Source organism: Gammaproteobacteria bacterium, from assembly GCA_029884425.1.
GTDB lineage: Bacteria > Pseudomonadota > Gammaproteobacteria > S012-40 > S012-40 > JAOUHV01.
Genome location: JAOUHV010000012.1, coordinates 1 through 57671, shown reverse-complemented (window position 1 = coordinate 57671; position 57671 = coordinate 1). Strand labels below are relative to the sequence as shown.

Genomic DNA, 57671 nt, shown 5'->3' with positions numbered 1-57671 from the left:
GTCACTGGCCAGACGTTCTCAAGGCGCAGCAGCATTTGCTGGAACATCACTACCACATTGATCACATCACTCTGCAGCCTGAAGTGGCTGTATTTACCTTATCGCAGCATTCGCTCGACGATTATCATCACAGCCGTAATCACCCGCATTGATTGTCGCTAATCGCTGCTGGGTGACGGAATGAAGCCTGCAGACTAAAGACTATACAAGTTTTGCCGACATCACGGGCAGGGCGGTTTTTTTTCCTATAAACAGTAACTAACAGCTATTTCACAGAACGTTGAGATGATGGCTCGGAGCTTGGTATAGCATGGCAGCGGAACCAGGGAGTGATGCCGCGGGTGGCGTCCGGTTTTTGTTGACTGACGATCGCATGAAAGTGGTCGCCAAATTCCGCACGCCTGGCAATCCTGCTACGATCAATCGTCAGTGGGTGCAAACTGCGCTGGTGGACATGCATCTTGATCATTTGTACCTTTCTGAGAGCGCCATTGAAGACCTCATTCACAAATACAACTACGGTGAACCATCAGGCGCGGTGCTCATTGGTGAGCGGCGCGATGCCAAGCTGACGCTGGCTATTTCTCCCGACAAAATGGAAGCCTACATGGATTTGGAGCCGGCCTACGGAGGCCAGCGCCTGACCAAGGACGGTCTGGAAAAAGCACTGCGGGAAAAGAATATTATTTTTGGGCTGCTATTACCGGAAATCAAAGATGCATTGCAAAAGGGGCAAGCCAAGGATGTGCTGATTGCATGCGGTACGCCAGCGATAGAGGGAACCCATGCCCGTTTTGAAGTGCTGATTCCAGAGATAAAAGATCGGACTCCACAAGTGCGCGAAGACGGCATGGTGGATTATCGCGATCTGGGCGAAATTTACACCGTTCAACCGGGGGTGCCGGTGATGCGGCGTCAGCCTGCTCGGCAGGGCGCGGCAGGTACCAATGTGCATGGGCAGACCATTAATCCCAAACAAGTGAAAGATGCGAATTTTTCCGGTGGACTGGAAGGGGTTGAGGTTTCTCAGGGCGATCCTGACCTGTTGATTTCGACAACGACCGGGCAGCCGGTGATCAAGGGTAATGGCGTAACCATAGAAAATGTGCTGCGTTTAAAAAAAGTGGATTTATCTACGGGGAATGTGAAGTTTGACGGTAGCGTCGAGGTGGAAGGCGAAGTTTCCCGCGGCATGAAAATTGAGGCCACGGGGGACATTATTATTCGAGGTGTGGTGGAGGCTGCGATCCTGCTTGCTGGCGGCGATGTGTTGGTCGATGGTTCCATTATCGGTGGTGGTGATGTGCGCGATCCCAAGGGAGAACTGCTGAGTACTGCTGCGACCATCAAGGCGGGGGCAGCGGTGTCGTTCAAGGTTGGCGAATATGTGTATGTTGAGGCCGGTGACTGCATTTATGTCGAAGAACTGGCAATGAGTTGTGAGTTGCACGCGCTGAACGAAGTTGTGGTCGGTACCAAAAATGCGCGTCGCGGCCAGGTTGTTGGAGGACTGGCTCATTCCGGGGTTTTCATCAAAGTATTGCAGGCTGGCGGTCAAAGTGGTGTCAAAACTGTCTTTGAAATCAGTTACCCCAAAGGGATTGGTGGTGAAATTAAAAAGCTGGACGATGAGATTGCGGTGCAGGACAACAAATTGTTCCAGGTTAAAAGAACATTGCTGAGTTTCCGGCGTGATCCCAAAAATGTGAACAAGCAAAAAGCCATGCAATTGATTCAGGACAAGCGCAACCTGGAAGGGCAAATTGCCGAACTGGAAGCCAAAAAAGAAAAATTAATGATGCAGATCGAACGCGTCAAAAAAGGTCAGGTATTGGTGGGGCGTAATACTTTTGCCGGGACCGTCATCAAAATAGGCAACGCAGATAAAACTATCAGCGAAGACACCAAAGGCGTTGGTTATCGCCTCTACGAAGACAAACACATCGTTTCGTTTTAATTATTGTTGCGGTTTGGGTGGTCTGGCGAAGGTGAAGAGTCGTCACACCCATGCGTAAGCGTGACGACCCTGCCCCGTTTTAAATGACCTTGGAAAAACGCTGTTCTTTTTTCGCGCGCAAATATTTGTCGAACACCATGCAGATGTTACGGATCAGCAGGTGGCCAGCCGGCAGCACTTTGATGTTATCGGCATCCAGGCTGATCAAACCATCTTCCTGCATCGGTTTTAGCTCGGCCAGTTCAGTGGCAAAATATTCGGCGAAATTAATACCGAATTTTTCGCCCATGCTCGGCATATTTAGCACAAAGTTGCAGATCAGTTGGGTGATGACTGCGCGACGCAGTACATCATCAGCATCCAGATCCACACCACGGAATACCGGCAGTTTGCCCGCATCAATATCGGCGTAATACGTTTCGATGTCTTTGGCGTTTTGGCTGTAGCTGTCGCCAACCATGCCGATGGAAGTGACGCCCATGGCGATCAGGTCACAATCGGCGTGGGTGGAATAACCCTGGAAATTGCGATACAGCGTGCCGTTGCGTTGGGCTACAGCCAGTTCGTCATCGGGCTTGGCAAAGTGGTCCATGCCGATGTAGACGTAACCGGCAGCGGTCAGCTTGTCGATGGTCTGATGCAGGATTTCCAGTTTCTGTGCCGGTGAGGGCAGGTCGGCTTCGTTGATGCGGCGCTGTGGTTTGAACATCTCTGGCAGATGCGCATAGTTGAACACCGACAAGCGATCGGGTGAGGTCTCGATCGCCCAGTTCAGCGTGGCATTGAAGCTCTCGGCTGTCTGCAGCGGCAGGCCGTAGATCAGGTCGATACTGATGGACTTGAAGCCGGCCTTGCGCGCGCCTTCGACGGCAGCCACGGTCACTTCGTGCGGCTGAATGCGATTCACGGCTTTTTGCACAACCGGACTTACGTCCTGTACACCTAGGCTCAGACGGTTAAAGCCCAGATCGCGCAGCAGTTGTAGCGAATCCTGGGTCACTTCGCGTGGGTCGATTTCGATGGAAAACTCGCCGGTGTCATCGTCAGCCAGGGTGAAGTGCTTGCGGGTCATTGCCATCAGCTCTTTCATTTCGTCCGGGCTGATAAAAGTCGGGGTGCCGCCGCCCCAGTGCAGTTGTTCGACCACACGGTTCTTGTCGAACAATTCGGCCTGCATGGCGATTTCCTTGTAGACGCGCTCCAGGTAGGGCGCGGCCTTGGAGCGGTCCTTGGTGGCGATCTTGTTGCAGCCACAATAGAAGCAAACGGTGTCACAGAACGGAATATGGAAATACAACGATAGCGGCGTGGGCTTGGTTTGCTGACGACTGCGTTCGTTGGATCGGGCTGCCCAAGCCCGGTATTCGGCCTCGGCAAACCCCTCATGGAACTGCACTGCGGTCGGATAAGAGGTATAGCGGGGGCCCGATTTGTCATAGCGGCGAATAAGGGCTTCGTCAAAACGTACCGACTGATCCATGATAATTCCTGACTGATTTTCTGTGAAATAGACCTAAAAATTATACCGGTATTACGCCGGCCTTTCCATGTATGAAATGCAGGGGAGTTTGCAATGCGCTGATTTAGAAATAATTAAGTCTGCGCGGCGATGCCTGCTAAAATAGCCGGCACAGAGCAACCGTTTTCCGGGAACCGCACAATGAAGATCGAATTTTCCAAAATGCATGGCTTGGGCAATGATTTTGTTGTCATCGATGCCATTAATCAGCAGATCAATCTCAGTAGCGAGCAGGTGCGTTTTCTTGCCGATCGCCACTTCGGTGTGGGCTGTGATCAATTGTTGCTGGTGGAAAAGGCGAGCCGTCCCTCGGTGGACTTCCGTTACCGGATATTCAACGCCGATGGCAGCGAAGTGGAGCAGTGTGGCAACGGCGCCCGCTGTTTTGCCCGGTTTGTCGCCAATCATGGCTTGACCAGTAAAACCGAAATTCCGGTGGAAACTGCCGGTGGCGATATCGTTTTGCGTCTGCAGGACGATGGCCAGGTCACGGTCGACATGGGTGTTCCGCGCTTTGATCCGGCGGTGTTGCCGCTGACCATGGCGGCGCGTCAGGCGCGTTACGACGTGGAGATTGATGGCGAATTGACCACTTTTGGTGCAGTGTCCATGGGCAATCCCCACGCAGTGATTATGGTCGACGATGTGACTCGCGCACCGGTGGATACGTTGGGGCCGATATTGGAGTCGCACCCGCTGTTTCCCAGACGGGTCAATGTCGGTTTCATGCAGGTGAAAAGTGCCGATCACATCGCGCTGCGGGTGTATGAGCGCGGCGCGGCTGAAACGCTGGCCTGCGGCACTGGGGCATGTGGTGCCATGGTGGTGGGGCGCACTTGGGGATTGCTGGACGACACGGTACAGGTGGATTTGCCCGGCGGCAGTCTACGCATTCACTGGGCGGGCGAAGGCCACCATGTGATGATGACTGGTCCGGCGGTGGAAGTGTTTCGCGGCATGATCGAGTTGGCCTAACCCGGTAGAAATTAAGTTTCTTTTCTGATAACAACTGGCTAACATGGAGTTTCGCTGTTTTTGAATCAACGTTGACGGGCCAAAAGTTGCAATTATGACAACCATAGACCACACCGAAGGCAGACAAATGAGCACGCGTTTGAATGAGCGTGAAATCGTCGAATATTTGCGCAAAAATCCGGAATTCTTTAATCAGCATCCGGAGTTGCTGGCAGATTTGAAAGTGCCTCACCAGACGGGTGGTGCCGTTTCGTTGATAGAGCGCCAAATTTCGGTACTTCGCGATGACAATCGACAGTTGCGTCAGCGTATTCGTGAACTGATGGAAATTGCCCGCGACAACGACGTGTTGATGGGCAAACTGCACGAGCTTAGTTTGGTGCTGATTCGTTCCGGCAGTCTGGACAGTTTTTTCCGTGATCTGGCCGATTATCTGAAGCGCGATTTTTCAGCGGATTTTGTAGCGGCCAAGGTATTTTCAACGCGGGACAATGAAACTCGCGCTGAATTTATTTCGCCTAAAGCCGATGGCATCGCATTGTTTGATTCCATTTTGGCGCGCAAGAAACCGGTGTGTGGTCGCTTCAGTCAATCGCAGTTGGCATTTTTGTTTGGTCGTGAGGCTGAGCAGGTGGGCTCTGCCGCAGTGGTACCGCTGGTGTACAAGGATTCCATTGGCATGTTCGCTGTTGCCAGCCATGACCGGGAACGGTTTCGTGCCGGCATGAGTACGGTATTTTTGGCGTATCTCGGTGAAATTGGCGGTTCGGTATTGCACCGCTTTCTTAATCGCTGATTGTCTGCATGCAGCCCATCGCGCAGCAGTGGCAACAGGATTTTCAGCAACATCTCGCGTTTGAACGCCGTCTTTCTCCGCACACCTGCAAGGCCTATGGCCGTGACTTGGCCGAGATGGTGGCGTTTGCCGACCAACAAAATCTAACCCATTGGTCCGATGTTCACAGCCAGCATGTGCGGCTGTTTGTGATGTATTTGAATCGCCGTGGTTTGGCGGCCAAAAGCATTCAGCGGATGCTGTCCACGTTGAGAGTATTCTATGATTTTTTACTGCGCAAACGCCTGCTCAAAGTCAATCCAGTCGAGGCCGTGACCGGCCCCAAGGTCGAGAAAAAACTGCCGTCGGTACTGGGCGTGGACGAACTGGGACAGTTGCTGAATTTCCCGCAAGATGACCCCTTGGCTTGTCGCGATCTGGCGATGATGGAGTTGTTTTATTCCAGCGGCTTGCGCCTTGCCGAGTTGGCAGGTTTGACGCTGGATCGGCTGGACTTGAGTGCCGCCCAATTGCGGGTGATCGGCAAAGGGAACAAGGAGCGCGAACTGCCCATTGGCCGCTTTGCGGTGGAGGCATTGCAGCGCTGGTTGAAGGTGCGAGCCGGCATGGTTGAGCCCGATCAGCAGGCCGTGTTTGTTTCTCAGCAGGGGCAGCGCCTGTCGGTGCGTTCAATTCAGCAGCGCCTGCGGCAGCGCGGTTTGCAGCAGGGTGTGACGGGCCGGCTTTATCCGCACCGGTTGCGACACTCGTTCGCCAGTCATTTGCTGGAATCCAGCGGTGATATTCGCGCGGTTCAAGAGCTGCTGGGCCACGCCAATCTGAGCACCACCCAAATCTATACTCACCTGGACTTTCAGCACCTGGCGCAAGTCTACGATCAGGCCCACCCCCGCGCCCGCAAGACCAAAGACAAGCCCTAGTCCGTTGGGTTTCCGCTTGTTGGCTGAAAATCATCCGCCAATGTCTGCGCGTAGTGAACGCAGCCCTTGCCGACCTTCTGGAATTGCGGTCAATTTTGATCCAGTATAGGCGGACGCCGATTGAGCTGATGAAATGTCATCCGGAGGCTGTGGCCGGGGCCGAGATGGTGTAAAATTTGGCGTTTTATCGCAGGAGGACAACCGACGTGGAGCAGTTTAGAGGGACAACCATCCTGTCAGTGCGCCGTGGCAATCAGGTGGTGATTGGTGGCGATGGCCAGGTCACCCTGGGTAATACCGTCATGAAGGGCAATGCGCGCAAGGTCCGTCGTTTGTATCAGGATCGCGTACTGGCCGGATTTGCCGGCGGCACTGCCGATGCGTTTACTTTGTTTGAACGCTTTGAAGGCAAGCTGGAAAAATATTCCGGCAATCTGTTGCGCGCAGCGGTGGAAATGGCCAAAGACTGGCGTACCGATCGAGTGCTGCGTCGCCTGGAAGCCTTGATGGCGGTGGCGGATAAAACCCACTCGCTGATCATTACCGGTAATGGCGATGTGATTGAGCCGGAAAACGATGGTTTGATTGCGATTGGTTCCGGCGGCGCGTTTGCGCAGGCAGCGGCGCGCGCCTTGTTGGACAGCACTGACCTGAGTGCTCGAGAAATTGTCGAACGCTCGCTGCATATTGCGGGCGATATTTGTATCTACACCAACCACAATCTGCGCATTGAAGAGTTGGCAAGCGAACTGTTGCAGGATTAGTCGTACATGTCTGAAATGACTCCTCGGGAAATTGTTCAGGAACTGGACAAACACATCATCGGTCAAAGCGCCGCCAAGCGTGCGGTGGCGATTGCGTTGCGTAATCGCTGGCGCCGTTCGCAACTGGAAGAAACCATTCGCAACGAAATAACGCCTAAAAATATTTTGATGATTGGTCCGACCGGCGTAGGCAAAACAGAAATTGCGCGTCGTTTGGCGCGTTTGGCCAACGCACCGTTTATCAAGGTGGAAGCCACCAAGTTTACCGAAGTCGGCTATGTGGGCCGCGATGTTGAATCCATCGTCAGAGATTTGATGGATGCGGCGATCAAACTGACGCGCGAACAGGCGATGGTCAAAGTCAGAGCGCGCGCGGAAGAAGCTGCCGAAGAACGCATTCTGGATGCCTTGTTACCACCGCCACGTCGCAGCGTTTACGATGATCGTCCGGCAGAACAGGATGCCAGCGGTACGCGTCAGCGTTTCCGCAAGATGCTGCGCGAAGGTTCGCTGGATGACAAGGAAATTACCATCGAAGTGCGCGAAGCACCGATGGGTGTGGAAATCATGACGCCGCCGGGCATGGAAGACATGACCAGCCAACTGCAGAGCATGTTCCAGAATTTGTCTGCTGGCCGCACTAAAAATCGGCGCATGACTGTTGGTGAAGCACAGAAAGTGCTGGCAGATGAAGAAGCCTCTAAACTGGTGAACGAAGAAGATATTAAAACCCAGGCACTGCATTCGGTTGAGCAGAACGGTATTGTGTTTTTGGATGAAATGGACAAGATCTGCAAGCGTGGCGAAACCAGCGGCGCAGATGTGTCGCGTGAAGGTGTGCAGCGCGATTTGTTGCCACTGGTCGAGGGATGTACCGTTTCCACCAAACACGGCATGATTAAAACCGACCACATTTTGTTTATTGCCTCCGGCGCATTTCATTTATCCAAACCGTCGGATTTGATTCCCGAATTGCAAGGTCGTTTACCGATTCGTGTTGAGCTGCAAGCACTGAGTGTGAGCGATTTTGTGCGCATACTCACTGAACCCAATCACTCGTTAACCGAGCAATACAGCGCGTTGATGTCGACCGAGCAGGTGAAGTTAACTTTTTCTCAGGATGGCATTCAGCGATTGGCTGAAGTGGCGTGGGAAGTGAATGAACGCACTGAAAATATTGGTGCTCGTCGTTTGCACACGGTGCTTGAACGCCTGCTGGAAAGTGTCTCGTTTGATGCCGGCGATCATGGCCAGCAGACAATTATGGTTGATCGTGCCTATGTGGATGCCCAGTTGGGCGAACTGGTGATCAACGAAGATCTCAGTCGTTATATTTTGTAGGAAATTGACTCAATGACTCAGCACGTACCTACAGAAATCAAATTGCATCAAAAATCGCGCAAGCTGGAAGTCAGTTTTGATACTGGCGAAACATTCCAACTGAGCTGTGAGTTTTTACGTGTGTTTTCGCCCTCGGCAGAAGTGCGCGGTCATGGTCCTGGTCAGGAAACGCTGCAGGTTGGAAAAAAAGAAGTCAACATTATGCACATTGAGCCGGTCGGCAGTTACGGCATCAAACCTTTTTTCAGTGATGGTCACCAAAGCGGCATTTACGACTGGGATACGCTGTATCGCATGGGCAGAATGCAAGACGAACTTTGGCAGGAATATCTGCAAAAGCTGGATGCTGCGGGGAAATCACGCGAACCGGTGATCGCCGATTCTCAGGGGAAAAAATTATGAGCAAATCTGATCAAACTACCCATTTTGGTTTTCAAACGGTTGGCGTGAACGAAAAAGCAGCCAAGGTCGCTGAAGTTTTCCATTCGGTGGCAGACAAGTACGACATCATGAACGATGCCCTGTCGTTTGGTGTGCATCGTTTGTGGAAACGTTTCGCTGTGGAAATGGTGCGTGCCCGTCCGGGACAACGCATTCTTGATTTGGCCGGAGGCACGGGTGATCTGGCGGCGCAAATGGCACCGCAGGTTGGCGCTGAAGGTGAAGTGGTGGTGGCGGACATCAATGACTCGATGTTGATTGTCGGTCGTGATCGTTTGCTGGACAAAGGCATTGTTGGCAATGTGCGTTATGTGCAAGCGAATGCGCAGTGCCTGCCGTTTCCTGACAATTATTTTGACTGCATTACCATCGCGTTTGGTTTGCGCAATGTTACTCACAAAGATCAGGCGCTGGCGTCGATGTATCGTGTGCTCAAGCCCGGCGGCAAAGTGTTGGTAGTGGAATTTTCCAAACCCACGCTGCCCGGTTTGGACAAAGTGTACGATTTTTATTCCTTCAAGCTGATGCCCAAGATGGGGAAATTGATTGCCGATGACGAGGAAAGTTACCGTTATCTGGCCGAATCCATTCGCATGCATCCCGGTCAGGACGAACTGAAACAGATGATGATGGATGTTGGTTTCGAGCGTTGCGACTATCACAATCTGTCGGGTGGTATCGTGGCGGTGCACCGAGGTTATAAATTCTGATGGATCTTTCTCAGCTACAGTATGTAGGATTCATGAGGCGTCTAATCGCAAGCATAATCGATAGTTTCATTTTTTGGGCTGTCTATTTGGTTGGTGTGCTGTTTTTGCTGAGTTTGTTTGGTGTATCTGGGTTGCAGCGCATTTTTGGAGAAGAGGTAGAGTATTATTTTTTCTTTGGTAGTTTTAGCATTTTCGACGGAAGGTGGTTGTCGAATCTCCTTTTTCTAGCGGCTACCGTTTACTTTTGGGTGCGATTTGGCGGCACGCCGGGCAAGCTGCTGATGCGCTGTCACGTGGTTGATGCCGATACGGGTAAACTTATCACACCGGCAAAAGCAGTTATTCGTTACCTGGCCTATTTTCTATCGTTATTGCCTTTCGGTCTGGGTTTTTTCTGGATTCTGTGGGATAAACGCAAGCAGGGTTTTCACGATAAAATTGCCAAAACGGTGGTTGTGGTTGAGCACGAACATTGGCAGGTTGATGAATCACAAAAAAGTTTGGATCAGTTGTTACAGGAATTGAGATGAGATTACCTGCGCCTGTATTGATGAGCATGGAGATGGCTTTTAACCGGGTGTTGCGCATGGACCCGGAAAGTCTGGAAGCATTTGATGGTTTGTCTGGAAAAGTGATCGTCATTGATGCGATTGGTACGGGACTGATTTTGTACCTGATGCCTGCTCTGGATGGTGTGCGCTTGGCCGATCATTATGATGGTCAGGTCGATGCCACGATTCGTGGTGGTTTGTTTTCGCTGTTGCACACGGCGATGACGCATGAGCGTGATCGTGTGTTGTCTGGCGATGTCAAAATTGAAGGCGATGTTCGTTTGGGACAGCGCGTACAGCACATTTTGAAAAATATGGAACTTGATTGGGAAGAACCATTGTCCCGTGTGGTCGGCGATGTGGCGGCTCATCAATTGGGGCGGGCGGCGCAGGACGCGTTTTCCTTTTTTTCGCGAACCGTGCAGGGGTTGTTGCGCGACAGTGCAGAGTATGTGACCGAAGAACGTCGCGATGTTCCCAGTAAAGTTGAACTGGATGATTATTATAATCGGGTAGATGAGGTGCGCGCTCACGTTGATCGTGTGGCGGCGCGAATTATGCGCCTGCAGACCCAGCTGGAGAACAACGGTTGAAACGTATTTCCCAGTTATTGCGCTTATTGACCATCAATAGAGTGCTGGTTCGTCATGGCCTGGACGAATTGATTTTGGCCATGCATTTGTTCCGGCCGGTGCGTTTTGTGTTGCATCTCTTGCCGTGGAATTGGTTTGGTCGAAACCAACAGCCGCGCGGCGAACGAATTCGTCATGCATTGGAAGATTTGGGGCCAATTTTTGTCAAATTCGGTCAGATGCTTTCCACGCGTCCAGATTTGTTGCCGCCGGATATTGCGCAGGAGTTGGCCAAGCTGCAAGACCGCGTGCCACCGTTTCCCGGCCATGAGGCGCGTGCCGTCATCGAAAAAGCCTACGGCAAACCCATTGAGGAAGTGCTGTGCGATTTTGATGAGACGCCCTTGGCGTCTGCGTCGATTGCGCAAGTACATCCGGCCAAATTGGCAGATGGTCGTGAAGTTATTGTCAAAGTGGTGCGGCCACAGATCAAGAAAGTGATCAAACGCGATATCGCCTTGCTGTACACGCTGGCGGAATTGGCAGAAAAATATTGGTCGGAAGGTAAACGCTTGCGTGCTGTGGAAGTGGTGAGCGAGTATGAAAAAACCATTCTCGACGAACTGGACTTGCAGCGTGAGGCGGCCAATGCCTCGCAGATTCGTCGTCACTTCGATGGTTCGCCATTGCTTTACATTCCCGAAGTGCATTGGACGTACACTCGTCCCAGTGTGATGGTGATGGAACGCATCAGCGGCATTCCCATCAGCAATGTGCCGGCCTTGCGTGAGGCAGGGATTAATCTGGAAGCGCTGTCTGAACGTGGGGTGGAGATTTTTTTCACCCAGGTGTTTAAGCATAATTTCTTTCATGCGGATATGCACCCAGGCAATATTTTTGTCTCGCCGGAAGGTCAGTACATCGCTGTTGATTTTGGCATTGTTGGCACGCTGAATCCGGAAGATCAGCGTTATCTGGCAGAAAATTTCCTGGCATTTTTCAATCGCGATTATCGCCGCGTGGGCGAGTTGCACGTGGAATCTGGCTGGGTGCCCGCGACGACCCGGGTGGATGAATTTGAAGCAGCGATTCGTACCGTGTGTGAGCCTATTTTTGAAAAACCATTGGCGGAAATTTCATTCGGCCAATTGTTGCTGCGCCTTTTCCAGACGGCGCGTCGGTTCAATATGGAAGTGCAGCCGCAGTTGGTGTTGCTGCAAAAAACCTTGCTCAACATTGAAGGCTTGGGCCGTGAGCTTAATCCTGATCTGGATTTGTGGCGTACCGCCAAACCATTTTTGGAAAACTGGATGCGCGATCGCGTTGGGCCAGCAGCGGTGTTCAGAATGATCAAAAAGCGCGCGCCGGGCTGGCTGGAAAAATTCCCCGACATGCCTGACCTGCTGCACGATGTGATGGCATTGACGCGACAGCAACAGTGGGCACGCCAGCGGCGTGAAGATGATACCGAATTGTTGGTGCGTGCTCTGCAAGTCAACAGCCGCAAACAATTCGCTACGATTACCGGCAGCACGTTGGTACTTGCGGCAGTATTGGTGCTTTTGCTGGGGCCGACTCAGGCCGCCTGGCAACAGCCGTTGGGCTGGATGCTGCTGGGCGCTGGTTTGCTCAGCTGGCTGTGGCAGTGGCCGCGCAAGAGTTAGTATGAACATTCATTATCACACGACCCGATTTGGCTGGCGTGATGGTAACGATGCTGAGCTGTTGTGTGACGGCGAGATTTTTTTTCCGCGCATGTTGCAGGCCATTGATCAGGCAGAACAGGAAGTGCTGCTTGAGATGTATTTGTTCGAATCTGGTCAGGTCGCTGATCGTTTTATTTCCTCTCTTTGTCGCGCTGCCCAGCGTGGCGCGCAAGTTTATTTGTTGCTGGATGATTTTGGCTGTCATGCACTGAAAACGGCAGATCGCGACCACTTGCGCAGAGCCGGAGTTCGGCTGCACTTTTATAACCCCTTACATTATGGTCGATTGCGCCGAGCCTTGTTTCGCGATCATCGCAAATTATTGCTGGTAGATGGTGCGCTGGCGTTTGTTGGTGGTGCCGGAATTGCGGATGAGTTTGATGCGCTTGTCCACGGGAAATTGGCATGGCGTGAAACTATGTTGGCCTTGCGCGGACCTTGTTTACAAGACTGGCGACAGTTGTTTATTGAGGCATGGCGGCAATGTAGTGGTGATATTTCGCTGGCGAATGATTTTGTGGTGCAGACGTTTGCTGATCGTTTTCAGGGGCGGGTCAGTCCTTCGTCAGGGCAGTATGGGCAGGAAATTAAGCAGACGTTGATGAAGCGGTTACGCGCGGCTGAACGTCGTGTCTGGATTGCAACCGCGTATTTTGTGCCGTCAGTAAAGTTGCGCCGCGCATTGGCCAGAGCTGCTCGTCGCGGCGTGGATGTGAGATTGTTGTTGCCGGGGCCGCAGACCGATCATCCTTCGGTGCGTCATGCGGGGCGGCGTTTTTACTATTCGCTGTTACGCGCGGGCGTGCGCATTTTTGAATATCAGCCACGTTTCACTCATGCGAAAGTGCAGATGTGTGATGCCTGGGTGTCGATTGGCTCGAGCAACATTGACCGCTGGAATTTTCGCTGGAATCTGGAAGCTAACCAGGAGCTGGAGGACGAGAGTTTTGCCCGGCAGGTGGCGGAGATGTTTGAGCGTGATTTTGCCGCTAGTCGGCAGATTTCGCTTGAGCACTGGCTGCGGCGGCCCTGGTACCGGCGCTGGCTGGAACGGTTCTGGGGCCGGATTGATGTGTGGTTGGATCGCTGGATGCACCGTCCCTGATTGCGATCAGCAAAGGGCGTAGGGTGGGCAAATGCCAGGCTGCGGCTTTGGGCCACTGGTGGTGAACGTCGTGATGCATGGTGGCCAGCAACGCAGGTTTGCCATACAGCAGAGCCAGTCCGCGTTGCAGCAGCATTGGCAGCGGTAATTCGAAGGTGCCGTATTGTTGCTGGCGGTAGTGCAGATGATGGAAAAAGACCCAGACGGCAATGCCGTAGTTGATGCGCAGCGCCAGCCACATGATCCAGAACGCCATACCGCCCCACCAGGCGAGCAGAACGAACAGTGACAGGCGTGCCAGCACCGCCGCGTCTGGGCGATAGCCTCCAGCCTGTTGGCGGACATAGTGTAAGCTGCATTGCTCCGGAAAGCGCAGGGCGCCGAGCAGCGATCGCAGGTGGCCACCGCGAATGTGGAAAGCGTCAGGGTCTTGTTCGCTGGCGGTATGGGCATGATGGCCGGCGTGCAATTGCTGGTATTCGGCGTAGCCAATGTTGAGCGGTGAAAACGGAATCAGAAAGCTGCGAATCAGCGGATGGAGCTGTTCGCTGTGGCAATGATGAAATAGCTCGTGCACGGCCAGCATCCAGCGGACTAAACTGATGTTAAGCAGTATCAGGCAGAGCCAGAGATGTTCGCCGGTGCCGATGAAATAGGCGAACAGGGCGAGGATGATCGCGTTACACAGCAGCACTTCGAGTTTGAAGCGAGCCATGTCTGAAGCTTGGTAGTTGTAGTCGCGCGGATTCATGTTTCCGTTCCGTGGTTTTCGATTTATTTTATGGTATCTCACGGGGCTTTTAAAACAACGGCAGCTTGGGCATAATTCCCCGACTATTTTACTGGCTTGCCTGGCTATCCCAGGAAGCAGGAAACCACTCATGAAACTCTACGAATATCACGCCAAGCGACTGTTCGCCGACTATGGCATTCCCGTACCTGATTCCCAATTGGTGACCGATAACGCCCAGGTGGAGGCGGCCTTGGCCGCGTTGGGCGGTGATCGCTGGATTATCAAAGCGCAAAGTTTGGCGGGGCGATCCCGTCTGGATGGCTATGTGCGCTGGGCGGTCGGGGTGGAACATGCTCGCCTGCTGGTGGGGCAAATGTTCAAGGGTGACGTGGATAAGCGCCGGGAGGCGGTGGCTGCGGTGCTGATTGAACGCCCTGCCGAGGTGCAGCGGCACCTTTATCTGGCCATGAGCATTGACCCTTTGCTGGAGCGCATTGTCTGCATGGCGGCGGATACCGGCGGCGCCTCGATTGATGTGGTGGCGCGCGAAAAACCCGAACTGGTTTTTACCGAAGTCGCGGATATCGTGTTCGGATTTCGTCCGTATCATTGTCGACAAATGGCGCAGAACCTTGGCTTGACCGGGGCGTTGGCGGTGCAGTTATCGCAGGTGATGAGCAATGCCTATCGCTTGTTTGTCGAGAAGGAATTGCTGTTACTGGAAATCAGCCCACTGGCGATCATTGATGACAATCAATTATCCGCACTTAATGCCAAACTGGTGGCGGACAGCAACGCATCGTTTCGCCAAAGGGACCTGGGGACGTTTGGTGATGTTCGCGGGACCAGTGTTGTCGGCCTGGATGCGCAGGGGTATGTGCTGACGGATGTGCCGTTGCAGGGCAACATCGGCTGCATACTCAATGGTGCTGGCTTGGCAATGGCAACGCTGGATTTGATTCGCCTGCCCGGGGAAGAGCCCGCCTGTGTGCTCGACATCAGTGGTCGTTCCAATGAGCAGGAAGTGGCTGAGGCCTATGGGTCGTTGCTGGACAATCCGCAGGTGGATGTGTTGCTGGTGAATATTTTTGGCGGCATTGTGCGCTGCGACATGGTGGCGCGCGGAATGTTGGTCGCGTTGCGATTGCGCAAAGCCAACAAGCCAACTGTGGTGCGCTTTGCCGGAACCAATGCCAAAGAAGGTTTGATGTTGCTCAATGATTCGGAGTTTGGTTTCCGTTTGATGGATGGATTCCAGGAGGCTGTCGCTGCGGTGGTGGACATGGCCAAAAAGGGCAGGCTATGAGCATTCTGGCCGGTAAAGATACGCGAGTGGTTGTACAGGGCATGACTGGTGTGCAGGGTTTGTTTCATGCGCAGCGGATGCAGGAATATGGCACCCGGATTGTTTCGGCGGTGACGCCTGGACGCGGTGGCGAGCGCTGCCTGGGTGTGCCGGTTTTCAACAGCGTGCGGGATGCGGTCGAAGCGACCGGCGCGACCGCCAGCGTTATTTTTGTGCCCGCTTCAACTGCAGCCGATGCCATCATTGAGGCCGCTGAGGCCGGAATCAATCTGATCGTGTGTATTACGCGTGGCATTCCGGTGCACGATTTGTTACGGGTCAAAGCCGCGCTAACGTTTTATAACGCACGTTTGGTGGGACCGAACACGCCTGGAATCATCACGCCGGGCGAGTGCAATCTTGGCATCATGCCGCCGGAAATTTATTCGCCTGGCACTATCGGTATCATTTCCCGATCCAGTACGCTGACCTACGAAGCCGTTCGCCAAACCACTGAGCTGGGTTTGGGGCAGAGCACTTGCGTTGGCATTGGCGGTGATCCCATTCACGGCATGAATTTTATGCAGGCGCTGGAGCTGTTTGAAAGCGATCGCAAGACTAAAGGCATGATCATGCTCGGCATGATTGGCACCAACGAAGAAGAAGAGACTGCAGAATTTATTCGTCAGCGTGTACGCAAACCCGTGGTGGCTTATATCGCAGGCACAACTGCATCGGCTGGCGCGCGCATGGGACACGCCGGGGCGCTGGTGGCACGCGGATTGGGAACGGCAAAAAGTAAAATCAACGCACTGGAATCTGGCGGAGCGCTGGTGGTGCGGTCACCGCTGGATATGGGACAGCGGATGTGGGAATTTTTTAAGGGGTAGATGTGACTCAAAAGCTGCGTATTGCGCTGGCGCAACTGAATTTTTTAGTGGGCGATATTGCCGGTAACACGGTGCGCATTCGTGAAGCGGTGGCGCGTGCGCGCGTGGAAGGGGCGCAGGTGGTGGTGTTTCCCGAATTGTGTCTCACCGGTTATCCTCCCGAAGATTTGTTATTACGTCCAGGATTGATGCGCCAGGTTGATAGTGCAGTAAATGATTTGCGCAGCTGCAGCATGGGCATGTACGTGGTGATCGGTTGCCCACAGCGGGTGAATGGCGAGTTGTTCAATTGCGCGTTGGTGCTGCATGACGGAGTCGATGTGGCCTGTTATCGCAAGCAACAGTTGCCGAACTATTCGGTGTTTGACGAAAAACGCTATTTTTCGATCGGACAAGAAGCATCAATTTTCGATGTCAATGGTATCCGTTTGGGGCTGTCGGTATGCGAGGATATCTGGTTTCCGGGACCGAGCGCGCAAGCGGTTGAGCATGGCGCACAATTGATTTTGAATCTGAATGCCTCGCCATTTCATCAGGGAAAGATGGAACAGCGTGAAGCGGTAGTCGCCAAGCGTGCTCAGGAAGGACGGGGGCCGGTGGTGTACGTCAATTTGATAGGTGGCCAGGATGAACTGGTGTTTGACGGCGCCTCGTTTGTGGTTGATGCCCGTGGCACGGTGGTGCACCGTGCGGCGAGTTTTGAAGAAAGCATATCGCTGGTCGAATTTGAACTGACGCCTCACGGGCTGAGCAGTACCCAGTCCGTGTCAACCGATCGGCCCGATAATCTGGCGGCAGTCTACGATGCCTTGGTGCTTGGCTTGCGCGATTACGTGAGAAAAAATGGTTTTAAAGGTGTCGTGCTGGGACTGTCCGGCGGAATTGATTCGGCGCTGACGATGGCGATCGCCGTTGATGCCTTGGGCGCGCCCAATGTGGAAGCGGTGATGTTGCCGTCCCGTTATACCGCAGACATCAGCGAGTGGGATGCGGCCGATATGGCAAAGCGGTTGGGTGTAACCTATCGCAGTATTTCGATTGAAAAAGCGTTTGCTGCATTTACCGAGCTGTTGGCCGATGAATTTGCCGGAGCTGCGGCCGATGTCACCGAAGAAAATATTCAGGCGCGTTGCCGCGGTGTGATTTTGATGGCCATCTCCAACAAGAAAGGTCGCATGGTTTTGTCGACAGGTAACAAGAGCGAGATGGCGGTTGGTTATTCCACCTTGTACGGCGACATGGCCGGTGGCCTGGATGTGTTGAAGGACGTGCCCAAAACCCTGGTGTACGATCTGAGTAACTACCGTAACCGTCAGCATGAAGTGATTCCGCAAAGGATTATTGATCGCCCGCCGTCAGCGGAGTTGCGACCAGATCAAAAAGACAGCGATAGTCTGCCAGATTATGCGCTGTTGGACCCAATACTCGAAGCCTATGTTGAGCGCGACATGAGTGTTGCCGATATTGTGGCTATGGGGTTTGATCAACAGGAAGTCATTCGTGTGACACGAATGGTGGATCGAAATGAATACAAGCGACGTCAGGCCGCGCCGGGAATACGCATCACGCCCCGGGCGTTCGGCAAGGACAGGCGCTATCCTATTACCTCCGGGTTTCGCGATTAGTACACTGTTGCGGGCCTGTGATATGCTCAACCTAAAGTAGAACCAAGGGGATTTGCTGTGAAAAAAGTGGAAGCCATAATCAAGCCGTTTAAGCTGGATGATGTGCGTGAAGCGCTTTCTGAAATAGGCATTACCGGCATGACCGCCACCGAGGTCCGTGGCTTTGGGCGGCAAAAGGGTCATACCGAGCTTTACCGTGGGGCGGAATACGTTGTTGATTTTTTGCCCAAGATCAAGATCGAGGTGGTGGTCGACAATGAGCGCGCTGATGCGTGCGTCGATGCCATTGTTAATGCGTCCCGTACCGGGAAAATTGGCGACGGCAAGATTTTTGTGACCTCCGTGGAGCGCGTTGTTCGTATTCGCACCGGCGAGGAAGACGCTGACGCGATCTAATCACGGACCGCTTCGCGCAATTTTAAAAAGCCCCCAATGGGGGCTTTTTTTATTTCTGCTGTTTTATCAGTCTATTTTATGAGCGAAGTTAATTTGTCTCAAATCAGAGACTAAAATAACTGTGTTTTTATCCAGAAAAGAGGTCGATTTTTCTTGTCGATCAAAAAAAATGATCATAAATGTCGGAAATTTTTATAGAAAAAGTGTGATAAAACAAGGGTGTGAACAATAAATAGGCAACTCAAGGTGAAAAGTGTCGGATAAATTTACGCTTTTGGATTTATTGAGTGAAAATTAAACAATTTTATGATCATGGAGGGAAGCCGGCTATAACCTACTGATTTGCTATTAATAAAATACCGCTGTCGCTATTCCCCATACAGAAAATCTCGCGTTCGATTGCCGAACTGACCCGAAGTTGATTAATTCTTAACCTTTTTTGTTAGGTATTTTTTACATCCAACCTTCGGTTACTTTAACAGTCGGCTGTAACTTGTTGATTAAAAAATAAAACTAAACTTGGCACTATAAGTGCAATAAGCCCGGAGGCGATGTACCAAGGGAATGCTTTTGATCGTCAATTATTTGGCGGCCTTAATTTAGACAAAAGATTTGGGCATTAACATTGGCACTACGTATTTACTGTCTATTTACATATAGGTGGAATGAGTTATGAGAGCATGGGTGTTTTTGCTACTTGTAATGACGACTGGGACAGCAGCGGCTACCTCGTTGAGTCAGGAAGAGCGTTGTTTGGCGCAAAACATTTACTTTGAAGCGCGCGGTGAATCTGCATTTGGCCAGCTGGCAGTTGGTCTGGTGACGATGAACCGGGTCTTTAGTGGTTCGTTTCCTGATACGGTCTGTCAGGTGGTATGGCAGCGCCGTCAATTTTCGTGGACACACGATGGCAAAAGCGATCGTCCAGTGGATAAAGATGCCTGGGATAAAGCGGTAAAAATTGCCCGGCATGTTTACAACAACTACGAGACGATTCGCGACAAGAACCTTGATTACACCAAGGGTGCGATGTACTACTACGCGCCGGATTTGGCAGACCCATACTGGGCGCGTGTCAAAGAGCAGACCCTGAAAGTGGGTGGTCATGTGTTCCTCAGAGGCAAGGATAATTCGTAATTATCTTGCGAGGGAAAAAACCGGCGGCAGCCGGTTTTTTTTCGCCTTAAGAAAACAAGTGGTGCCGGTACATATTTTGAATTTGTTTACCATGAAGTGTGGCCCAGGTCACATTTTGGCTTCAGGTGTGTAATTTATACGCCGATATATTAATTGAAATATCAATTCGGTATGATCGACGTGCGGTATTGCTTGTCTGCTTGAGGGATGGATATGTTGAACTCGGCGCCATTGACGGTTTTGCGGTTGGACGTGACGGGGCGGCCACTTTCTTGGATACACTGGGAAGAGGCAGCGTGTTATTACGCGAAAGAACTGGTTGCTTGGGAGGTGGGCGAGAACAATATGCTGGTGAGGGGAGGGTGTTCGCGGTTCACCGGTCAGCAATCCTCCCTCAAAGTAAACTCCATCATCGCCGTTCATGGCACACTGAATCACAAGTACTACGGAATCCACCCACCTCACTTAAGTAACCGCGAGCTGTTCCGCCGTGATGGCCATTTGTGCATGTATTGCGGACAGCGTTTCTCAGACGGGGATTTGACCCGTGACCACATCATTCCCAAAGCCCAAAATGGCGCAGACCGTTGGACCAATGTGGTTGCCGCGTGCAAGCGCTGTAACGTGGCCAAGGGGGCGAGGACGCCTGAGCAAGCGGGGATGCCGTTGCTGGCCGTGCCGTTTGTGCCCAATCCAGCGGAATATCTGGCATTACTGAATCGCAAAATACTGGCAGATCAGATGCAGTTCCTAAAAAAACAATTCCGTCACGATCGTTTGCTGGATTTGAAATAGTTAGCTCACTTCAATAATGGCGTCGATGGGCAGACGTTTGCCTGCCAGAAAATCATCGATGCAGCGCAGCACTTGCGGACTGCGGTGCTGTTCTTGTGATTTTTCGATATCCTCATAGCTCAACCAGTGGGCGGCGATAATGCCGTCATCAAGTTTGCGATCCTGTTTTTGTCCCACTTCACCGCAAAAGGCAAACCGCAGGTAGGTGATGTTATTGTCTGTGTTGTGCCAGTGATATATTCCCAGCAGGTGTGTTGGTGTGAAATCGTATGCGGTTTCTTCCAGCACTTCGCGTATGACAGCCTCGATCAATGATTCGTTGGGTTCCCAATGTCCCGCCGGCTGATTAAAGCGTGCTTCGCCTCTCACCAGTTCTTCGACGATCAAAAAGCGATTGTTGTGCTCAATGACGGCAGCAACGGTAACATGGGGAGACCAGCGCATAATCCTTATTCCTCTAAGGGTTGAAACACGAAATTTAAATTGTTAGCGGCAGCTTATTTGTCGGTATGATTAAACTATTCGAATGATTGATAATTTTGGCTTTATCCCGGCACGAACCTTGTTGGCATTTTGAGAGTCACAAGACAGATAAATGTGTTGTTGACTGGTCTGTGGCAACGGTTGAAGCTGTGGACGAATTTTAACAGAGGGAGGCAAGTTTGAAACCGATTTTGAGGTTGGGTCTCGTTGCATGTTTGTGTTTGAGTGCATCGGCATTATCTGCTGAAGAGCAAAAACGCCAGCGGCCGGCTGCGCCCGTAGAGCTCGGTCAGGTTAAACAGTTGCAGATCTCACCCACGGTTATGGTGTCGGGTACTGTTTGGAGTCAGCAAGAGGCGGCGGTGCCTGCGGAGGTCGATGGTCGTCTGGTGTGGGTGGCGGAGGTCGGTACGCAGATTCGTTGGGGTGATCCCGTGGCCAAACTGGATGACACCATGTTTCGTTTGCGCGTTGCCGAGAATCGTGCCGCGCTGAAGCGCGATACAGCACGGCTGAATTATTTAGATAACGAACTAAAGCGCATCCATCAATTGAGCAAGCAAGAATTCGCCGCCAAAAGTCAGTTGGATAAAATGCAGTTGGATCGGGATGTCGTGGCCAGTGAATTATCCGTGTCACGCGCCAAACTGGCGGTAGATGAAGAACAGCTCAAGCGTTTTACCGTGCGGGCACCGTTTGCCGGTGTGGTGATTAATCGCAGCAAACGCGAGGGCGAATGGGTGACTAGCGGCAATACCGTGGTGAATTTTTCCAATCCTTCTTCGCTAGAAGTGCGAGCCCACGTGCCGGTGGAGTCCGTCGGATTTATCAAAGTGGGGCAACGGGTTGATGTGCAACAGGGCAATCAGCGCAGCACAGGCGTGGTGCGCACACTGGTGCCATTGGGTGATCAGCAATCGTTGTTGTTTGATGTTGCGGTGGCAGTGGAAGGTGCGCAGTGGCGCGGTGGACAAACCGTTCGGTTGTCAGTGCCAGTTGGTGATGCCCGACAGGAGATAGTGATTCCACGTGATGCGCTGATCTTGCGACGCACCGGCAATTACGTTTATCGCGTCGGCGAAGATAAAACCGCCGAACGGGTGGATGTTGAGACCGGCATTGCCAGCGGCGATTTAATTGCGGTGAAAGGTCAATTAAAAGCGGGCGACAAAATTGTACTGCGGGGCGGCGAGCGCTTGCGGCCGGGCCAGACTGTCAACGTAATCGCAGGTAATTAGTTGTGAATTTGACGCGCGCATCTTTGGGAAATCCGGTTGCTGTTTTGGTGGCAGTGTTGCTGGCAGTGGTTTTTGGTGTGATCAGTTTGAGCCGCCTGCCCATTCAATTGACGCCTGAAGTGGAGCAGCCACAAATCACAATTACCACTGTGTGGCGTTCTGCAGCACCGGAAGAAATCGAATCAGAGATTGTTGAGCAGCAGGAAAAAGTGTTGCGCGGTTTGCCCGGCATGACCGAAATGGTGGGCAAAGCCAAGCGCGGTCGCGGTGAAGTGTCGATTACTTTCGCGGTCGAAATGGACATGAAGCGCGCCTTGCTTGAGGTAATGAATCGTCTCAACCGCGTTCCCAGTTATCCCGATGATGCGGACGAACCCATCATCAGTAATATCGGTGGCGATTCGCGCCCCATTGCCTGGTTTATTATCAAGCCCAATGAGGGCAACGATAAACCTATCGCAACCTACCAGGATTTTGTTGAAGAGGTGGTGCAAACGCGATTCGAGCGCGTTCCCGGCGTAGCGATGTCGGAAGTGCGGGGCGGGCGGGAAAAAGAAGTCCGCATCACGTTTGATCCCTACAAAGCAGCCAGTTTAGGCATTCAACTTCCCAAAGTGTCGCAGCTGACTGGCGGCGGCAAAGACGTGTCTGCCGGTGATGTGGACGTGGGCAAACGTCAGTATGCTGTGCGTTTTACCGGTAAATACGATGTCGAGCACCTGCAGGAAATGGTGCTGGAATGGCGCAATGGTCGCCCAGTGTATTTGCGTGATGTGGCGACAGTTGAAACCCGATTGAGAGATCGCACTGGTTTTGTAATTCAAAATGGCGAAGGTGCCATTGCTGTTAATGCGCACCGCGAAACCGGCGTGAATGTGCTCACGGTCATGGCGGAATTGCGCCAGGCAATGACCGAGCTGAGCAGCGGTCCATTGCAGCGTGCCGGTTTATCGATTTATCAGGTGTATGACGAAACCGAGTACATCGATCAGTCTGTATCGATGGTGACTTCCAATATTGTGTTGGGGATAGGTTTGTCGGTCGCGGTGCTATGGCTGTTTTTGTGGCAATTCCGCGCCACGTTGATGGTTGCGATGGCGATTCCAACGTCGTTGATTGCGACATTTATTTTGCTCGACATGTTTGGCCGAACGCTGAACGTGATTTCTTTGGCCGGGATCGCGTTCGCAGTGGGCATGGTGCTGGATGCCGCAATCGTGGTGCTGGAAAACATTGTCCGGTTACGTGAAAAAGGATTGCCCCCAGACAAGGCAGCGTTGCAAGGTACCTCGGAAGTGTGGGCGGCGTTGCTGGCATCCACCGTGACTACCGTGGCGATATTTTTACCGGTGGTATTTTTGCGCGAAGAAGCAGGGCAATTGTTTGCGGATCTGGCGGTAACGATTGCGGTAGCGATTACCTTCTCGTTGATCGTCGCCGTGACCGTGTTGCCCACGCTGGCGCGTCGGTATTTGACCCAGGAATTGGCGCACGAGCCGTGGGCAAAGACCTGGGATAACACTACCAGCCGCATTATGCGATTAACGGATTCGCCGAAGCAGCGCTGGATGTGGGTGCTGGCGTTGATGTTGATCCCGGTTGTCGCGGTGTTGGCGTTTAAGCCCAAAGCGGATTATTTGCCGGAAGGAAATCGAAACCTGGTTTTCGCATTTATTCTGCCGCCGCCAGGATTGAATATCGATGCCATCGAGAAAGAAATGGGGCAGGTCATTGCCAAGCGAATGGAACCCTATGTGCAGGGTGAGCAGCAGCCGCAGGTGAAGCATTATTTCTTTGTCGCCGTTAATGGCGCGGTGTTTATGGGGGTGCAGGCGGCAGATCCCAGTCGCACCAATGAACTGGTGCCCATGGTCAACCAATTGATAGGCGGTTTTCCCGACACCATGGCGTTTGCCAAGCGGTCGTCGCTGTTTGGCGGCTTTTCCGGGGGTAACACCATTGATGTGAATATCCAGGGAAGTCAGATTGACTCGTTGGTGGAAGCCGCGCAAATGGGATTTGGTGCGATCATGGAAGCCTTGCCAGGAGCCTCGGTGCGGCCGTTTCCCAGTCTGGATCTGGCTAATCCGGAATTGAGTCTGGACCCGGACGAGCGGCGCATTGCCGAAGTGGGCTGGACCCGGGCGCAGTTGGCAGGCGTCATTCGAGCGTTGGGTGATGGTTTGCTGGTCGGTGATTATTTTGACGGTGAGCAACGGTTGGATGTGGTGCTGCGTGGCCAGTCATGGGAATCGCCGGAAGAACTGCAATCCATACCGTTGGCGACGCCCAATGCTGGCGTGGTTCCGCTGGGTGAACTGGTGAACGTGGTGCGGACAGCGGGGCCGGAGGAAATTCGCCGTCTGGATCGTCGTCGCACGATAACCCTGCAGGTGACGCCGCCCGAGGGGATGCCTTTGGAGCAGGCGATTGATATTTTGCGGGAAAAAGTCGAGCCTGCGCTGGTGAATCTAATGCCTCCTGACGGGACTGTGCGTTATTCCGGTACGGCGGACAAGCTGGATACCGCTCTGGAAACCATGTTGGGCAGTTTTGTGCTGGCGATCGTTATCCTTTATCTGTTGATCAGTGCGTTGTTCCGCTCGTTCATTGATAGTTTGCTGGTGATTTTGACCATTCCGCTGGCGACCATCGGAGGAGTGATTGCATTGCGGGTGACGGGAGCGTTGACCTCGCAGCCCATGGATTTGTTGACCATGATTGGCTTTGTCATTCTGCTTGGTCTGGTGGTGAATAATGCCATTCTGCTGGTGGATCAGACACGTACTGCCGAACGAAACGGCTTAAATCGTGATGAGGCGGTGGCTCAGGCGGTCAGGCTGCGGTTAAGACCGATTTTTATGACGACTACGACCAGTATCTGCGGCATGCTGCCGCTGCTGCTGATGCCCGGTGCGGGCAGTGAGCTGTACCGAGGGCTGGCGGCGGTTATTGTCGGTGGGATGGCTGTGAGTACAATTTTCACCCTGTTGTTGTTACCCAGCCTGTTGAGGATGTCTAGGAAAAATGTGAAGTTTGCATAATACCTTTGGGGGATTGTGGGTAAGTTTTGCTGTGGTACTCTGTTGCGACACGGACGGCAAAGCGGATTTGCTGCACCCCACGGGATCGGTGGTGGCAAGGATGTGGTTGAAATGGCGCGTCACGGAAGGCGCGCCGTCCCTTTCAAAATGATTTTCCTCTTCTTACCTTGTTATTTTCTCTAGGTTATCCAGCATGGATGTTGCAGATGGGTAGTGCCAGTCTTTTGTATGTCATGAGGAAAGTGTCGAATGAGTAGCGAAAAAGACGCCGGGGAAGAACAGCGTAATTTCTTTCGTCTTCAGGAGCAGGTGGCCTTGGAGTACCGGGCTGCGACTCTGGAAGAAGTGCAGGAAGCGGCTAAAATCCGCAAGGGAGGGGAAGGCAGCAAGATTGACGCGACCTTCATGCTCGATGCGATCAGTCGTCAGTTAATGCCGCTGCTGGCCAATGTGCGGGCAGAGTCGCCGGCGATAGCTCAGTACCTGGAAGGTTTAAATCAAAAACTGGATGTGATCGCCGGAATGGTGTTTTTTCACAATGCCAGCTTGGCGGATTCGTCGGGTAACCGGTTTGTACGAGCGAAAACCGTGGATATCAGTGAAGGGGGGTTGAGTTTTGATACGCCCAAGCCGCCCAAAAAAGGTAGCTTCGTTTTTTGTCGAGTTTCTATCAGTGGTTTTCAGTTGGGATTGCAGACATATGCCAAGGTTGTTTACCTGGGGACAGTCGAAGATGATCCGAAAATGTACCGTGTTGGTGTATCTTTCCCATTGATTACCGATTACGAGCGTAAGCAATTAACTCGGTTTATTTTTGATCGGCAGCGGGAACAGATTAGGCAAGTTATTGATGGAAACGATAATCAATAAACGCGGATTGCCGGTTGTTTGTCTTTAAATTCTTTTGAGCGTTGGTCTGGAGAGCGTAGCTACGCAACCAGATTGGCTCTGCTTTCCTTCATCCCAATCTGATTGTCTTCAGCGCGCTATTTCCTATGCCGTTATGGAGCAATGAGGACCATGTTGGCTGAACACGACCTGGAGCTGAGGGAGTTTCTTTCCCTTGTGATTCGGGTACGAAGTGCTTATATTCGGTCTAGCCCTTGCAGTTAATAGGGATATTGATAACTGCTAAAGCAAGGGGGCTATATGAAAACGCTGGAACCACATCACGTTGAATTAATGCATCCACTTAACTGGTTTAAGCAGTCCTGGATGCTGATCAGGCGCCGCTGGCTGGCTTTTTTGACCACTGAGCTGGTGTTTTTTTTATCCGTTTTTTTTGCCTTGTCTGCCGGTACAAGTGTGGCGGAGTTGACCCCATCGGTTGTGCTGCTGTCAGTACTGTTTCTATTCGTGGCCTGTGTGCTTTGTTTTGTGTTCGGCGACTTGGTGGTGCTCGCCTATTCGGCGGATAATTCACAGACTGTGACATTTACTGGCCATATCTTTGCGCTTCTGCGTTGTCAGCGATCGTTGTTTAAAATGGCACTTTTGACTTTGTTCATCGGGGCGTTTTATTGGGTAGTTACTTTGACGGTAGCGCCGGATAAAAGTGTGTTGGCTGGCTGTAATGAGCTGGCGGCCCGATTGGCAGAGGCAGCCGGTTTGTCAGCGGTACAACTGGAAATGAAGTTGGCTGCGGCGTTTTTGTATTTCTCGGTGCTGGCCACGTTTTCACTGCGTATTTTCTTTGCGATCCCGTTGATGATGTTTCATGAGCTGAGCTATGCCGAGGCTCAGGCGCTCAGTCATAGGGCGACGTTGATGAATATCCACCCGATGAGTGTGGTGCTGCTTAGCTGGAGTATTTTGTTGTTGGGGGCTTTGGCGGCATTACCGTGGTTGTCGCTGGCTTTGTTGCCGCTACTAGGTGTGTACATGTATGTCGCCTATCGCGAGGTATTCCTTGGCATAGAGGAAAACGCCAAGGAGCTTGTCGAAACCTCGGACGTTGTTGCTGGGCGCGCCTAAGGTCACCTTTCCTTATGGTCCCGTGCCGCCGGGCGGTGTAGGTGTGGAAGCTGCCGTAAAACTTTTATCGTTAGCTAAGCTTAAACCGTCGGTCTTCATCCCGGTAAGTGGACCAAAGGGATCCATAGTCCAGACAGTGGGAGTGGTATCGCGCAACTTGCGGATAGCGGCATAGCTCTCGGTGTTAGACAGATTATCGAATGCCTGGAATGAGAACGCACCTACCCCCGATCCTAAGTCTTGACCAATGTACACGGTTTGTACCTTGTCGCCAGGATTCCATCTAACCGTACCGGCATAACGTCCAGCCACCTGAAGGTTGGCGCCGTCTGTGTCACCGGTGGGGTCATAGTTGAACGAGCCAAACGGTCCGCTCTTGGCGACATCCCCGCCCGAGATTGGGCGTCCGCCCGAACCAGGTCCTGGTGATCCGCCAACATTGGGGCCCATGCCTGGATTGGTCTTGGGAGCTTTTGCCCAATTGTCGACGGGGGTAGGATCAGAGCTACCTAAATAGCCAGAGTTGTCGTTCACATTGCCTGGGCCGCGACGGCCACTCCAAAAACTGGGGACGCCTTCATCGGTGGTGGTAATCGCACCCGCATTGGCGACGCGCGTGCCTGTCGCTATTCGCGTTTCAAACACCTGCCAAGCCTGGACTTTACGGTCTTTGCTCGCTCCCAGTTCGGAGCGGGTAAGGGTGAACGAACCCAAGTCGTTACCTTCTCTGTCTTTTTCGCCCTCGTAGCGGAAATGTTCGTAGTAGGTGCCCTGGCTGCGGCCGCGTTTCTCTCTACCGGTGCCAAAGATGGTGGAATCAATGAGGATTTCAGGGGCATCATTACTGGCGGCCCAGCCAAGATTGAGCAATACCACGGAATCGTAATCGCCCTGGGTATTGCTGCCTTTGATAACCTGTTTGCCGGAAATGCCACCATTGCCGCCATTGTTGATGGGGTCAATGTTGACGAAATTCTCGTCGGTCAGCAGGCCCTGGGTTTTGTCTTTGTCGTAGACGATGTTTTGTACATAGCGTTTGCCTTCAGGAGTGATCACTGTTTGTTGAAACATGCCCTGAGAGGTGGTGGAGCCAAAACAGTTGAAACCAATGGGGCACTGGGCAACTATTTTTCCGCTATTGTCGACGTGCCAGGAATCGAATTTGATGGGGGGCGCAGCATGGGCAGCAGGGATTGCCATTAGCAGCGATAGCCCCAACAGAGGTAGACAGGAAAAATCTTTAACTTTTAATGTCTTGCTCATGCTCTCACCTGTACGGACAACGAAACCAAGGTGCCGGGATGTAGAACCACCCCCTATCGTTATCGTCCACAAGGGGAATTATACCACAGTAAATCTGAAAATTTATTGAGCAATAATTTTGTTGGGAGTTGTTAAACACGAGGCTAGTTGCTACGAACCAATCGGACAAAATGTTTGGCATAGACAATAGAGGTGTTATTGGCCTCGACGGAAAACAGCATGGGCGAACCGGTGTTCAAATCCATGATCCATGCGCCAATTTTTGGCATTGATGAATCTGTGCCTGGTGACAGGTTGGGGGTGGAACTCCAGTAGCCAGTACCATAGTAGCTGGTGCCACCAATCAGTGTGATGACCGATGCTGGTGTATCAGGAAAAATTTCGGGGTTTAGCGGTGGTGCCTGGCAGCGGAAGTCGATTAGCGATGTCAGCTCTTTGATGTTTGGCACACGCCATTTGCTTGTTGTGCTGCTAAGCGCCAGCGCATCTTTCCAAGTATATTTTAGGGGGATGCCAGCGCAGCGATGTTGATCGGCAATCCAGGTCTGGCCCTTGCTGCAGCGTTGCCAAACCAGGCCGGTTGTCAAGTCCAGCACTTCTTCTCCATTTGAGGGAAGAGGGGTGGTAATTGCAGCATATTTTCCCGTTGGGTCAACGGCAGGGATGGCGGTGACGAAATTCGCTGCGGGCGTGGATTCCAGAATGCTGCTGCTATTGCAGAGTTGCGCCAGCGAAATGCTTGGCAACAGGCAGAGTAAAAGAGTATTGACGATGCGCGTGCGCATCATGGCAGCACCTCGCTTGGTAGCTTTGCACGTACAAGCATAATCGCAGCACCTTTGATGGCTGCGGAATTCGGATCGTATTTTTTGATAGGCAGCAGTTGCCCGGTAACGAAATCGACTGCCCAAGCTTTTTCCGGGTCACTGGCGACCGGAGTGCTGGTCCAGTATTGCGCACGCTTGTTTGTAAAATTTGGCGGGAGATGCATTTGGTTGGTGCCGAAGGTGTCAAAACTTACCAGGCCATAGAGTTCTACGGCGGTGGGCAGGCGCCAATCGTTGAAGCCGCATAACGGGGCACCGTCGCTATTGACGGCACTAACGTAATCGCTGGTGTTGCACATGCCGGGGATACCTCCGCAGCCTGTAGCTTGGCCTTCGCTGCCAGGGTGACCGCCATTGCTGTTGGTGGATGTGTTGTACCAACTGTACTCAGAATCTTGACGGTAGCTGTTGGTGACAGTCGATTTGATTTCCCAGACCAGCCCAGTGCGATTGTCCAGTACGCATTCACCGGTTGAGGATGGCGTAAAATCGAAAATGGCCCCTGCTGACTGATGACCGTCCTGGTAATTGACGGTATTGTAGGTATTGCAATCCCTCAATGCTGTAGTGGGGACAAAATACGACGATGAGCTATCCAGGTTGGGGTCAATGCAGCGATTGGCGACGGTGGGATTGACTGTTCCGGTTCCTTCGTTGTCAGTAATGGAGATTTGGACGGAGGTGGGGGAGCCGTCGGTGGCTAGCACGCCGTTGGTCGGTGTGCCCAGGGTAATGATGAGGGTATCGTCATCGTTGGCTTCGCCCAAAATGTCATCGTTGAGTTGGATGTATCCGGTGTAGACCGAATTGAAATAGCCGTTGTCGTCCTTTGGGGCGAAAGTTAAGTCGTTTAGCGGAACGTAATCCACCTGTGTTTCTGCAGTTCCCGAGTACAGAATCGGAATAAATATAGGCCACTCGGTCAATTGGCCGTTGAGTAATTTAATTTCAAACGGGATCTGGGGGATACTTTCGCTGATCTGGTATTTGCCGCCAACGTACAAATAGCCGGGCAACGAAATGCTGATGCTGGGTTCGGGGTCGTCGTCGACGATGTAAAACAGGCTAGGTTTTTTGTTATTAGCCTCTAACTGTACATGAAATTCGGCCTGGAAATAGATGGCAAAATCTTCCATGCGCAATTCTTCGATGCGGTTGTTTTTGATAATTGCCATGCGCTCGTGAACCTTGTCGTCGGTGATATTGATGATGCGGCAATTATCGGCGGCAATGGCTTGGCGAATGGGGTCGGGGCATAGTGGGTCGACGGCCAAGGCGGCGGCCTCATCGGGGCGGTAAAACATAACGGTGTTAATGAGGCTTGGGGATGATGTGCCGACGACGTTGAAATCTTGCAGGGGGGTTGCGGAGCTTTCCTTGGCAAATTTCATTTCCAGGCGGGCACGTTGGTCAGCAGGGATGTCTGCTGGGTAATCGCCAATCAGGTTGAAGGCGATGATGACCACACGAGAGGCGTCGCCAACGGGGGATGTTTCGTTTAGGCTGAAATAGCCGGTGGTTGTATCTACGGTGAGTTCTGGATAGGGGTTTAACGCCGTCGGATCCCAAGTGAGGAAACGAATCTTGACGGTTGGCAAGGTACTGGCTGCCGGAGGTGGGTCGTCCTTGGCCCGTTCGGGCAGAATGCAGCCGGCCTGCGCCAGAATAGCCGAGGCTAACAGCAGGGCAGATGCGATCTTGGCTGGGGCGCGACGCTTAAAATTCATCATGTCCATTGGGCTGCGAATACCGATATCAATTCAGATATCGGGGGAAATCGACCGTTTTAAAGCTCAATATGGCGGAAGTGTGTGATGTCGCACGCATATGGAGTGGTCTACATGCGGAGCTATCTTACTGAAAGTGAAACTGAAAGGCGATAGATTAAAAGCTCAGTCATACCCCATCCCGATAGCCAGGGAATGCCCCTCCCCAAGCTCGATTCCCTTGAGGGATGAAGTCAGGGCACGACTGAGCCGTTGGTCGACAATTACTGCGCGACGATGGCAGGCCACTTCCCGTTGTCTTGTTTGACGGTCGAGGAGGCGTGGCCGACTGTGTGGACATTGATGACGATTTCGCGGTACAGGTCGCCTTCGACGGTCCATTCACGCGCTGCGCGAACTTCGCAATCCTGGCGCGAGGCGCCACATTGCTGCGAGGCATCGATGGGCGAACTCAGTGCTTTTTCGACGGCTTTGCTGATGTCTTTTAGTTGATTTTTTTCGAGTTTCAGACCGCCCAGCCACTGTGGGCTGTTCAAATTGACGTTGGCGGCATGGGCTCCGGACAGTGATAGGCTGAATAAACCGGTGCTCAGGATTACGGCAGTAAGAAGTCTTTTTGTCATTACAATTCCCCTTTTGTTATAGGTTTTTTAACTTGGGGCAACCCGCTTGGGTTACCCCAAACTGCGTCGAAACCTATTCAACATGACTCCGGGGGAATCGTCAACCTTTCCGAGCGAAATACTCTGCTATGCTGCTTGATCACCATTGGCAGTGCTGGTTTTCTCGGTTTTCTCGGTCGCTGAAAGTGCGCTGATAGGGGTCAAGTTGGTGGACTTGCACTTGGGGCACATGCGTTTGGGCGATTGGGAGAGGATGAAAATCATGTACGCCAGTGCGACGACGATCATGGGCAGAAAATAGGCCGAGGCCGCCAGCATGAGCATGAACAGCGCAAACTGCTTCGCGCCGGAGGCATGTACCTTGCCCTCAAAATGGCAATTGTTGCAGTGAATCAGGCTTTTATCTTGAGGCTGTGACATGGACAAGCTCCGCTAAGTAGTTGAATCTGCAAAGTGATATTATTGTGCGTCATGACGAATCGGTGTCGTACACCATGCTCGTTGCGGTAGTATATACGCTAATCACCCTGGTCACTACAGTAAGGTTGGAATCCATGGATTACGAAGACGACTTTGAGGACGACCGTCCCAGTAAAAGTCAAATGAAGCGCGACGCCGATGCTGCGCAGCGGTTGGGAGCCGAGCTGGTTGAGCTCAATGCCAAGCAACTGGCGCAATTTGGTTTGCCCGACAAGTTGCTTGAAGCCATCAAACATGCGCAGACCATCAATTCGCACAGCGCCAAAAAACGTCAACTGCAATACATTGGCAAATTGATGCGCGATGTGGATGTTGGTTCGGTGGCAGAAATATTGGCGCGACTCAAGGCACCGCACCGGCAGGCGGTTGCACAATTTCATCAAGCTGAAAAATGGCGCGAGCGTTTGTTGGCGGACGATCAGCAGATCGCTGTGTTTGTCGCCGAATATCCGGCTGCGGATGTAACGGAGTTGCGGAAATTAATCGTCGATGCGCGTCAGGAAAAAGTGGGTGGACAACTCGGAAAAGCGTATCGCGGATTGTTTAAATTGATCACAGGCTTGCAAGCAGGACGGGAGTAATCATGAGTCAATCTCAGCCGGCAGTTACCTATCTAAAAGATTATCAGCCACCACAATTTGCGATCGATTCGCTGACATTGCATTTTGATTTGTTTGATCATGAAACCATCGTGACCGCCACCAGTGTAATGCGACGGCTGGGCAATGCGTCGACGCTGGTGCTTGAAGGTAACGAGCTTGAGTTGCTCGACGTATGTCTGGATGGCAAGGTGCTTACTGCTGGCAGCTATCAGGCGAGTGAGACTCAGCTGCGCATTGACGCGGTGCCGGTAAAATTTGAATTGCAGGTCAAAACTCGGATTCACCCGGAAAAAAATACTGCGCTGGAAGGTTTGTATAAGTCATCGGGCATGTTCTGTACCCAATGTGAGGCAGAAGGTTTTCGCCGCATTACCTATTTTCTTGATCGTCCCGATGTGATGACGCGCTACACCACTACTATTGCGGCAGACAAGAAAAACTATCCGGTACTGCTGTCTAACGGAAATTTAGTTGCGGAGGGTGAGCTGGATGGCGGACGTCATTTTGCCACCTGGGAAGACCCGTTTCTCAAACCTTCTTATTTGTTTGCGCTGGTGGCTGGAAATCTGCTGCACAAACAAGACATGTTCGTTACCAGTTCCGGTCGTGAAGTGACATTACGCATTTTTGTCGAGCCAGCCAATATCGACAAATGCGAGCATGCGCTGATCTCGCTGAAAAAATCCATGCGCTGGGATGAAGAAGTGTTTGGTCGCGAATACGATCTGGATATTTTCATGATCGTGGCAGTGAATGACTTCAACATGGGCGCGATGGAAAATAAGGGATTGAATATTTTCAATTCTGCCTGCGTGCTGGCGCGTCCTGATACAGCCACTGACGATGACTACGAGAACATCGAAGGCATCATCGGTCACGAATACTTTCACAACTGGTCGGGTAATCGCGTTACCTGTCGAGACTGGTTCCAACTGAGTTTGAAAGAAGGTTTTACCGTTTTCCGTGATCAGGAGTTCAGCTCCGACATGGGCAGTCGGGCAGTGAAGCGCATCAGCGAAGTGAATGTGTTGCGCACCGCGCAATTCCCCGAAGATGCAGGGCCGATGGCGCATCCAGTACGGCCTGATTCCTACATCGATATCAGCAATTTTTACACTGTAACGGTGTACAACAAGGGTGCTGAAGTGGTGCGCATGATTCACAATCTGTTGGGCGAGCAACGTTTTCGTCAGGGCTGTGATCTTTATTTTGATCGTCACGATGGTCAGGCAGTGACGACTGATGATTTTGTCAAAGCGATGGAAGATGCAACCGGTGTTGATCTGATTCAGTTCCGTCGCTGGTACAGTCAGGCAGGCACGCCGGTGATTGAGGCCAGCGACCGCTATGACAGCGCCACTCGGACTTATCGCTTGACGCTGCGTCAGCATTGTCCGGCAACGCCAGGGCAAGCGAAAAAATTGCCGTTCCATATTCCCGTCGCCGTGGGCCTGCTCAACAGTCAGGGCGCTGATATGAAGCTGGAGTACAGCGGCCAAGTTGCTACCGAACACATGTTGCAACTGACCGAAGCTGAACAAGAATTTGTGTTCACTCAGGTTGCGGAAAAACCGCTTCCATCGTTGTTGCGTGGTTTTTCCGCACCAGTGCGTTTGGCTTATGATTACAGCGATGAACAACTGATGTTTTTGATGGCGCACGACAGCGATGATTTTAATCGCTGGGAAGCAGGTCAACGGTTGTCAACGCGCATCATTCAGCAATTGGTCTGCGATATTCAGCAGGGCAAGCCGTTGGAGCTGAATGCAGGTTACGTTGATGCGGTGCGCAAGGTGTTACTGCATAAGACGCTGGATCGTGCCTTGATGGCGCAGGCGCTGAGTTTGCCGAATGAGCGTTATTTGGCGGATCTGGCGACGGTCGTTGATCCGGCAGCGATTCACCGAGCACGCAGTTTTGTGCGCGATGAACTGGCGCGTCGTTTAGCGGCAGATTTTCTGGCGGTGTATGCTGCTTGTGATAGCACGGAACCTTACCGTTATGATGCTCAGCACATGGGCCGTCGCAGCTTGCGCAATGTGTGTTTGCAGTATCTGTCGCGTGTGGCGAACAAGTCACTGCTTGAGAAAATGCTCGCGCAGTTCCGCAACAGCGACAACATGACCAATGCGCTGGGCGCACTGGCTGCCCTGATGAATGTTGAAGGCGCGGTGAGACAACAGGCGCTGGATGAGTTTTATGCCAAGTGGAAGCATGATCCGTTGGTGATCGACAAGTGGCTGAGTTTGCAGGCGCGTGCCGACGCCGATGATGTGCTGAATCATGTCAAGCAACTGATGCAGCACGAAGCATTCGAAATTCGCAATCCCAACAAAGTGCGCGCCGTGGTGGGCGGATTCTGCATGGGCAATCCGGCGCATTTCCACGCAGCGGATGGGGCGGGTTATGAATTCCTCGCGGATCAGGTGTTGGTGTTGAATAAACTGAATCCACAAATGGCAGCGCGTATGGCCAGTGGTTTTAGTCAGTGGCGTCGGTTTGAACCGGTTCGTCAGGGTTTGATGCAGGCGCAGTTGCAGCGCATTCGTCAGACTGACGGATTGGCCAAGGACGTGTTTGAAATTGTGGCCAAGTCACTGGGCGAAGTGTAATGTGGTTTTATTCCTGTGCTCGTGGTGATGGCGTTACCCTGAGCGCAGGTTGGTGATGTAGGCAATTATTGTTTGGAATTTACCGTTAACCAAATCATCTTGATTGGCGAAGCGCAGCTGCAACCAGCAGGCGCTTCGCCATTTTTATTGGAGCGCAAAGCAGCGGCACTGGTCGCTTTTCTTGCGTTGCATGGCCCGGCCAGCCGCAGTCAACTGGCAGGCTTGTTGTGGCCGGACTCTGCCGAGGCAACTGCGCGAAATAATTTGTCGCAAACCATGCGACGCCTTAAAGCCCAGTGCGGCGATACGCCCTTGTTTCAAACAGCCGAGACGCTGGCGTTGACGCCGCACTGGGTGGTGGATTGCAAACAGTTGGAAATGCAGCATCTGCAGGGTGAGCACGAAAAAGTGGCCGTGTGCAGCACCGCGCTGCTGTCTGGTCTGTACTACGATGACTGTCCCGAGTTTTCTTTTTGGCTGCAGCGGCATAACGATCAATTTTTGCGACTAAAACAGCGCTCTCTGGCCATACTGTACGACAATTATCAGCGAGATGGCGCATACCGCGAAGCCCTCGGTATGGCGCAACGTTTGGTGGAAACTGAACCGCTTTCTGAAGATGCCTGGCGACGCTTGATGCAGGCGCACTTCAACATGGATGACCGGGCGGCGGCGCTCAATGCCTATCAGCGTTTTGTGACGTTGCTGCGTCGCGAACTTGATCTTGATCCCATGCCGCAGACGCAGGCTCTGGCACGCGACATCAGTGCAGGATTGATTGTGTCGCCGCCGGCAGTGGCATCAACTATCCCGCCCAGCGTGTCGCATCCGCCAAGCCTGATTGGTCGCGCCGATGTTTGGCGACTGATGGAGCAGGCCTGGCAAAAAGGTCAGGCGATTTTTCTTGCCGGGCCGTTGGGGGTGGGTAAAACGCGGCTGGCGCGCGAGTTTCTGGCCAGCAAGGGGCGTTTCTACGCTTTCAGAACACGTCCTGCCGATCACGATGTTCCCTATGCCGCCCATGCGCGAACGTATCGTGAGCTGCTCCAGGCCTTTCCCGAAATTGAGTTACCGACGTGGGTGCGTAACGAGCTGGCGCGTATTCTCCCCGAGTTGGGTGTTAGTCCGGGGCCGGTGCGTGAGGCTGAACAAAAACTGCGTTTCTACCAGGCCAAGGCCGAGGCGACTCGGTTGGCGGTTGCGGCGGGTATGCGCCATGTGCTGATTGATGATCTGCATTATTCTGATTTGGCGAGCATTGAGGCCGGCCATTTTGTCAGCTCGCAATATTGGGGGCGGTTGGATGGCATGCGTACGGTTGTCTGTCTGCAAGAGGATTTGCTCGACCCGCAGGCCAGGCAGGCGCTGACCGCGGCGGTGGAAACGGGCATGGTCGCGTTCATTTCTCTTGCGCCGCTGGGGGTTGACACCTTTGGCGAGTTGTTGGCGTCCATGGGCATCGATTCAAACGGCGATACCCAGACATTACATCAGCGCTGCGATGGTTTGCCGGGGGCGTTGGTGCGCTTGGCCACCGCATGTTTTGAATCAGGTCAGGATCTTCTGAACAAGTCGTCGCGAGACAGCGAGTAGCGGTCAGTCACGCCCCAGTCACGCCTGATGAGATACCATGCCGGGATCTAACTTCAGACGGATGCCGCAATGATTTCCACCAGTTTTGCCTTACGCTTGACCAAGTTTTTGGTGATTGCTCTGTTGTACAGCAGTTTGCTGGCTTGCAGCGGCGGTTCGGGTGACAGCGCTGGTGATCACAATCCGCCCACACCGATCGACACGCCGTCGGGCAGCAATTTGCTTGAGTCTACGGCGTTTCTCTACAGCGGCGCCAATCCGGTGCAGACTGGCGTGCTTCCCGGCACCATCGTCGAGGAACGGGTGGTGATCGTGCGCGGCAGGGTGCTGGACAAAGACCTGCAACCCATCTCCGGCGTCAACATCACGGTGCTAGGCCACCCAGAATTTGGCCAGACCCATACCCAGGACGACGGCATGTTCGACATGGCGGTCAATGGTGGCAGTCAGCTGACCATTCACTACCAAAAAACCGGATTGCTGCCGGTGCAGCGCGATGTCGCCACGCCCTGGCAGGATTACGTGGTAGCTGACGAAGTGATCATGTTGGCGTTGGACCCGCAGATGACCAAGCTGTTTTTGAATACGCCGGGGATGAAGGTCGCGCGCGGCAGCGAAATGACTGATGTCGACGGCACGCGTCAGGCGACGGTGCTGTTTCCCTCAGGCACCACGGCCAGCCTGGTATTGCCTGATGGCAGTGAACAGCCGCTGAACGAAATCAACGTGCGCGTCACCGAATACACTGTCGGTGAGAATGGTCCCAAGGCCATGCCGGCGGAGCTGCCGGCCAACAGTGGTTACACCTACGCGGCTGAATTCAGCCTGGATCAGGCGATTGCGGTAGGTGCGGAAACCGTGAAGTTCAGCCAGCCTGTGCCGGTGTATGTGGACAACTTTCTCGGTTTTCCGGTGGGCATTCCGGTGCCAGTGGGGTATTACGACCGGCTCAAAGGCCAATGGATTGCCGAAGAAAGTGGTGTGATCATCCAGGTTCTCAGCGTGGACGGCGGCAGTGCGACGCTGGACATCGATGGTGATGGTTTGGCCGATGACGCTAGCAGCATTGGCGTGGATGCCGAAGAATTACAGAAACTGGCTGGCCTGTACACCGCCGGCAAAATCCTGTGGCGGGTACCATTGAAGCACTTCTCGTCCTGGGACATGAACTGGCCGTTTGGTCCGCCCTCAGACGCGACCCGCCCGCCACACATTAATCCCAATCCGGTGCTGAACAACCACAAGCGCTGTGGCTCGGTCATCCGCTGTGAAGACCAGTCGCTGGGCGAAGTGTTGCCGGTCACTGGCACGCCATTCACGCTGCATTACAACAGCAATCAGGTGGCCGAGGCGCGCAATGTCATCAATATTCCCTTGATCGGTGACAGCTATCCTGCCTCACTAAAAAGCGTTGAGCTGCAGTTGAGTGTCGCCGGGCAGAGCGAAACCAAGCAATTTTTGCCGCAGACGGGGTTGTCCTACGAATTTGTCTTCGATGGTAAGGACGCTTATGGCCGTGAGTTAAATGGCCGGCAGAAACTGAATGTGCGGGTGGGCTACACCTACAAGGGCGTTTACCAAAAAACCAGTCGGTTTGGTTACAACGGCGACGGCCAACCGATCAGTGGCGACCGAGATCGAATCGAAGTTACCCTGTGGACGGTGTACGACACCACGGTCGGCAGACTGGTACATGATGGCCTTAATCTGCCAGGCTGGAGTCTGGACGTACAGCATCAGTATTCGCCGTACACCATGGAAATGTTGCTAGGCAATGGCGACCGCAACGATGAGCGGCGTAATTTGATCAAACCACTGGCAGGCAGTGGCGTCAGTGGTTTTGACGCTGCCGATGATGGTGGTAATGCGCTTAGTGCCAAAATGCATAACATCTGGGCGATGGCGGTAGGCGCTGATGGCGCGGTGTATTACTCCCACGGCGACACCGGCATACGCCGGGTGGCCGCCGATGGATTATTGTCTACGGTGGCTGGCAGAGCGCCGCCCATCTTTGTTGGCAACGGCTATAACTACGACTTTAAAGCTGTCGCCGAAGGTGGTCCGGCTACTGATACCTATCTCACCCCATTCCCTGGCGGATTGGCTATGGGCAAGGATGGCAGTTTGTACATCGCCGATGCTTGGCACAAGCGCATTTTCCGGGTGGATACTGCAGGTAATCTGCACACCGTGGCCGGCAAGGCGCCAGCCGATTATAACGCCGGTCCATTTGAGTCCACTGGCGATGGTGGTTTGGCGATTGATGCCGGCTTGGAGCTACCGAAGGCGGTTACCGTTGGCACAGATGGTACGGTGTATTTCGTGGATGGCAATCGCCTGCGGCGGGTGGGCACCGATGGTGTAATCACAACGTTGCTCGGCAATGGTGGGCAGGGGGCCGATTGCGGCAACTACGATGCACGTGTGTCACCACAGTACCTGGCGATGGGCGGGGATGGTTCGCTGATTTACAGTGCCAATGCGGGTTACTATGGTTCGTTGCTTTGCAAGTTGGGTACGGATGGCGCGGTTGTTCGTTTGGCGGGTGCCAGTCCCTATGATCCCGCGCCCTTGATCGGGGCATTTGCACCCGATGCGTTGGCCAAGGAAGCAGTAATAAGCACGGCGATAGGTGGCATAGCGGTTGGCCCAGACGGCAGTGTGTATCTTTCTGTGGGTGAATACCACCAAGTTTATCGTATCAACCAGGAAGGCAAACTGGTGGTCGTCGCAGGGTATGTTGATCTGGAAAACCCGTATTCTCATAAGTCCGGTTACGCTGGCGATGGCAGTAACGCCGGCGATGCGTTGCTTAATTATCCAGACGTGATCGCCGTTGGCGCCAACAACCGTCTATACATCGCCGATAACGGCAACCGGCGAATTCGTGCGGTGATGGCTGACTCTTATTTGTTTGCGGATATTACGGGCCGCAAACCCATGCTTTCGAGTGATAGACGCAAGGTCTATGAATTCGACGAGTTTGGTCGACATACGCAGACGCGCGACAGCTTTACCGGCGCGGTGCGATACCAGTTTAGTTATGACAGCGACGGCCATTTGAGCAAAATAACCGATGCCAGCGGTAACGAAACGTTGATCGAACGCAGCGGTGGTGTGCCTACCGCGATTGTGGCGCCAGGTGGACAACGCACCGAATTGACGACTGACGGTGATGGTCAGGTCACCGCTGTCAGCAACCCGGTGGGTGATTCGTATAGTCTTGACTACGATGCACGCGGATTGCTCACCAATTTAACGGAACCTAAAGGCGGCGAGCACCTCTTTGAGTACGACACTCGCGGTCGACTCAGCAAAGACAGCAATCCAGATGGTGGCAGTCTGACGCTGACGCGTTTGGTGCAGCCGCAAGGCAGTACGATTACGCTGACCAGTGCAGAAGGCCGAGCGCACAGCTATCAAACTGAAGCGATGGCCAGCGGTGAAGTGCGCAGTACGGAAATTGATCCTAGCGGTGCAATCACCGTGACCATGTTGCGCTCCAATGGCGATATTGAGGTGAACGCCGCCAATGGCAGTACGGCACTGTACCAGTTTGATGTCGATCCACGTTGGAGTAATCCGTATGTTGGTCGCGTGGTGGTTACTACGAAAGCCGGTTTGACGCGTACGCTGGAATTGAAACGCAGCGTCGAACTGACTGATGCAAGCAATCCGTGGAGTCTGGTGAGTATGAATGACACGCTCACCGAAAATGGCAAAACACGCACATTGCATTACGATGCAGCGAGCCGCGTGTTTACACTCAGTTCGGCGCAAGGGCGACAATTCCGTTTTACGCTGGATGAACTGGGGCGTTTAAGCGGAACACAAATCGCTGCTCAGATTGATGCGGTGGCTCGCAGTTATGACAACAAGGGGCGGTTGTCGAACATCACTCAGGGTAGTCTCAGCAATACGCTGAGTTACGATCATCTCAACCGTTTGATCAGTGTCGAGGATAACGCCGGCCATCGCACCGCGTATCAATACGACGCAGCAGATCGCATGACCAGGCTTACCTTGCCCAGCGGGCGAGCCTATCAATTTGCCTATGACGCCAACGGCAATGCGACCAATGTCATCATGCCTAACGGCAAAATTCATGTGCTGAAATACACGGCAAATAATCTTGATGCGGCATACAGTCCAGCCGACAGCAGTGCCGAATTGAGTTATGGCTACAATCTGGATGGTGACTGGGTTCAGAGTACCTTGCTGGATGGCAGCATACTCAACGCCAGCTATGATAACGGTGGTCGAACAACCGGACGCAATTACAGCGATGCAACGGTGAACTTTGATTACAGCGATGCAACGCAGCGCATTAGCAGCATCAAGAGCACGCCCAGCGTTGGCGCGATGCAAACGATTGGTCTGAGTTACGATGCGGAATTTTTAACGGCAATGAACTGGACGGGCGTTGCCACCGGCAGCTTCACCTACGGTTACGACAATCGCATGCAGCTCGCATCGATTGGTGGCAATGTGTTGAACGTTGCTATCACTCGCGATGACGATGGCGTGGTGACCAAACAAGGTGTGTTTAATTTCACTCGCAATGGACCGGCGGGATCGGTCAGTCAAATTAACAGCGATGACAATAAGCTGGTCATCGATCTTGCCTACAACAGCCAGGGACGGATAAATAATCGCAGCGTCAAAGTCAATAACGTGGTGCTCTATCAATCGTCGATGGACTACGGCAGCAGTCGACGCTTGGCGCGACTCAGCGAAACAGTCAATGGTGATAGTCACACCAAGGACTATCTCTATGACGCCGACGGCCAACTGGTGACAGTAAAAGAAGGCAGCGCCACGCTGGAAAGCTATGCATACGATCTGAATGGTAATCGCAATTTGCCGTCAGCAACGTACGACGCACAAGATCGGATGTTGACGCTTAACGGTGTGAATTACCAGTTCAACGCCAACGGCATGTTGCAACAACGTGGCAGCGACACGTTTGTCTACAGTGCGCGTGGTGAGTTGTTGTCCGCGACGGTTGCTGGTACCACCGTGACCTATCAATACGATGGATTGGGACGGCGCATCAGTCGCACCGAAGCGGGTAAACTCACGCAGTATCTCTACGCGAATCCGAATAATCCGTTGCAACTGACGGCTTCGCGTTCATCGACCAATGTGCTCAGTGTGTATCACTATGATCAGCGTGGTGTGTTGATTGCGATTCAGCAAGGGTCGACGTACACCTACGTTGGCAGCGATGGTCTAGGGACGCCACGCGTGCTGGCAGACAGCAATGGCAGTGTACTCAAAACCATTAGCTACGACAGCTATGGTCGCGTGTTAAACGACAGCGATCCTACCTTGGTATTGCCGATTGGTTTTGCTGGTGGCTTGGCCGATCCTGTGACCGGTTTGTTGCGCATGGGCTTCCGCGATTACGATCCCGCTGCGGGCCGTTGGGTGGCGCGTGATCCGGCGCTCTATGATGGCCGTCAGCTCAATTTCTACAGCTACGTGGGAAATGATCCGGTGAATCACACCGACCCCAGTGGGCTATTCAGCGTTGGTGGTTCACTTTACGACGGTGTGGGTGGCGGTTTACGCCTTACCATCGATAGTACCGGCTTCAAGATTTGTGGCGAGGTGGGATTTGGCATAGGCGGCAGCCTGGATATTGATCCCAATGAGGCCGTGGGAGATGTGGATATCAAACCTTCCATTGTCGGCGAAGTGGGCCTGGGACCATTCGGTGCCGGTGTTGAGATCGGTGGCGTGGGCGATTGTTTCAGTATCGATCCATCGATCAAAGTTGGACCTTTCAAAGGCAAATTTGAAGGTATTACCGAAGGTAATTACAAAGGTCTGGATTCCACAACCTTTGATATTCCGCTCAAGGCCGAAGCTAAAATTGCCGGGCAATTGTGTGGTGGGATGAAGCTTTAGTTTCGCCAGTGTGCTGGGTCGCCACATCGTTGTGGCGGCCCGGTGCAGAGATGGGATGACTAACTATTTCCCCGGCGCTGGATCATCCAGCCCATCTAGATTGTTGAGCATGTTGGACACGTCGACGGTTTCGTCGTGGCGCATGTTGGTTAGTTCGCTGTTGAGGCGCTCGCGTTCCAGTTCCAGCATTTGCAGGCAGGTTTGCAGTTCGCTGCTGTTTTTCTCGATTTTATCCAAGTGTTCTTCTAGTTCAAGGCGAACATCGGTTTCGACATTCAGGCTTAGAACGGTGGTTTTTAGTTCGCGGATGGCGCTATTTTGCTGGTCGATCAAAGCATGGACCTGATCGAGTTCTTTCTCGGGTAGAGGTGCACTTGGTTCTGCGGGTGGCTGTTCAGTGGGTTTTTCTTCAAACTGCTTGTCCAGTTCCTGTTGCTGTAAATTAAATACAGCTTCCAGTTGTTGCAGTTCTGCATTCAGACGCTCTTGCTGTTTCTCCATTTCCTTCATTTGATCTTCCATCATGTTTTCGGTCATTTCATGCTGGGAGAGCAGCTTGCGGAGTTTTTCAGAATTACCAGATTCAAGCTCGAGTTCAGTTAGTGAATGCTTGAGCTTCTTGTAGGAGTCGACCATTTTGGCGTAGGCATTTTGCTGGGAATGGTACAGTGCTTTGTAGCCGTTAAGGTTGCGAAGTTGTTTCTTCAATTTTTCAATTTCTTTTTGAGCTTGCGAATCATAGTTGATCTCAACCGAGTTTTTATTGTGATGATGCTCGATTTGGGTGTCATCAATCAGCTCGCTGTTTTCTATCATTTGATCAATGATGCGCGTATCGGGTGGCCCATCAACCAAGTCGGCTTGTTGCCAGCGATTGAGAAGTTGAGCAATTTTTCTGTTGATATTGGTCCAGTAAGTATCGTTAGGTTTTTCTATACAGACAAAATCTCGTTCAAGGGACAGCCAATTGAGACGGGCGACCATGTGTTGGCGATATTTTATTGCGGTATTGTCGCCCGCCTCGGCAGGGGCGTTGAGTTTTTTGGCGTAATCACGGGTTTCTTTGATCAGCTTTTTGAAATAACGCTTGTGGAACTCCCGCTCATCAACCTGGGCTAGCGCATATGTCTTGAGTTTGCGTTGGCGAAAATAAAGATAGACAACCAGGGCGGCCAGTACAATGACTGCTTCTACCAAACCATACAAGACGTAAATATTGATTTCCATACTCAAGTCATTGGTTGTTGTCCGGTTTGTCTTTTATTTCTGGTTCAGGTTGAGCATTATCTCCTTCTTCGGTTGTTGTGTTGCTATTTTCCAAGTCAATTTCATCTTTTGTGTCAGTGGTGGTGACCGAGGCAGATGATTTTTTCCTTAGGCGTTTGATGATAACGTAGGCGCCTGCAATGGCTCCAATGATGACGTTGATCAGTACAAATATCAGCACGCTGTCTGTCACATCGCTTTTTGCGTGTTCATCTTTTGCGGGGAGTTCAGTTGTCGCTTCGGGGGCGGTGTGTTCGGTGGCTGCTGCTGCGGATTCATGTGCCGGTTCTGCTGGTTGAACGTGTTCGGTAGGAGGGACATTTTTATGAGGGTCAACTACTGGTGCAGCAGGGGGAGTATGTTGTTCTGCGGCTGGTGCCTCATGTGTGGCACTCTCTGCAACCGCAACCGCAGGTTCACTGGCGTCTTTTACCGAGAATGGGTTTTGTCCGGTGGAGGAATTCTTGACCGTAACAAATAAGGTTTTTTTACGGTCGAACGTTTCGCTGTTGACCAAAATGTCGAGTTTGTATTCACCGGTTTCGGTGTAATCAACTGATCGCTGATAGTAACCGTCGTTGGCCAGATCATCGCCATCAATGCCGTCGTCAACCAGCGCGTATTCGCTGACCTTGCCGGAAGGTGCAGTCATTTTTAATTTGAACTTGAAGGTGTTGGCCAGAGCATTGCGACGAATCAGTTTGCCATCTTTTTCCAGCCAGGCGCGTATAACGTCGGAATCGCCCATTGCTATTTCTGCGGCGTTTTCAACATTCAGTTTGAGATCGGTAATGATGTAGGCTTTGTTGCCACCTTCGCTGTATTTGATCAGCCAATAACCAGAAACGGGATTGCGTACGGTGATCAGACTGAATTTTTTAGCGTTATACCAGCGGACGTCGCGGTGCTTTGTATTGGAGTCGATCAAATCGCCATCAGGATTTTCCAGGGCAACCAGCGAATTGGGTTTGTACTTGGAGATGAGTACGGTGAATTCGCGGATGTTGTTGTCGATGATGAAGCTGTCTTCGTTGACCGGCAACATGTCGGGAGATTTGCTGTGTTCAAAAATTCGGCTGAAGACATCGTGAATCTCAGCGGTGCTGTTGAGTATGTTGAACGTGCCGCGCGTATCTTCCGCCACCAGTTTCATCAGCGGCAAGTTGGAAGAACGCGTGAAGGTAATGGTGTGCACCTTGATGCGTGCTTTGGCGAATTTGGGGCCAATGACATCCAGGGTTTTTTCGGTCAGGCGCAGGTCAGTTTCATGATGGCCGACATCCATTTTGCCATCGGACATTAAAACGATGTGCTGTTTGCGGCCTTTGCTGCGAGCCTTGTTTAGCAGGGCGTAACCTTGATCAAGGGCGTCGTAGATGTTGGTGAAGGCACCGCGTTCGCTGACAGCATCCATGCCTTGCAGCAGTTGGCGTTCATTGTCGTTGGTTTTCAGGTTGAGCAGAGGCGTTATCTGCAATGCCTTATCGCTGAAGCTGATGATGGCGGCGCGGTCGCGGGCGTCCAGCAGGTTGAGGAACATTTTTCCAGCTTCTACCCGCAGTCGTTGCGCGTCGTTTTGTTTCATGCTGCCGGAACTGTCGACGATGAAAACGATGTCGATGCCTTGTTCAGCCTGGGCTGTTGTCGCGGCATAGGCGGTCGTGCCGATGAGGGAGGTCAGCAAAATAATGAACAGCTGGAGTATCGCTGGGTATTTCACGCCATGGTTGCCTTTATTGCGGTTCCAATAGTTAAAGAGGCGGTGGTGCCCAGGAGTTGTATCGACAGTAAAAATCAATACTTAAATATGTGATATGCAACGCTATTTGTGATTAAAGTTGTGGCTTACAACGGAATTTGGCTGTGGCGGGGAATGCGGCTCAGTTGCCAGTGGGCAATGGCCCATTGCCAGAATTCGTCGAGGTTGGCGTCGATCAGTTCCTGCTCGGGTTCCTGGCCAAGATAGCCTAGAATTTTCAACAGGTTGGGGATGGGGTTGTGCTTGTCGATGGCTGTGGCACCGTTTTGCTTGCTCAGTTTTTGTCCCTGGGAACTGATGAGTAATGGCAAATGCACGTAGCGCGGTGTGGCAACGCCGAGCTGTTGCTGGAGGAAGATTTGCGCCGGTGTCAGGCCGTGGAGATCGTGGCCGCGCACCACGTCGGTGATGCCCTGGAAGGCGTCGTCAACCACGACTGCGAGTTGGTAGTTGTACAGTCCATCGGCACGTTGCAGTACAAAGTCGCCGACGTCGTGGTGGATGTTTTGCGCCAGCGGGCCACACACGGGATCCTCAAAACCTATGGTCTGTTCGCCGGTGCGGATTCGCAAGGCATACGGCGGTGAATAGTTCGGTGTTTTGTGGCGACAGATGTCCGGGTAAATCGGCCCGGCGACGCCAACCCGAGCCTGGTCACTGATGGTTTTGCGGCTGCAGTGGCAGGGATAGAGCAACTGTTGCTGACGCAGTTGTTCCAGGGCGGCGGCGTAGGCATCGTGGCGGTCAGACTGGTACAGCACGGCTTCGTCCCAATGCAGGCCGTACGTTTCCAGCGTGCGCAGGATATCATCGGCGGCACCGGGAACTTCGCGTGGCGGATCGATATCTTCGATGCGCACCAACCACTGACCTTGGTTGACGCGTGCTTGCAAATAACTGCCGACGGCGGCAAGCAGCGAACCCAAATGAAGTGGTCCTGTGGGTGAGGGGGCGAAACGGCCACGATAAGTAGATCTTGTTGTCATGGGGCGCTAGTATAGCGGACTGCTGTCGTAACAATAAATTGCCAAGAGGATAGGTTATGGCGTGGCTTGCGAGATCGGTGATAACGCTGTTGCTGGGAATCAGTTTGTTTGCCTGCAGCAAACCAGAGCCTTTTTTACCGCCGCCGAATTTTCAGGCGGATGCAACGTTAGGGCGGCAGATTTATCAGCAGCATTGTGCCGTTTGTCATGGACAGAATTTGCGTGGCAATGCGCTGAAGGGACCGCCGTTGATTAACGAGGTGTATCGCCCGGATCATCACGCTGACCTGGCTTTTTATCAGGCAGTACGCAGTGGCGTGCTTCAACATCATTGGCATTTTGGCAACATGCCCACGCAGCCAGACGTGACGCCGGAGATGACCGGGCACGTGGTGGCCTATGTCCGTCAGGAACAGCGCAACGCGGGAATTTTTTAGCGTTAGTGCTTGCCGGGGCGAATCAAACCGCCCAAGCCTTGTTTGTCCAGTTCATCCACCAGCAATTGGCGAATTTCTTTCGGATCGTCTAGGGTCAGAGCTTGCTGTAGCAGCTGTTTGGCTTTTTTCTGAGTGACGCTGCGGATGACCCACTTGATGCGGGGCAGGGCGATGACGCTCATGCTCAAGCTGTCTATGCCCATGCCCAGCAACAAAATGGCCGCTGCCGGATCGCCGGCCATTTCGCCGCAGACGCTCACCGGTACGCCGTGTTGTTGGCCGGTGGTGATGACATGATGAACCGCTTCAATCACTGCCGGATGCAAGTTGTTGTACAGCGCAGCGACGTTGGGGTTGTTGCGATCCACCGCCAATAGGTACTGCACCAAATCGTTGGTGCCGATGGACAAGTAGTCTACGTGTTTGGCAATGGAGCGCGTCTGATAAACCGCCGACGGGACTTCAATCATCGCGCCAACGCGCGGCATGGGAATTTGGTCGAAACCTTCGCTTACCAAATCAGCATGGGTGCGGCGGATTAGTTGTCCGGCGTCCTGCACTTCACTGACCGAGCTGATCATAGGCAACAAAATGTGTAGGTTGTCCAGCCCATCACTGGCGCGCATCATGGCGCGCAATTGGGTGACGAAAATTTCCGGGTGATCCAGGCTGATACGGATACCGCGCCAGCCGAGGAAGGGATTGTCTTCCTTGATTGGAAAATACGGAATGTTTTTGTCACCGCCAATGTCCAGGGTGCGCAGCACCACCGGCTTGGGGGCCATGTCCTGAAGAATTTGTCGATAAATGTGTAGTTGTTCTTCTTCGCCGGGAAAACGGTCGCGAATCATGAACGGAAATTCGGTGCGGTACAGGCCGATGCCCTGGGCGCCACTGTCGACGAAATTGTTCAGGTCGGACAGCAGGCCAGAGTTCACGTACAGCGGAATCTGGTGGCCGTCAGGGGTTTCCGCTGGCAGTTCTTTGAGTGTGGCCAGGTTGCTGGACAGCTCGGCCTCTTCTTTGATCAGGCGCGCATATTCGTTCTGCACAGTTTTGGACGGATTGACATAAACAATCCCCTGATAGCCATCAAGAATCAGGTGATGGTTTTCCACTTTACCGATGGGCAGGTCTGACGCGCCCATGACGGCGGGAATGCCCATTGCCTTGGCCAGAATCGTGACGTGGGACGAACTGGAACCGCTGGCGCACAGCACGCCGGCCAGTTGATCCTTGGGCACTTCCATGAGGGTAGAGGCACTCAGTTCCTCGCCCACCAAAATGGTTCGGTTTGGGTATACCCGAGGACCGGGTTTCTTCGACTGGATGTGCATCAATATGCGTCGGCCCAGGTCTTTGATGTCTTGTGCCCGGTCCGCCAGATAGTCATCTGACATGCTCTCGAAAACATGGATTTGCTCACGCACCGTGTCGCGCAGGGCGGTGGAGGCCATGAACCCCTGGTGAATGCGTTCCTCGGTCTTTTTGATCAGGCTGTTGCTGCGCAGCATCATCAGATAAGCGTCAAAAATGGCCTGATCTTCTTCGGGCAGGTGGGTGACTTGCTCCTTGATTTCGCCGATCTCACTACGGACAGCCATGACTGCCGCGTGGAATACCTTGATTTCAGCCTCAATGTCTTTGCAGCGACGGTTGGGGACAGCATCCAGATCCGCTGACGGATAGACCACCAGCGCGGTGCCGGTGGCAACGCCCGGTGCGCCGGGCAGGCCGCGAAATGGCCGATTGTCATTGACCGCCTGGTTTTGCAGTTTGTCGATTTCGCCGATGGCCTGCGCATGGGCAATGGCCCCGGCCAATTGTGCAGCGATAGTGACTAACAGGGTTTCATCGTTTTCGTCAAAGCGGCGACTGGTGAGCTGCTGTACCACCACCACGCCCAGCACCTTGCGGTGATGGATGATGGGGACGCCCAAAAATCCGTGGTAGCGTTCTTCGCCGGTTTCGGGAACGTATTTGTAGGCAGGGTGGCTGGCTGCGTCTTCAAGGTTGACCGGCTCGCTGCGGCTGGTCACCATGCCCACCAGACCTTCGCCTGGTTCCAGATTGACGTGATGGACGGCATCTGGATTCAAACCGTCTGTCGCCATGAGCAGGTTGTTGCCGGTCTGCGGATCCGTCAGGTAGATAGAGCAAACGTTGGTTTGCATCACCTCTTTGACGCGACGGGTGATGGTTTCCAGTGCCTCATCCAGATTCTCGGCACTGTTAACTTCCTGCACTATGCGACGTAAGGTGTCGAACAAGCTAAAGACTTCCAGGGTTGGCGATCGTTGGTATGAACCGTCCAGTTGCTGCGCACCGACGGCGAAGCGGGTATCAGGAGGCGCGCGGTTGGCGTAACAGTGGTTCGAGTTCGGCAAGCGCACGTTGATACACGTCTCGCTTGAAGTCTACCACTTCGCTGAGCGGCTGCCAGTAGTCAACCCACTTCCAGTGATCAAATTCCGGTTTTTCGGCGCGATCCAGGCGAATATCGTGGTCAGAACCGAGCAAACGCAGCAAGAACCAGCGTTGCTTCTGGCCAATGCACAGCGGTTTGCTGCTATAGCGAATCAGGCGCTCGGGCAGTTGGTAATGCAGCCAGTCGCTGGTGGTGCCCAGAATTTCCACTTGCGGTGGTTCCAGTCCCACTTCCTCGTGCAATTCGCGGAACAAAGCCTGCTCGGCGGATTCCCGGGGGCGAACGCCACCCTGAGGGAATTGCCACGCCTCCTGGCCGATGCGGCGAGCCCACAACAGTTGGTGATGCTGATTGCACAGGATAATGCCCACATTGAGGCGGTATCCGTTTTCATCGATCAGCGAATTGGATTTGCGGCTTACGTTCATAATGATTCCATTCTTCCACAAGCAGCGCCATCGGGCAACCTTATGATGTTGCTGGGATTACCGGCCTTGGCGAAGTATTGTACGGGGGCGGGTGGTGTTGTCAGGGGGCTGTGGGTAGAATGCGCCACTGGTTTTGGTTTGTTTACAGCGAGGGTGGTTGTGGCACTGGCGATTTTTGATTTGGATAATACCTTGCTGGCGGGTGACAGCGATGCCACCTGGGGCGAGTTTTTGGTGGAGCTGGGTGTGGTGGACGCCGACACCTATGGCGCGGAAAACGAGCGCTTCTACCAGGAATATAAAGCGGGTACGCTGGATATTTTTGAGTTCCTTGCTTTTAGTCTCAAACCCTTGAGTGAACACCCGCTGGCGCAACTGCATGCCTGGCGTGCGCAGTTCATTGAACAGAAAATTCGCCCCATGATTGCCGCCAAGTCGTCGGAGATTCTCGCCAAACATCGTCAGGCCGGTGACACGCTGATGATTATCACCGCTACCAACCGTTTTATCACCGAGCCCATTGCCGAACTGTTGGGCGTGCCGCACCTGCTGGCGACTGACCCGGAAATGGTAGGTGATCGCTACACCGGTCGCGTTGCCGGTACGCCTTGTTTTCAGGAGGGCAAGGTGGTGCGTCTGACTGAATGGCTGCAGCAAAATCAGGCAGATTTGAACGGTGCCTGGTTTTACAGCGATTCGCACAACGATTTGCCCCTGCTGCGCCGCGTGACCAATGCGGTGGCGGTGGACGCCGATCCCAAACTGGCCAGCGAGGCCGAGAAGCAGGGATGGCCGCACATCAGTCTGCGCTAGCGCGCTATAGTCTGATTCTGTTGACGCTGGCGGCGTTGTGCCTCGGCGCATTGCTGCTATCGCTGGCCACAGGCAGCGTGTCGCTGAGTTTTACCGATGTCTGGTGGGTGTTGCTGGGCGACGAGTCGAGCATGGCGGCGACGGTGGTGAACGAATTGCGCCTGCCGCGTGCGCTGGCAGCACTGGCGACGGGCGGTCTGTTGGCCCTGGCCGGGGCGCTGATGCAGGTATTGCTGCGCAATCCACTGGCCGACCCCTATGTGCTCGGCGTGTCTGGTGGTGCCTCGCTGGTGGCGCTGTTGTGTTTGTCGCTGGGAACGGCGACCTGGTTGCTGACCCTGGGCAGTTTTGCTGGCGCGCTGCTGTCGATGTTGCTGGTGTTTGCCTTGGCGCATGGTCGTGGCAGTTGGACGCCGACCCGTTTGTTGCTCACCGGTGTGGTGGTGGCGGCCGGCTGGGGGGCGTTGATCAGTTTCGTGCTGGCGGTGGCGGCAGACAATAATTTGCGCGGCATGTTGTTCTGGTTGATGGGCGACTTGTCGCACGTGACCGAACCGGGATTGGCATTGGCAGTGTTGCTGGTGGGGACGCTGCTGGCGTGGATGCTTGCCCGTGAACTTAATGTGCTGGCCTATGGCGAACTGCGGGCCAGTGCGCTTGGTGTTAACGTGCGCAGGCTGCGCTACGCGATTTATTTTCTGGCGTCGCTGTTGGCAGGAGCGGCAGTGTCGCTGGCCGGCAGCGTCGGTTTTGTTGGGCTGATCGTGCCGCACCTGATGCGTTTGCTGGTGGGCAGCGATCACCGGATTTTGCTGCCGGCATCGGTATTTGCCGGTGCGCTGCTGGTGTTGCTGGCTGACACTTTGGCGCGTACCGTGATTGCACCAGAGCAGCTGCCGGTGGGCGTGATTACCGCGCTGGTTGGCGTGCCGCTGTTCCTGTTGTTGCTGAACCGGACTCACCGCCTATGATGCTCAGTTGTCATGATTTGGTCGTGAGCGTGGATGGCAAGCCGCTGTGTCAGCCCTTGACCTGGCAGGCCAATGCTGGCGAGTGCTGGGCGCTGCTGGGCCAAAACGGTGTGGGGAAAACCAGTTTGCTGCTGACCCTGGCGGGGTTGGCGTCGCCGGGTGAAGGCGAGGTTCGCCTGCATGGACAACCGCTGCAACAATGCCCATTGTCGACGCGGGCAAAACAAATGGCGCTGTTGCTGCAGGAGCCTGAGCAGGCGTTTCCTGCCAGTGTGCTGGACACGGTGTTGATTGGCCGTCATCCGTATTTGTCGCGCTGGCAAATGGAATCGGCGGACGATATCGATATTGCGATGCAGGCGTTGCAGCAAGTGGGCTTGGCTGATTTTGCCCAGCGCAATGTGCAAACCTTGTCAGGTGGCGAGCGTCGTCGGGTGCAGTTTGCCCAACTGCTGGCGCAGCAAACGCCGCTGTTGTTGCTGGATGAACCGGTGAATCATTTGGACATTGCCCACCAGCTAAGTTTGATGGCGCAGGTGCAGACCAAGGTGCAACGTGAACAGGGAATCGCGCTGCTGGTGTTACACGATGTCAATTTGGCACTGCGTTTTTGCGATCGGGCGCTGCTGATGTTTGCTGATGAAATCCTGCATGGTCCGGTGGAATCCGTGATTACCGCAGAGAATCTGCAACGGCTCTATGGCTGTGCCATGGAGCGCGCTGGTCGCTGGTATTTTCCTGCCTGAGATTATTTTTTCAGAAACAGCTTGGGATCGACTCGTTCGTTATTCAAACTGACCGTCCAGTGCAAGTGGGGTCCGGTCGCACGCCCAGTGGAACCGACCTTGCCCAGCAGATCGCCGGTATGCACTTTCTGCCCGGGTTGAACGCTGATTTTTGATAAGTGGCAGTACATGGTGATCAGGCCCTGGCCGTGATCAATAAACACGGTGTTGCCGTTAAAGAAAAAATCGCCGGTCTCTATCACCGTGCCATCGGCGGGCGCGGTGACACTGGCCCCCATGGGGGACGCGATGTCCATGCCGCTGTGCGGATTGCGCGGTTCGTTGTTGAACACACGGCGCAGGCCAAACGAGCTGGACATTTCGCCCTGGCTGGGCACCTTAAATTGCAGCGGCACCGCGTCAATGTCACTCCAGTGAGTGAACGCCGCGCCAATGCGTTCTTTTTCCGCGTTGATGCGTTTCATATCTTGTTCATTGGGATTGACGTGACGCTTGCTCACGGTCAGGTGTTGGGTCAGGTATTGTTTGTCGACCACAGTAAAACTGATTTTGCTGGTGGCTTGCCCGGCACTTTCAACGTCGATACTGTGCTCGCCCAACTTTGCCGACAGGCCGATGCCGACGATGGCTTTCCACTGATCGTTGGCTTTGATCACCATTACTGCGTCGTCGTTGTATTTGACCTGGGGTTTTTGTGCCGCATTTCCCAGATCAATGATGGCGATGCCGCCGGGCACCAGCGATTGTTCCGGCAACGCCATGGCCAGCGATGGCAGCAATAACAGCAGTGATACCAAAATTCTATTCATCGTTGCACTCCACTACCTGAGATGTGATCCGGCCTTGGGCCAGACGGGTTTGCATCAAATCGCCGGGTTGCAATTGGCTGGCGTCAGTGACGACGGTTTTGCCGTCGGCCAGAAAACTGATCGCATAACCGCGTTCCAGCGTCGCCAGCGGACTGACCGCGTTAAGGGTGCGGATCAATTGCGCCAGTGTTTGCCTGTGGCCAGTGACGACCTTGCTCATTGCCCGTGACAATTGTTGCTGCAATTGCTGGTTCCGCAATGTCAGTGTGGCCAGCGTTTGCGCTGGTGCGTGTTGCAGGAGCTGTGCCCGGCTTTGGCCGAGACGGTGTTGATCATGACGCAGGCGCGCCAATGTGGCGCGACTTAAGCGCTGCTGTAACTCGTCAAGACGTTGCTGTTGATCCTGCACGCGGCGCGCAGGACTTTGCAGTCGCGCGCGTACGTGTGCGAGGCGTTCGCCGGCACGTTGCAGATGGTGCTGCAATAATCGCTGCAGCGCTTGCTGTTGCTGATCAAGGCGTTTTTGCAGAAAGGTTTGGTCCGGGCTGCAAATTTCTGCGGCTGCAGTGGGCGTGGCGGCGCGATAATCGGCGACAAAATCAGCGATGGTGAAATCCACTTCGTGACCCACGCCGCATACCAGCGGAATGTCGCTGGCAGCAATTGCGCGGGCGACACGTTCGTCATTGAATGGCCACAAATCTTCAATGCTGCCACCGCCGCGGGCGAGAATCAGCACGTCGCATTCGTTACGCTGATTGGCCAGGGCAATGGTGCGTGCAATCTGGGCTGCGGCTTGATCGCCCTGCACCAACACCGGATAAATCATCACCGGCAGGCTGGCACAGCGCCGTTGCAAGGTGGTGAGTATGTCCCGAATCGCTGCGCCGGTGGGCGAGGTAATAACGCCGATTTGTTGCGGCATGGCCGGCAATGGTCTTTTGCGTTCAGTGGCAAATAGCCCCTCGGCTTGCAGCTTGGCTTTTAATTCCTCGAACAATCGTTGCAGCGCGCCGCTGCCGGCTTCTTCCATGTGCTCGACCACAATTTGAAATCGGCCTTGCGGCTCGTACAGGGTAACGCGGGCGCGGACGACCACTTCCATGCCGCTGCGCGGCTGAAAGTTGACCAAGCGGTTTTTCATGTTGAACATGGCGGCGCTGATTTGCGCCTTGGCGTCCTTGAGGCTGAAATACCAGTGGCCTGAGCCGTGGGCGGTGAAGTTGGACAGTTCGCCTTGTAGCCAGACCAGCGCAAAGCCGCTTTCCAGCAGTTGGCGCACGTCGCGGTTGAGTTCGGAAACCTGAAAAATATGCCGTTGCTGCATTGTCTAGCCAATCAAAAAGAGGGGGTGTTTAGAACAGCCAAGGTTTTGCGAGCTTTTGATCCTGGGCCTGTTGATAGGCCAGTTCACCCTGTTGGCGGGCCAGTTCGGCATAGCGCATGGCGTCATCGTATTCGCCATTTTCAGCGGCCATTTTGGCCTGGCCAAGCAATTTGCTGGCATCGCGCCACTCGTTGCCGGCTGCGCTGGATTTTTTGATGGCTGCCTGGGCCAGTTGAATGGCTTCGGTGACCTGTTGCAGGGTGAATTTGGGCGGCGGCGGGCCGCTGGGAGTGGTTGCGCAAGCGGCCAGCAGTATCGCAGCCAGCAGTGGCAGGACGTATTTCATCGAGTTAATCTCCTGTGAAAACATCGGGTTTGAACCAATAGTAGTACGCGCCGGGGAGGCTTGACCAGTTTTAATAACCCCGCCTCGTTTGGCTTGCTGGTTTACCCGGTTTTGACTAATCGGTATAATGGCCCGCTAATTTTTATCCGGCGGATCACCACATGTTAAGAATTCAGCAAGAAGCCCTTACTTTTGACGATGTTTTACTAATTCCGGCTCATTCCAATGTTATGCCCAAGGAAGTGAGTCTGAAGACACGTCTGACTCGTGGCATCCAGTTGAATATTCCTCTGGTGTCGGCAGCCATGGATACCGTGACCGAAGCGCGTCTGGCCATTGCGCTGGCGCAGGAAGGTGGTATCGGCATCATCCACAAAAATCTGACCGTTGAGCAGCAGGCCGCCGAGGTACGCAAGGTCAAGAAATTTGAAAGCGGCGTGATCAAAGAGCCGATCACTGTTTCGCCCAACACCAGTATCCGCGAAGTGCTGCAAATCACCCGCGCTAACAACATTTCCGGTGTGCCGGTGGTAGACGGTGACAAGCTGGTTGGCATCGTGACCAGTCGCGATTTGCGTTTTGAAACTCATCTGGAAAATCCGGTGTCTGCCATCATGACGCCGCAAGACCGTTTGGTGACCGTGAAAGAAGGTGCCAAGCGTGCAGAAGTGCTGGCCTTGTTGCACAAACACCGCATCGAAAAGGTGCTGGTGGTCAACGATGCTTTCCAGCTACGCGGCATGATTACGGTCAAGGACATTCAAAAATCCACCGATTTCCCCAATGCCTGTAAAGATGAGTCTGGCAGCCTGCGCGTTGGCGCGGCGGTGGGCACTGGCCCAGACACCGACGACCGCGTAGCGGCGCTGGTGGAAGCGGGCGTGGACGTGGTCATCGTTGACACTGCGCACGGCCATTCGCAGCGTGTTATTGATCGCGTTGCCCAGGTGAAGAAAAAATATCCCAAGCTGCAGGTGATTGGCGGCAACATCGCCACGGCAGCAGCGGCTCGTGCGCTGGCCGATGCAGGCGCGGACGGTGTGAAGGTGGGTATCGGTCCCGGTTCTATCTGTACTACCCGGATTATTTCCGGTGTGGGCGTGCCGCAGATTACGGCCATTGCCAATGTGGCGGCAGAACTGGCAGCAGACGGCATTCCCGTTATCGCTGACGGCGGCGTGCGTTTTTCCGGTGACTTAGCCAAGGCGATCGTTGCGGGTGGTTACGCGGTAATGGTGGGTTCCATGTTTGCCGGTACTGAAGAAGCACCCGGTGAGGTTGAACTGTACCAGGGCCGTTCTTACAAATCCTATCGCGGCATGGGCTCGCTGGGCGCCATGTCCCAGGTGCAGGGTTCCAATGACCGTTACTTCCAGGACACCAAGGACGTAGACAAACTGGTGCCCGAAGGCATCGAAGGCCGCGTGCCTTATAAAGGGCCAATGATTGCCATTATTCACCAGCTGATGGGCGGTCTGCGCGCTTCCATGGGTTACACCGGTTGCGCCAGCATTGATGAAATGCGCACTCGCCCTGAGTTTGTCCGTGTGACCAACGCCGGTATGCGCGAGAGCCATGTGCATGACGTAATGATCACCAAAGAAGCTCCGAACTACCGCATCGACTGATGCAGCACACACCGCGGGCTAAGGCCCGCGGTTTGCTTTTTGACCTTCGAATTTTTTAGAGAAAGTGTATGACCGTCGCTGACATTCACGCCCATCGTATTTTGATTCTGGATTTTGGTTCGCAGTACACGCAGTTGATTGCCCGTCGCGTGCGCGAAGCCGGTGTTTACTGCGAACTGCATCCCTGGGATATGACTGAGGCGGATATTCGTGCCTTCGCGCCCAAGGGGATTATTCTTTCTGGCGGCCCTGAAAGCACGACCGCTGCCAATGCGCCCAAAGCACCACAAGTGGTGTTTGAGCTGGGCGTGCCGGTGTTTGGCATTTGCTACGGCATGCAGACCATGGCGATGCAATTAGGCGGCAAAGTGGAAAACGCCGATCATCACGAATACGGTTATGCGCAAGTTCGCGCGCGTGGCCACACTCGTTTGTTGAAGGACATCGAAGATCACACCACCGACGAAGGCTACGGCATGCTGGACGTGTGGATGAGCCACGGCGATCGCGTCTGCGATATTCCGACCGGTTTCAAGCTGATGGCGTCCACTGAATCGGCACCGATTGCCGGTATTGCCAACGAAGATAAAAATTTCTACGGCGTGCAGTTCCACCCGGAAGTAACGCATACCCGTCAGGGCAAGCGCATTATCGAGCGTTTTGTGCACGAGATCTGCGGCTGTGAGGCCAATTGGAATTCCAGCAACATCGCGGAAGATGCAATTCGCACCATTCGCGAACAGGTGGGCAGCGACGAAGTGATTCTCGGTTTGTCCGGCGGTGTTGATTCCTCCGTGGTGGCTGCGCTGCTGCACAAGGCCATCGGCAAACAGCTGACTTGCGTGTTTGTCGACAACGGCTTGCTGCGTCACAAAGAAGGTGATCAGGTGATGGCGACTTTTGCCCAGCACATGGGGGTGAAGGTGATTCGCGTTGACGCGGAAAAACGTTTCCTCGATGCGCTGGCCGGCGAAAACGATCCCGAGAAAAAACGCAAAATCATCGGCAATCTGTTTGTCAAAATTTTCGAAGAAGAATCCAACAAGCTGAAGGCAGCCAAGTGGCTGGCACAGGGCACGATTTATCCTGACGTGATTGAATCGGCTGGCTCAAAAACCGGCAAGGCGCAT

Annotated in this window: 49 protein-coding genes (1 of these 49 running past the window's edge); 33 read left to right on the top strand and 16 right to left on the bottom strand. The window is 53.5% G+C overall.

What is annotated here, in order from left to right:
* Together OEW58_05340 and OEW58_05335 are read left to right on the top strand one after the other, a co-directional pair.
* Positions 1 to 152: the final stretch of a cation diffusion facilitator family transporter gene (locus OEW58_05340; protein ID MDH5300770.1), read on the top strand. The gene continues 799 nt to the left of window position 1, outside the view; 152 of the gene's 951 nt are visible here — the last part of the coding sequence; its start codon lies off the left edge, out of view; the stop codon is at positions 150 to 152.
* A 158-nt stretch (positions 153 to 310) separates the two neighbouring features.
* Positions 311 to 1957, top strand: a complete 1647-nt coding sequence (locus OEW58_05335; protein ID MDH5300769.1) for a FapA family protein — start codon at positions 311 to 313, stop codon at positions 1955 to 1957.
* A 79-nt stretch (positions 1958 to 2036) separates the two neighbouring features.
* Here the strand turns inward: OEW58_05335 and hemN are convergent, their stop codons facing one another.
* Positions 2037 to 3437 (bottom strand): oxygen-independent coproporphyrinogen III oxidase, encoded by a 1401-nt coding sequence (gene hemN, locus OEW58_05330; protein ID MDH5300768.1) that lies wholly within the window; start codon positions 3435 to 3437, stop codon positions 2037 to 2039.
* 180 nt (positions 3438 to 3617) lie between these two features.
* Here hemN and dapF point away from each other — a divergent pair, with 180 nt between their 5' ends.
* The 11 genes from dapF to OEW58_05275 all read left to right on the top strand — a co-directional run bounded on the left by dapF (position 3618) and on the right by OEW58_05275 (position 13357).
* Positions 3618 to 4451 carry a diaminopimelate epimerase gene (dapF, locus tag OEW58_05325; protein MDH5300767.1) on the top strand — a complete coding sequence of 278 codons (834 nt, stop codon included), beginning with the start codon at positions 3618 to 3620 and terminating at the stop codon, positions 4449 to 4451.
* A gap of 94 nt (positions 4452 to 4545) precedes the next feature.
* Entirely contained in the window at positions 4546 to 5247 is a 702-nt protein-coding gene (locus OEW58_05320; GenBank protein ID MDH5300766.1) for a DUF484 family protein, read from the top strand.
* 8 nt (positions 5248 to 5255) lie between these two features.
* The gene (xerC, locus tag OEW58_05315) at positions 5256 to 6167 is read left to right on the top strand and encodes a tyrosine recombinase XerC (protein ID MDH5300765.1); all 912 of its coding nucleotides are present in this window, start codon (positions 5256 to 5258) and stop codon (positions 6165 to 6167) included.
* 206 nt (positions 6168 to 6373) lie between these two features.
* Complete coding sequence (hslV, locus tag OEW58_05310) at positions 6374 to 6931, top strand: ATP-dependent protease subunit HslV (GenBank protein MDH5300764.1); 558 nt, start codon at positions 6374 to 6376, stop codon at positions 6929 to 6931.
* A 6-nt stretch (positions 6932 to 6937) separates the two neighbouring features.
* Positions 6938 to 8272 (top strand): ATP-dependent protease ATPase subunit HslU, encoded by a 1335-nt coding sequence (hslU, locus tag OEW58_05305; protein MDH5300763.1) that lies wholly within the window; start codon positions 6938 to 6940, stop codon positions 8270 to 8272.
* 12 nt (positions 8273 to 8284) lie between these two features.
* Positions 8285 to 8674 carry a DUF971 domain-containing protein gene (locus OEW58_05300; protein ID MDH5300762.1) on the top strand — a complete coding sequence of 130 codons (390 nt, stop codon included), beginning with the start codon at positions 8285 to 8287 and terminating at the stop codon, positions 8672 to 8674.
* Entirely contained in the window at positions 8671 to 9423 is a 753-nt protein-coding gene (gene ubiE, locus OEW58_05295; GenBank protein ID MDH5300761.1) for a bifunctional demethylmenaquinone methyltransferase/2-methoxy-6-polyprenyl-1,4-benzoquinol methylase UbiE, read from the top strand. The genes OEW58_05300 and ubiE overlap by 4 nt, the downstream gene beginning before the upstream one ends.
* Entirely contained in the window at positions 9423 to 9953 is a 531-nt protein-coding gene (locus OEW58_05290; protein ID MDH5300760.1) for an RDD family protein, read from the top strand. The genes ubiE and OEW58_05290 overlap by 1 nt, the downstream gene beginning before the upstream one ends.
* Positions 9950 to 10567 carry an SCP2 sterol-binding domain-containing protein gene (locus OEW58_05285; protein ID MDH5300759.1) on the top strand — a complete coding sequence of 206 codons (618 nt, stop codon included), beginning with the start codon at positions 9950 to 9952 and terminating at the stop codon, positions 10565 to 10567. The genes OEW58_05290 and OEW58_05285 overlap by 4 nt, the downstream gene beginning before the upstream one ends.
* Entirely contained in the window at positions 10564 to 12210 is a 1647-nt protein-coding gene (ubiB, locus tag OEW58_05280; GenBank protein ID MDH5300758.1) for a ubiquinone biosynthesis regulatory protein kinase UbiB, read from the top strand. Before OEW58_05285 ends, ubiB begins: the two co-directional genes overlap by 4 nt.
* A 1-nt stretch (position 12211) precedes the next feature.
* Positions 12212 to 13357: a phospholipase D-like domain-containing protein gene (locus OEW58_05275; protein MDH5300757.1), complete on the top strand. Its 1146-nt coding sequence runs from the start codon at positions 12212 to 12214 to the stop codon at positions 13355 to 13357.
* On the opposite strand, the gene OEW58_05270 is transcribed toward OEW58_05275, so the two are convergent.
* Positions 13242 to 14108: a fatty acid desaturase gene (locus tag OEW58_05270; GenBank protein ID MDH5300756.1), complete on the bottom strand. Its 867-nt coding sequence runs from the start codon at positions 14106 to 14108 to the stop codon at positions 13242 to 13244. The two genes, OEW58_05275 and OEW58_05270, sit on opposite strands and share 116 nt — an antisense overlap.
* A 130-nt stretch (positions 14109 to 14238) precedes the next feature.
* Here OEW58_05270 and OEW58_05265 point away from each other — a divergent pair, with 130 nt between their 5' ends.
* The 6 genes from OEW58_05265 to OEW58_05240 all read left to right on the top strand — a co-directional run bounded on the left by OEW58_05265 (position 14239) and on the right by OEW58_05240 (position 20218).
* Positions 14239 to 15396, top strand: a complete 1158-nt coding sequence (locus OEW58_05265) for an acetate--CoA ligase family protein (GenBank protein ID MDH5300755.1) — start codon at positions 14239 to 14241, stop codon at positions 15394 to 15396.
* Positions 15393 to 16265 carry a succinate--CoA ligase subunit alpha gene (sucD, locus tag OEW58_05260; protein MDH5300754.1) on the top strand — a complete coding sequence of 291 codons (873 nt, stop codon included), beginning with the start codon at positions 15393 to 15395 and terminating at the stop codon, positions 16263 to 16265. Before OEW58_05265 ends, sucD begins: the two co-directional genes overlap by 4 nt.
* A 2-nt stretch (positions 16266 to 16267) precedes the next feature.
* Entirely contained in the window at positions 16268 to 17890 is a 1623-nt protein-coding gene (locus OEW58_05255) for an NAD+ synthase (GenBank protein ID MDH5300753.1), read from the top strand.
* 57 nt (positions 17891 to 17947) lie between these two features.
* Positions 17948 to 18286 (top strand): P-II family nitrogen regulator, encoded by a 339-nt coding sequence (locus OEW58_05250; protein MDH5300752.1) that lies wholly within the window; start codon positions 17948 to 17950, stop codon positions 18284 to 18286.
* A 672-nt stretch (positions 18287 to 18958) separates the two neighbouring features.
* Positions 18959 to 19423 (top strand): cell wall hydrolase, encoded by a 465-nt coding sequence (locus OEW58_05245; protein MDH5300751.1) that lies wholly within the window; start codon positions 18959 to 18961, stop codon positions 19421 to 19423.
* 213 nt (positions 19424 to 19636) lie between these two features.
* A complete protein-coding gene (locus OEW58_05240) occupies positions 19637 to 20218 on the top strand; it encodes an HNH endonuclease (protein MDH5300750.1) in 582 nt (193 codons plus the stop codon).
* Here the strand turns inward: OEW58_05240 and OEW58_05235 are convergent, their stop codons facing one another.
* Positions 20219 to 20662: an NUDIX hydrolase gene (locus tag OEW58_05235; GenBank protein ID MDH5300749.1), complete on the bottom strand. Its 444-nt coding sequence runs from the start codon at positions 20660 to 20662 to the stop codon at positions 20219 to 20221.
* Between the two features lie 260 nt (positions 20663 to 20922).
* On the opposite strand from OEW58_05235, the gene OEW58_05230 reads away from it, so the two are divergent.
* From OEW58_05230 to OEW58_05215, 4 genes are all read left to right on the top strand, one after another.
* On the top strand, positions 20923 to 21939 hold the full coding sequence (locus OEW58_05230) for an efflux RND transporter periplasmic adaptor subunit (protein ID MDH5300748.1): 1017 nt from the start codon (positions 20923 to 20925) through the stop codon (positions 21937 to 21939).
* Positions 21940 to 21941: 2 nt separating this feature from the next.
* Positions 21942 to 24983 carry an efflux RND transporter permease subunit gene (locus tag OEW58_05225; GenBank protein ID MDH5300747.1) on the top strand — a complete coding sequence of 1014 codons (3042 nt, stop codon included), beginning with the start codon at positions 21942 to 21944 and terminating at the stop codon, positions 24981 to 24983.
* A gap of 249 nt (positions 24984 to 25232) precedes the next feature.
* Entirely contained in the window at positions 25233 to 25853 is a 621-nt protein-coding gene (locus OEW58_05220) for a PilZ domain-containing protein (protein ID MDH5300746.1), read from the top strand.
* Positions 25854 to 26132: 279 nt separating this feature from the next.
* Positions 26133 to 26957 (top strand): hypothetical protein, encoded by an 825-nt coding sequence (locus OEW58_05215; GenBank protein ID MDH5300745.1) that lies wholly within the window; start codon positions 26133 to 26135, stop codon positions 26955 to 26957.
* Positions 26958 to 26969: 12 nt separating this feature from the next.
* Here the strand turns inward: OEW58_05215 and OEW58_05210 are convergent, their stop codons facing one another.
* The 5 genes from OEW58_05210 to OEW58_05190 form a co-directional block, all read right to left on the bottom strand.
* Positions 26970 to 28220, bottom strand: a complete 1251-nt coding sequence (locus OEW58_05210; GenBank protein MDH5300744.1) for a hypothetical protein — start codon at positions 28218 to 28220, stop codon at positions 26970 to 26972.
* Positions 28221 to 28363: 143 nt separating this feature from the next.
* A complete protein-coding gene (locus OEW58_05205; protein ID MDH5300743.1) occupies positions 28364 to 29008 on the bottom strand; it encodes a DUF1566 domain-containing protein in 645 nt (214 codons plus the stop codon).
* Positions 29005 to 30777, bottom strand: a complete 1773-nt coding sequence (locus tag OEW58_05200) for a DUF1566 domain-containing protein (protein MDH5300742.1) — start codon at positions 30775 to 30777, stop codon at positions 29005 to 29007. The genes OEW58_05205 and OEW58_05200 overlap by 4 nt, the downstream gene beginning before the upstream one ends.
* 260 nt (positions 30778 to 31037) lie before the next feature.
* Positions 31038 to 31397 (bottom strand): hypothetical protein, encoded by a 360-nt coding sequence (locus OEW58_05195; protein MDH5300741.1) that lies wholly within the window; start codon positions 31395 to 31397, stop codon positions 31038 to 31040.
* A gap of 126 nt (positions 31398 to 31523) precedes the next feature.
* A complete protein-coding gene (locus tag OEW58_05190; GenBank protein ID MDH5300740.1) occupies positions 31524 to 31817 on the bottom strand; it encodes a hypothetical protein in 294 nt (97 codons plus the stop codon).
* A 20-nt stretch (positions 31818 to 31837) separates the two neighbouring features.
* Here OEW58_05190 and OEW58_05185 point away from each other — a divergent pair, with 20 nt between their 5' ends.
* From OEW58_05185 to OEW58_05170, 4 genes are all read left to right on the top strand, one after another.
* Entirely contained in the window at positions 31838 to 32458 is a 621-nt protein-coding gene (locus tag OEW58_05185; GenBank protein MDH5300739.1) for a DUF615 domain-containing protein, read from the top strand.
* Positions 32459 to 32460: 2 nt separating this feature from the next.
* Complete coding sequence (pepN, locus tag OEW58_05180) at positions 32461 to 35091, top strand: aminopeptidase N (protein MDH5300738.1); 2631 nt, start codon at positions 32461 to 32463, stop codon at positions 35089 to 35091.
* A 72-nt stretch (positions 35092 to 35163) separates the two neighbouring features.
* Positions 35164 to 36684, top strand: a complete 1521-nt coding sequence (locus tag OEW58_05175) for an AAA family ATPase (GenBank protein ID MDH5300737.1) — start codon at positions 35164 to 35166, stop codon at positions 36682 to 36684.
* Between the two features lie 69 nt (positions 36685 to 36753).
* A complete protein-coding gene (locus OEW58_05170; protein ID MDH5300736.1) occupies positions 36754 to 42597 on the top strand; it encodes a hypothetical protein in 5844 nt (1947 codons plus the stop codon).
* Positions 42598 to 42660: 63 nt separating this feature from the next.
* On the opposite strand, the gene OEW58_05165 is transcribed toward OEW58_05170, so the two are convergent.
* The 3 genes from OEW58_05165 to gluQRS form a co-directional block, all read right to left on the bottom strand.
* Positions 42661 to 43824 (bottom strand): hypothetical protein, encoded by a 1164-nt coding sequence (locus OEW58_05165; GenBank protein MDH5300735.1) that lies wholly within the window; start codon positions 43822 to 43824, stop codon positions 42661 to 42663.
* A 7-nt stretch (positions 43825 to 43831) separates the two neighbouring features.
* Positions 43832 to 45583 carry a VWA domain-containing protein gene (locus tag OEW58_05160; protein MDH5300734.1) on the bottom strand — a complete coding sequence of 584 codons (1752 nt, stop codon included), beginning with the start codon at positions 45581 to 45583 and terminating at the stop codon, positions 43832 to 43834.
* 125 nt (positions 45584 to 45708) lie between these two features.
* Complete coding sequence (gene gluQRS / locus OEW58_05155; GenBank protein ID MDH5300733.1) at positions 45709 to 46608, bottom strand: tRNA glutamyl-Q(34) synthetase GluQRS; 900 nt, start codon at positions 46606 to 46608, stop codon at positions 45709 to 45711.
* Positions 46609 to 46664: 56 nt separating this feature from the next.
* Between gluQRS and OEW58_05150 the strand changes: the two genes are divergently transcribed.
* Complete coding sequence (locus OEW58_05150; protein ID MDH5300732.1) at positions 46665 to 47045, top strand: c-type cytochrome; 381 nt, start codon at positions 46665 to 46667, stop codon at positions 47043 to 47045.
* Positions 47046 to 47047: 2 nt separating this feature from the next.
* Here the strand turns inward: OEW58_05150 and ptsP are convergent, their stop codons facing one another.
* Both ptsP and OEW58_05140 read right to left on the bottom strand, forming a co-directional pair.
* Positions 47048 to 49315 (bottom strand): phosphoenolpyruvate--protein phosphotransferase, encoded by a 2268-nt coding sequence (gene ptsP, locus OEW58_05145; GenBank protein ID MDH5300731.1) that lies wholly within the window; start codon positions 49313 to 49315, stop codon positions 47048 to 47050.
* A gap of 73 nt (positions 49316 to 49388) precedes the next feature.
* Positions 49389 to 49901, bottom strand: a complete 513-nt coding sequence (locus tag OEW58_05140) for an RNA pyrophosphohydrolase (protein MDH5300730.1) — start codon at positions 49899 to 49901, stop codon at positions 49389 to 49391.
* A gap of 159 nt (positions 49902 to 50060) precedes the next feature.
* On the opposite strand from OEW58_05140, the gene OEW58_05135 reads away from it, so the two are divergent.
* From OEW58_05135 to OEW58_05125, 3 genes are read left to right on the top strand one after another with little or no spacing between them, the layout of a single operon-like run.
* Positions 50061 to 50714, top strand: coding sequence for an HAD-IB family hydrolase (locus OEW58_05135; protein ID MDH5300729.1), 654 nt, complete (start codon positions 50061 to 50063; stop codon positions 50712 to 50714).
* Positions 50690 to 51685: an iron ABC transporter permease gene (locus OEW58_05130; protein MDH5300728.1), complete on the top strand. Its 996-nt coding sequence runs from the start codon at positions 50690 to 50692 to the stop codon at positions 51683 to 51685. Before OEW58_05135 ends, OEW58_05130 begins: the two co-directional genes overlap by 25 nt.
* Entirely contained in the window at positions 51682 to 52431 is a 750-nt protein-coding gene (locus OEW58_05125) for an ABC transporter ATP-binding protein (protein MDH5300727.1), read from the top strand. The genes OEW58_05130 and OEW58_05125 overlap by 4 nt, the downstream gene beginning before the upstream one ends.
* A gap of 2 nt (positions 52432 to 52433) precedes the next feature.
* On the opposite strand, the gene OEW58_05120 is transcribed toward OEW58_05125, so the two are convergent.
* From OEW58_05120 to OEW58_05110, 3 genes are read right to left on the bottom strand one after another with little or no spacing between them, the layout of a single operon-like run.
* Positions 52434 to 53240 (bottom strand): peptidoglycan DD-metalloendopeptidase family protein, encoded by an 807-nt coding sequence (locus OEW58_05120; GenBank protein ID MDH5300726.1) that lies wholly within the window; start codon positions 53238 to 53240, stop codon positions 52434 to 52436.
* Positions 53233 to 54567, bottom strand: coding sequence for an exodeoxyribonuclease VII large subunit (xseA, locus tag OEW58_05115; protein ID MDH5300725.1), 1335 nt, complete (start codon positions 54565 to 54567; stop codon positions 53233 to 53235). Before xseA ends, OEW58_05120 begins: the two co-directional genes overlap by 8 nt.
* Before the next feature lie 28 nt (positions 54568 to 54595).
* Complete coding sequence (locus OEW58_05110; protein MDH5300724.1) at positions 54596 to 54913, bottom strand: DUF4398 domain-containing protein; 318 nt, start codon at positions 54911 to 54913, stop codon at positions 54596 to 54598.
* Between the two features lie 161 nt (positions 54914 to 55074).
* Here OEW58_05110 and guaB point away from each other — a divergent pair, with 161 nt between their 5' ends.
* Entirely contained in the window at positions 55075 to 56541 is a 1467-nt protein-coding gene (gene guaB / locus OEW58_05105; protein MDH5300723.1) for an IMP dehydrogenase, read from the top strand.
* Positions 56542 to 56609: 68 nt separating this feature from the next.
* A partial coding sequence (gene guaA, locus OEW58_05100) for a glutamine-hydrolyzing GMP synthase (protein MDH5300722.1) occupies positions 56610 to 57671 on the top strand: 1062 nt, incomplete at its 3' end.

Bases quoted from the DNA above. Each gene is read 5' to 3' on its own strand.
- OEW58_05335 (MDH5300769.1), top strand. From the start codon at position 311: ATGGCAGCGGAACCAGGGAGTGATGCCGCGGGTGGCGTCCGGTTTTTG.
- hemN (MDH5300768.1), bottom strand. From the start codon at position 3,437: ATGGATCAGTCGGTACGTTTTGACGAAGCCCTTATTCGCCGCTATGAC.
- dapF (MDH5300767.1), top strand. From the start codon at position 3,618: ATGAAGATCGAATTTTCCAAAATGCATGGCTTGGGCAATGATTTTGTT.
- OEW58_05320 (MDH5300766.1), top strand. From the start codon at position 4,546: ATGACAACCATAGACCACACCGAAGGCAGACAAATGAGCACGCGTTTG.
- xerC (MDH5300765.1), top strand. From the start codon at position 5,256: ATGCAGCCCATCGCGCAGCAGTGGCAACAGGATTTTCAGCAACATCTC.
- hslU (MDH5300763.1), top strand. From the start codon at position 6,938: ATGTCTGAAATGACTCCTCGGGAAATTGTTCAGGAACTGGACAAACAC.
- OEW58_05300 (MDH5300762.1), top strand. From the start codon at position 8,285: ATGACTCAGCACGTACCTACAGAAATCAAATTGCATCAAAAATCGCGC.
- ubiE (MDH5300761.1), top strand. From the start codon at position 8,671: ATGAGCAAATCTGATCAAACTACCCATTTTGGTTTTCAAACGGTTGGC.
- OEW58_05290 (MDH5300760.1), top strand. From the start codon at position 9,423: ATGGATCTTTCTCAGCTACAGTATGTAGGATTCATGAGGCGTCTAATC.
- OEW58_05285 (MDH5300759.1), top strand. From the start codon at position 9,950: ATGAGATTACCTGCGCCTGTATTGATGAGCATGGAGATGGCTTTTAAC.
- OEW58_05275 (MDH5300757.1), top strand. From the start codon at position 12,212: ATGAACATTCATTATCACACGACCCGATTTGGCTGGCGTGATGGTAAC.
- OEW58_05270 (MDH5300756.1), bottom strand. From the start codon at position 14,108: ATGAATCCGCGCGACTACAACTACCAAGCTTCAGACATGGCTCGCTTC.
- OEW58_05265 (MDH5300755.1), top strand. From the start codon at position 14,239: ATGAAACTCTACGAATATCACGCCAAGCGACTGTTCGCCGACTATGGC.
- sucD (MDH5300754.1), top strand. From the start codon at position 15,393: ATGAGCATTCTGGCCGGTAAAGATACGCGAGTGGTTGTACAGGGCATG.
- OEW58_05245 (MDH5300751.1), top strand. From the start codon at position 18,959: ATGAGAGCATGGGTGTTTTTGCTACTTGTAATGACGACTGGGACAGCA.
- OEW58_05240 (MDH5300750.1), top strand. From the start codon at position 19,637: ATGTTGAACTCGGCGCCATTGACGGTTTTGCGGTTGGACGTGACGGGG.
- OEW58_05235 (MDH5300749.1), bottom strand. From the start codon at position 20,662: ATGCGCTGGTCTCCCCATGTTACCGTTGCTGCCGTCATTGAGCACAAC.
- OEW58_05220 (MDH5300746.1), top strand. From the start codon at position 25,233: ATGAGTAGCGAAAAAGACGCCGGGGAAGAACAGCGTAATTTCTTTCGT.
- OEW58_05215 (MDH5300745.1), top strand. From the start codon at position 26,133: ATGAAAACGCTGGAACCACATCACGTTGAATTAATGCATCCACTTAAC.
- OEW58_05210 (MDH5300744.1), bottom strand. From the start codon at position 28,220: ATGAGCAAGACATTAAAAGTTAAAGATTTTTCCTGTCTACCTCTGTTG.
- OEW58_05205 (MDH5300743.1), bottom strand. From the start codon at position 29,008: ATGATGCGCACGCGCATCGTCAATACTCTTTTACTCTGCCTGTTGCCA.
- OEW58_05200 (MDH5300742.1), bottom strand. From the start codon at position 30,777: ATGATGAATTTTAAGCGTCGCGCCCCAGCCAAGATCGCATCTGCCCTG.
- OEW58_05195 (MDH5300741.1), bottom strand. From the start codon at position 31,397: ATGACAAAAAGACTTCTTACTGCCGTAATCCTGAGCACCGGTTTATTC.
- OEW58_05190 (MDH5300740.1), bottom strand. From the start codon at position 31,817: ATGTCACAGCCTCAAGATAAAAGCCTGATTCACTGCAACAATTGCCAT.
- pepN (MDH5300738.1), top strand. From the start codon at position 32,461: ATGAGTCAATCTCAGCCGGCAGTTACCTATCTAAAAGATTATCAGCCA.
- OEW58_05170 (MDH5300736.1), top strand. From the start codon at position 36,754: ATGATTTCCACCAGTTTTGCCTTACGCTTGACCAAGTTTTTGGTGATT.
- OEW58_05165 (MDH5300735.1), bottom strand. From the start codon at position 43,824: ATGGAAATCAATATTTACGTCTTGTATGGTTTGGTAGAAGCAGTCATT.
- gluQRS (MDH5300733.1), bottom strand. From the start codon at position 46,608: ATGACAACAAGATCTACTTATCGTGGCCGTTTCGCCCCCTCACCCACA.
- OEW58_05150 (MDH5300732.1), top strand. From the start codon at position 46,665: ATGGCGTGGCTTGCGAGATCGGTGATAACGCTGTTGCTGGGAATCAGT.
- OEW58_05140 (MDH5300730.1), bottom strand. From the start codon at position 49,901: ATGAACGTAAGCCGCAAATCCAATTCGCTGATCGATGAAAACGGATAC.
- OEW58_05130 (MDH5300728.1), top strand. From the start codon at position 50,690: ATGGCCGCACATCAGTCTGCGCTAGCGCGCTATAGTCTGATTCTGTTG.
- OEW58_05125 (MDH5300727.1), top strand. From the start codon at position 51,682: ATGATGCTCAGTTGTCATGATTTGGTCGTGAGCGTGGATGGCAAGCCG.
- OEW58_05120 (MDH5300726.1), bottom strand. From the start codon at position 53,240: ATGAATAGAATTTTGGTATCACTGCTGTTATTGCTGCCATCGCTGGCC.
- xseA (MDH5300725.1), bottom strand. From the start codon at position 54,567: ATGCAGCAACGGCATATTTTTCAGGTTTCCGAACTCAACCGCGACGTG.
- OEW58_05110 (MDH5300724.1), bottom strand. From the start codon at position 54,913: ATGAAATACGTCCTGCCACTGCTGGCTGCGATACTGCTGGCCGCTTGC.
- guaB (MDH5300723.1), top strand. From the start codon at position 55,075: ATGTTAAGAATTCAGCAAGAAGCCCTTACTTTTGACGATGTTTTACTA.